The organism is Streptosporangium sp. NPDC000563 (assembly GCF_040299985.1).
Classification (GTDB): Bacteria; Actinomycetota; Actinomycetes; order Streptosporangiales; family Streptosporangiaceae; genus Streptosporangium.
The window spans coordinates 1-47,269 of sequence record NZ_JBEPDA010000012.1; the positions used below are offsets into that span (position 1 = coordinate 1).

The window sequence follows — 47,269 nt, forward strand, 5'->3', positions numbered from 1 at the left end:
TGCCGGCGTGCCCACTCCGAAAGCTTCACGCGCGCAAGATACATGACTACGTGTGATCATCTTTGCTTATAAAAAATTGAGCAATTGCCAACCCCTCTCCTCCCGTTGCCGCCGGCTTCCGGTGCCCCCGCCGCTCGCGGGGGTGCCGGAAGCCGTTGTCGTCACAGCAGCCTTTCTCAGGGATCGGCTCCGGCTCACGGGGGACATCCGGGCGCTACGGGCGAAGCCGGTGGCCGCCGTCCACCAGGCGGGAGAGCAGGCTGAGGGTGGCCGCGCCCGCCGCGACGCCGCTGAGCACGGAGAGCGGCCAGGCCGACCCGGCCACCAGTGCGAGCGCGCAGGCCAGCACGGCGATCACGACCGCGGTGGTCACGACGAGCAGTACAGGTACGGAGAACATCGACTCACTCCCGCAGGGGGTGTCACCGGGGTTCCGGCGACACGGCGGCCGAGACCCGGATCCGGCCGGATCCGCGCTCGCCCCTACAGGTCCTGCCCGTTCTGAGAGATGTAATCATGTCTGGCGGAGGCATGTGGTCCGCGCTGTGGCCGTCTCGTCGTCCCCGTGCGGGCTCTCCGGGCGGCGCGGCCCTGCCGACAGGGTAGGAAGCGTGGGTCACAGCCGAGCGTCGTTCGTGTGAAATTCAGTGAACACAGCCACTCCTCTCGGTCGCCAGATCTCCCAATTGGCTCTCTGAGCATGGGTTTTATCTGTGAACAAGCCTTACTCCCTTGTTCACGGAACTCAGGTCTGATAGAACAAACGGCACATGTAGGTCGAGTGGGTCGTCACTGGAACGATCCGCTCATCTCGCGGCCTAACCCTCATGGCCCCTGGAGGACTGCGATGCCCGGTTTCTCTCACCCCCACGGTCCGGGATCCCCCGCGCTGTCCCGCCGCTCGATCCTGCAGCTCGGGGGTGGGGTCGCCCTCCTCTTCGCGACCGGGTGCGCCGCGGGCACCAAGGCGGGCGACCCCGCCCCCTCGGCGAGCACCGCTCCCGGCGAGAGCGGCGCCCCCGCCGCCAGGGCGTTGCGGATCGCGGTGGGCAGCTACCTGAGCAGCTGGGACCAGGACTTCGTCGGATTCGACCTGACCGCGCTGATGCTCTACAAGAACGTCTTCCCCTACATGATCGACTACGGGGTCACCTCGGTCGGCGACGGCCAGATCCTCGACACCGAGGCGATCGCCCCGACCTTCGCCGAGTCCTTCGAGCCCGACGCCGACAACAAGGTCTGGACCCTCAAGCTGCGCCAGGGCGTCAAGTTCGCGAGCGGCAACGAGATGACCGCCAAGGACGTCAAGTGGTCCAAGGACCGCGCCTTCGCCGCGAAGGCGAACGTCGCCGGGGTCTACCGGCTGATCGGGCTCACCAAGGCCGACCAGGTCGAGGTGGTCGACGACTACACCGTGACGTTCACCCAGGCGTTCCCCAGCGCCCTCACCCGGCAGATCCAGGCCATCTCGCTGTACGTCTTCGACTCGGAAGAGGCGAAGAAGCACGCCACCGACGACGACCCCTGGGCCAAGGAGTGGTTCGCCAAGAACCCCCCGACCGGCGGCTACTTCAACGTGGAGAAGGCGGTCCAGGGCCAGGAGATCCTGCTCAGCGCCAACACCGGCTACCCCGGCACCGACGGCGCAAAGAGCCCGCAGATCAGGCTCACCGTGGTGCCCGCGGCCTCCAACCAGCGCCTCCAGCTGCAGAACGGCGACATCGACATCGCCTTCGGGATCGGCCAGCGCGACATCAAGGACCTCAAGACCACCGAGGGCATCAAGGTCATCTCCGCGCCGAGCAACAACCAGCTCGCCATCCAGATGTCGGTGACCACCGCCCCCTTCGACGACCCCGCGGTGCGCAAGGCGCTCGCCCAGGCCGTCCCGTACGAGCAGATCATCGCCAACGTCTACGGCGGCGACGCGCGGCCCACCAAGAGCGTCGTCCCGCTGGACATGCCCGGCTACTCCGAGACCGGCTACCCCTACACCCACGACGTCGCCAAGGCCAAGGAGACGCTGACCGCGGCGGGCAAGACCTCGATCACCTCCGAGCTGGTCTTCCAGACCGACAACGAGGAGCAGCAGCAGATCGCCGTCCTCGTGCAGAGCGAGGCGAGGAAGGCGGGCATCGAGCTGAAGCTCACCCCGCTCGACCCCGCGACGCTCGCCGAGCGCAGGGAGAAGAAGAACATCCCCCTGCAGATCACCCTGGGCCAGCTCTGGGTCAACGACGTGGAGTACATGCTCGGGACCAGCTTCACCAAGGGGGCGAACCTCAACTACTCCAACTACGTCAACGACGAGATCGAGAAGATCTTCGAGGAGTCCCACACCGTCGTCGACGAGGCCGAGCGCGCCAAGCTCTGGCTGCGCGTGCAGGAGATCATGGCCGAGGACGTGCCGTGGGTCGTCGTCTGCCAGCCCAACTTCAACCTCCCCGTCAGGGAAGAGGTGCAGGGATGGGTGCAGCCGATGGACGGTCTGGCCCGGCTGCGCTACCTGAACGTCACCGGGTGATTCGTGCGCGTCCTCCGGTTCCTCCTCAGGCGGCTGCTCCAGCTCGTCCCGGTGCTCCTCGGGGTGGTCGTCGTGACCTTCCTCCTCGTCAGGGTCCTGCCGGGCGACCCGATCCGTACCATCCTCGGCCCCAACGCCACGGAGGCCGACGCCGCCGCCGCGCGGGCCAGGTTCGGGCTGGACCAGCCCCTGTGGCGGCAGTTCCTCGACTACGTCGGGGGACTGTTCACCGGTGACTTCGGCACCTCGATCCAGAGCGGCACCTCCGTGGGCGCCGAGATGGCCGTGCGTATCGGTCCCACCATGGAACTCGTCGTGATCGCGCTCACCGTGGCGCTGCTGCTGGCCACGGTGCTCGGCATCTGGTCGGCGCGGAACGTGGGCCGGTTCGGCGACCACACCGTCCGCGTCGCGGCGCTCATCGGCAACTCGGTGCCCGAGTTCTGGCTCGGCCTGGTGCTCGTCCTCGTCGGCTACAGCGTGCTGGGCTGGTTCCCCGCGCCCAGCGGCCGGGTGGACCCCGACACCGATCTCAGCCTGATCACCGGCGCGGACCTGCTCGACGCGGCGCTGACGGCGAACGGTCCCGCGTTCGTCTCCGCGCTGGAGCACCTCGCGCTGCCGGTCGCCACGCTGGTGATCGCCATCGTCGCGCCGCTGCTGCGCAGCGTCCGGGCCTCCGCGCTGGAGGTGCTCGCCTCCGAGGCGTACACGGCCGCCGCCGCGCACGGACTCAAGGACCGGCTGCTGCTCCGCGGCTACCTGGTGCGGGCCGCGCTGGTGCGGCTCCCCGCGCTGGCGGCCCTGGTGTTCGGCTTCTCCATCGGCTCGACCGTCCTCGTGGAGTACGTCTTCTCCTGGCAGGGCTTCGGGCAGTGGGCGCTGCGCGGCCTGCTCTACCGGGACTACCCGGTGGTGCAGGCGTCGGTGCTCGTGATCGCGCTGTTCTACGTGGTGGTGTTCCTCATCGCCGACGTCGTCCACGCGATCCTCGACCCGAGAGTGAGGATCTGATGTCGCAGCGCGTCCGGGAGGTCGGCGGGGACCGCGGTTTCGCGTCGTCCCTGATCATCGCGGGCTCCGCCATCCTGGCGCTGGTCGCCGTGGCGGTCGTGTTCGCGCCGCTGCTCAGCGCGTGGGGCCCCGAGGAGATCGACCCCCTCGCGCCCCTCGCGGCGCCGGGCGGCGCCCACCTGCTGGGCACCGACCTCAACGGCATGGACGTGTGGAGCAGGGTCCTGCACGCCGCCAGGCTCGACGTCGGCATCGCGATCGCCGCGGTCGCCGTCGCCGTGGTCGCGGGCAGCCTCGTCGGCCTCGTCGCCGGATACCGGGGCGGCTGGCCGGACGACGTGCTGATGCGAGTTCTCGACGTCTTCCAGGCGTTCCCCACCTTCATCCTCGCTCTCGCGGTGGCCGCGCTGCTCGGCGGCGGGACCGCGAACCTGATCGCGGTGATCGCGCTGGTGAACGCGCCCGCGTACGCCCGGCTGGTGCGGGCCGAGGTGCGCTCGGTGCGGGAACTGCCGTTCGTGGAGGCGTCCCGCACCTCGGGCGCCTCCTTCTGGGGGGTGCTCTGGCGGCACGTCCTGCCCAACAGCCTCACCCCGGTGCGCGTCATCGCCCCGCTGAACTGCGGCTGGGCGATGCTCACGCTCGCCGGGCTGTCCTTCCTCGGGCTCGGCGTGCCGGTGCCCACCGCCGAGTGGGGCGCCATGATCAGCCTCGGTGCCGGAGACGTCGTCGCCGGCCGGTGGTGGACCTCGGTGCCGCCCGGTCTCTTCCTGCTGATCTGCGTCCTGGGCTTCAGCCTCCTCGGTGAGGGCCTGCAGGAACGCGCCGACTCCACGAGGAGGTGACGGACGATGACACTCCTGTCGATCGAGGACCTCTCCGTCGTGATCCACCGCCCCGGACGCCGGGTCGCCGCGCTGAGCGGGGTGAACCTGACCGTCGAGCCGGGCGAGGTGGTCGGCCTGGTCGGTGAGAGCGGCGGCGGCAAGAGCATGGTGGCCCGCTCGATCGTGGGCCTGCTGCCCGGCGGCTCCCGTACGACCGGGAGGGTCCTGTTCGAGGGCACCGACGTGCTGACGATGGGCGCCGCCGAGTTGGAGTCCTTCCGCGGGCACGGCGCCGCGATCTGCTTCCAGAACCCGCGCGGCGCGCTCAGCCCCACCAGGACCGTCGGCCGCCAGCTCGTCGACAGGCTCGTCACCCACCAGGCGCTCGCCCCCGCCCCCGCGCGGGAGGTCGCCGCCGAGCTGTTCGAGTCGGTCGGCATCCGCAGCCCGAGGCGCCGCCTGGACGCCTACCCGCACGAGCTCTCCGGCGGCATGGCGCAGCGCGTCATGATCTCACTCGCCACCGGCTGCGCCCCCGGCCTGCTCATCGCCGACGAGCCCACCACCGGGCTGGACGTCACCCTCACCAGGGAGATCCTCAACCGCTTCCGGCTCGCCGCGAACGCCGAGCGGCGCGGCGTGCTGCTCATCTCCCACGACCTCGCCTCCATCGCGGAGGTCTGCGACCGCGTCGTGGTGCTGTACGCGGGGACGGTGGTGGAGAGCGGTCCGGGACCGCAGGTGCTCGACGAGCCCGCCCACCCCTACACGCGGGCGCTGCTGCGCTCGGTGCCCGACATCGACGGGCGCGCGGTGATCGCCACCCCCGGTGCGATGCCGTTGCTCTCCGAGGAGCCCTCCTCCTGCCCGTTCGTACCGCGCTGCGCGCACGCGACGGAGCTGTGCGTGGCGGAGCGCCCGTACGCCAGGACCCTCTCCTCCGACTGGAGCGCCGCCTGCTTCCACCCCCGCTCGGGGCCGCTCACCGAGTCGTCCGAGCCGCTCACCGGGCCCCTCACCGAGCCGCGCACCGGGCACCTCGACACCCCTTCCCCGTCGCCCACGGAGCCGCCCGCCCGTACGGCCGCCGTCTCGACGGGGGAGGGGACGCACCCCGCTGAGAAGACACACTCGGGGAAGAGGACGCTTTCCGCTGAGACGACGGGCTCGGGAACGGAGACGCGCCCCGGAGGCGGGACGGGCGGGGAGGTGCTGCGCGTCGAGGACGCGCACGTCGTCTACGGTTCCCGTTTCGGAGGCGGGGGCCACCACGCCCTGCGCGGGGTCAGCCTCAGCGTCGCCGCCGGTGAGACCCTGGGCGTCGTCGGGGAGAGCGGCTGCGGCAAGAGCACCCTGGCCAGGCTGATGCTCGGGCTGGTCGCCCCTTCCACGGGGAGGGTCGAGGTGGCCGGGCGGGTCCTGTCCGAGGTGCGCGGCCGGGAGCTGCGCCGCCTGCGCACCCGGGCACAGTTGGTCTTCCAGGACCCGGTGGGTTCGCTCAGCCCCCGGCGGACCGTGCAGGACGCGATCGGTGAGCCGCTGCGCGCCGCCGGGGTGCCCGCCGCCGAGCGCGTCTCACGCGTCGCCGCGGTCCTGGAACGCATGGAACTGGACCCCTCGATCCTGGGGCGGCGCCCGCACGAGCTGTCCGGCGGGCAGGCGCAGCGCGTCGGCATCGCCCGCGCGCTCGTCGGCGACCCCGACCTGATCGTCTTCGACGAGCCCACCTCGGCGCTCGACGTCACCGTGCAGGCGCAGATCCTGAAGGTGATCGCCGAGGTGAGCGGCGACCGCTCGCGCGGCAGCGTCTTCATCTCCCACGACCTGGCCACCGTTCGGGGATTCTGCGACCGCGTCGTGGTTCTCTACCTGGGGCGGATCGTCGAGGAGGGGCCGGTGGAAGAGGTCTTCGGCAACCCCCTGCACCCCTACACCCGGGCGCTGCTGTCCAGCGCCCCGAGCCTCGGCGCCGGGTACGGCGGACCGCGGGTCGAACTGACCAAGGATCTGGAGGAGGCGGACGCCGCCGCGGGCTGTGCCCTCGCGCCGCGCTGCCCCTTCGCGACCGACGAGTGCCGGCAGCGGGAACAGGAACTCCGCCCGTACGGCGCGAGCCTGGTCGCCTGCCACCGCGCCGCCGAGATCCCCGCGCTGATCGAAAGGTGACACCCGCAATGCCCGACCCCAAGCACATCCGTCTGGCCGTCGACATCGGCGGCACCTTCGTCGACGCGATGGAGCTGGACACGCGCACCCACGAGGTGCGCTTCAGGAAGGCCTCGACGACCCCGGCGCGCCCCTGGGAGGGCGTGCTCGACGCGGTCACCGCGCTCGGCACCGACCTGTCGGAGGTGGAGCTGTTCATCCACGGCACCACCCTCGGGCTCAACGCCGTCCTGGAGCGGCGCGGCGAGCCCACCGGGATCATCACCAACGACGGCTTCCGCGACATCTTCCTCATCGGCCGGGGCAACGTGCCCTCCGACCACATGTACGACTTCCAGTACGAGCGGCCCGACAGCCTCGTGCTGCGACGCCACACCGCCGGGGTGCGGGGGCGGCTCGACCACCGGGGCCGGGTGGTCGAGGAGCTCGACGCCGCCGGGGTGCGGGAGGCCGCCCGCGTCCTGGTCGAGGAGCGGGGAGTGGTGTCGATCGCCGTCTGCTTCCTGCACTCCTTCCTCGACCCCTCCCACGAGCGGGAGGCCGCCCGGATCATCCGCGAGGCGTACCCCCAGGTGACGGTCTCGGTCTCCACCGACATCGTGCGGGAGTACCGCGAGTACGAACGGACCAGCACGACCGTCCTCGACGCCTACATCCGGCCGATCTTCGAGAGGTACGTGGACCGGCTGGAGCGCGGGCTCGCCGAGCGCGGCTTCGACGGGCGATTCCTGATCATGCGCTCCGGCGGCGGTTCCATGACGTCGGCCGTGGCCAAGACCTCCCCGACGCACACCGTGCTGTCGGGCCCGGCGGGCGGCATCGTGGGCGCGGCGCACATCGCCGCCGCCCTCGGTCGCCGGGACCTTCTCACCTTCGACATCGGCGGCACCTCGCTGGACGCGTGCGTGATCGAGCACGGGTCCCCGGTGGCCGCCTACGAGGCGCAGCTGGAGCACTTCCCGCTGCTGATCCCCACCTACGACATCCGCACGATCGGCGCCGGAGGGGGCTCGATCGCGTGGCTGGAGCGGGGATTGCTGAAGGTGGGGCCGCAGAGTGCGGGTGCCGACCCCGGCCCGGTGTGTTACGGCCGGGGCGGCACCCGCCCCACCGTCACGGACGCGGCGGTCGTCCTCGGCTACGTGGACCCGGACCGTTTCCTGGCCGGGACCATGGAGCTGCGGGCCGACGCCGCCCGCGCGGCGCTCGACGAGCAGGTGGCCGGGCCACTCGGGCTCAGCCCCGAGGCGGCGGCGGCGGGCGTCTTCGACGTGCTGCTCGCCAAGACCGTCGGCGCGGTCCGGCAGATCACGGTCGAGCGGGGACACGACCCCCGGGGCTTCTCGCTGCTCGCGTTCGGCGGGGCGGGGCCGCTGCTCGCCCCGCTGCTCGCGGCGGAGATGGGCATCGGCGAGGTCATCGTGCCGTTCGCGCCCTCGGGCTTCTCCGCCTGGGGGATGCTCAGCGCCGACATCGTCGACGACTTCTCCCGCACGGTGATGGCCACCCTGGACGACGCCGACCTCGACGGGCTGGAGACGGTGTTCAAGAGCGTCGAGGCCGAGGCGGTCGCCTCCCTGGAGGCGCAGCGGGTCCCGGCGGACCGCATGGTCCTTGAGCGCCAGTTCGAGCTGCGCTACCTGGGCCAGGAGCACTCGCTCATCGTCACCACGGGCCGCGACCTCGACCGCGACGCGATCAGGCGGGCGTTCGAGGAGACCCACGCGGCGCGGTACGGGCACGCGATGGACAACCGGGTGCAGATCCTCAACCTGCGGGTGCGCGGCATCGGCCGTACCGACCGGCCAGAACTGGTGACGCGCCCGCCGGGTGACGGCGACGCGAGCCGGGCGCTGCTCGCCCACAGGGACGCCTACGACTTCGGCACCCGCGCCACGGCGTCGTTCGCCGTCTACGACCGCGCGCTGCTTGAGCCGGGCGACGCGTTCGAAGGCCCTGCCCTGGTCGACGAGGGCACCTCGACCACCGTGGTCCCCTCGGGGCAGCGGGTCGAGGTCGAGGAACACGGCTACCTGCTGGTACGGCTTGTGGAGGCGACGTCATGACGGAGCGGCTGGACGGTGCTCGATCGGACGGCGCCGGAGTGGACGGCGCCGGGGCGGACGGCGCTCGATTGGACGGCGCGACCGCCGAGGTGGTGCGCAGTTACCTGCTCGCGGCGGCGGAGGAGATGCGGGCCACGCTGATCCGCACCTCCTTCAACCCGGTGATCTACGAGGTCCACGACTTCGGTATGTCGATGTACGACGCGGACCTGCGGCTGATCGCCGAGGCCACCGGACTCACCTTCTTCCTCGGCGCCAACGACTTCTCACTCCGTAAGGGGGTGGAGTATGTCGGGCGGGAGAATCTGCGTCCCGGTGACGTGGTGTTGTTGAACTATCCGTACTGGAACGCGGCACACGCGTATGACGCGACGTTGTTCTGCCCGGTTTTCATGGGCGAGGACCTGGTGGGTTTTTTGTGTGTGCGGGCTCACTGGATGGATCTGGGGGCGAAGGATCCGGGGTATGTGCTGGATTCCACGGATATGCATCAGGAGGGGATTATCTTTCCGGGGACGAAGGTGTTCTCGGAGGGGGTGGCGAATCGGGAGATCATTGAGTTGATCCGGTTCAATTCGCGGATGCCGGATCTGGTGATCGGTGATCTGAACGCGCAGGTCGCCGCGCTGCGCACCGGCGAGCGCCGTTTCCAGGAGATCCTGGAGAAGTTCGGCCGCCCCACCGTGGAGGCGGCGGTCCAGCGGATGGTCGAGGACGGGGAGGCGCGCACCCGCGCCGCCCTCGCCGAGCTGCCGCAGGGCTCGTGGACGGCGGTCGACTGGCTGGACGACGACGGGATCACCGAGGATCCGGTCCGTATGCAGGTCACCGTCACCGTCGCCGACGGCACCTTCACCGTCGACTTCGCCGGTTCCTCGCCCGCCACCGCAGGGCCCATCAACATGCCGTTCGGCGCGACCATCGCGATCTGCAAGGTCGTCCTGAAGGCGCTCACCTCGCCCGACGAGCCGTCCAACTTCGGTACGACCGTTCCTCTTGAGGTGCGGGCCGAACCGGGCACGCTCTTCCATGCCGTCTACCCGCAGCCGACGTTCACCCTGTGGACCGGCATCGTCGCGGTCGAACTCATCCTGAAGGCGCTGGCACAGGGCATGCCCGACCGGCTTCCCGCCTCTTCGGGGGGTGACGTGCCGGGGTTCATGATGGTCGGGATCCATCCGGAGACCGGGCAGATGTTCGCGGTCAGCAACAACGACCCGGTCGGCTGGGGCGCGACCCCGTCCCACGACGGCATGAACGCCGCCACCCACGTCTCAGGGAGCACGGGACGCATCACCCCGATCGAGGTTCTGGAGGCCAGGACCGGGATGTTCTTCGAGCGGGTGGAGATGCGTGAGGACTCCGGCGGCGCGGGACGGTTCCGGGGTGGGGTGGGTTTGCGGCGTGACATTCGTTTCGTGGTGCCGGGGGAGTTCCTGTCGGTGATCAAGAAGACGCGGTCGCGGCCGTGGGCGCTGGAGGGCGGGCTGGAGCCGGAGCCCAACCAGGTGGTGGTCTTTCCCGGCACCGAGCGTGAGCATCGGGTGAGCACGAAGCGGACCAGGGTGGAGGTCGGCGACCGGATCACGTTGCTCACGGCCGGTGGCGGTGGGCACGGGGATCCGCGCGACCGCGATCCCGACCTGGTGCGCCGCGACGTCGCCGAGGGCTACGTCTCCCCCGAAGCCGCCCGCGAGACCTACGGGATCGACGATGTCTGAGCCCGCCGCCTCCACGCCGTCCGGCCCCGCCGACCAGGGGGCCGCGGTCTCCGACCCGTCCGGCTCCGCCGTCCCAGGGACCGCGGTCTCCGACCCGTCCAGTCCCGCGGCCCCGGAGTCCACCGGGCCCGACGCCTCAGGAGGGCGAAGGGCCGGCCGCGCGGGCGGCGGCCTCGGCCCGGTGGACGGCGCGACGGTCGAGGTGGTGCGCAGCCACCTCTCCTCGGTCGCCGAGGAGATGCGGGCCACGCTCGTCCGTACCGCCTTCAACCCGGTGATCTACGAGGTGTTCGACTTCGGCATCTCCGTCTACGACGCGGATCTTCGTCTCGTTGCCGAGTCGACGGGGCTGAGCCGCTTTCTCGGCGCCAACGACTATTCCATCCGTAAGGGGGTGGAGTATGTCGGGCGGGAGAATCTGCGCCCCGGTGACGTGGTGTTGTTGAACTATCCGTACTGGAACGCGGCGCATTCTTACGACGCGACGTTGTTCTCTCCGGTGTTCGTGGATGCCGATCTGGTGGGTTTCCTGTGTGTGCGGGCTCACTGGATGGATCTGGGGGCGAAGGATCCGGGGTATGTGCTGGATTCCACGGATATGCATCAGGAGGGGATTATCTTTCCGGGGACGAAGGTGTTCTCGGAGGGGGTGGCGAATCGGGAGATCATTGAGTTGATCCGGTTCAATTCGCGGATGCCGGATCTGGTGATCGGTGATCTGAACGCGCAGGTCGCCGCGCTGCGCACCGGCGAGCGCCGCCTCCGCGAGCTGTACACCCGCTACGGCGGGGACGTCGTCGCCTCCGTCGTCGAGACCGTGATCGCCGCCGCCGCCGAGTCCGCCGCCGAGGCCGTCGCCGGCCTGCCGCAGGGCTCGTGGACGGCGGTCGACTGGCTGGACGACGACGGGATCACCGAGGATCCGGTCCGTATGCAGGTCACCGTCACCGTCGCCGACGGCACCTTCACCGTCGACTTCGCCGGATCGTCCGGCGCGACCGCGGGACCGGTCAACCTCCCGTTCGGCGCGACCATCGCGACCTGCCGGGTCGCGTTCAAGGCGATCACCACGCCGACAGAGCAGACCAACGCCGGGCACTTCGCCCCGCTGGAGGTGCGGGCCGAACCCGGCACCCTCTTCCACGCCGCCTACCCGGCGGCGACCTTCACCCAGTGGACGGGGACGGTCGCCCTGGAGCTGATCTACAAGGCGTTGGCGCAGGGCATGCCGGAGCGGCTTCCCGCCTCCTCGGGGGGTGACGTGCCGGGGTTCATGATGGTCGGGATCCATCCGGAGACCGGGCAGATGTTCGCGGTCAGCAACAACGACCCGGTCGGCTGGGGCGCGACCCCGTCCCACGACGGTATGAACGCCGCCAACCACCTGTGCCAGACCCAGGCCCGCAACACCCCCGTCGAGGTTCTGGAGGCCAGGACCGGGATGTTCTTCGAGCGGGTGGAGATGCGTGAGGACTCCGGCGGCGCGGGACGGCTGCGGGGTGGGGTGGGTTTGCGGCGTGACATTCGTTTCGTGGTGCCGGGGGAGTTCCTGTCGGTGATCAAAAAGACGCGGTCGCGGCCGTGGGCGCTGGAGGGCGGGCTGGAGCCGGAGCCCAACCAGGTGGTGGTCTTTCCCGGCACCGAGCGTGAGCATCGGGTGAGCACGAAGCGGACCAGGGTGGAGGTCGGCGACCGGATCACGTTGCTCACGGCCGGTGGCGGTGGGCACGGGGATCCGCGCGACCGCGATCCCGACCTGGTGCGCCGCGACGTCGCCGAGGGCTACGTCTCCCCCGAAGCCGCCCGCGAGATCTATGGAGCCGAGGTCGTCCGATGAACGACATGGTCAACGATGTGGTCCTGGTCAACTGCACCGTCACCGACGCCCGCGCCGCCGGTTCGGGAGGTCGTACGGCGGGCGTCCCGTTCTCGGGGGACGCTGCCATCCGGCCGGCCCGGACGACGGACGGGCGGATCGCCGACGCCGCGGTCCGGACGGCGGAGGGGGAGGGGCGGATCGCCGACGCCGCGGTGTGGATCCGGGGTGACAGGATCGCGGCCGTGGGTCCTCGCGAGCGGATCCTGGAGCGGACGGGCGACGCCCAACTGCTCGACCTGGACGGCGCGTACGTCACCCCCGGCCTGGTCAACATGCACACCCACCTGTCCCTGTCGCTCCCCGGCCAGGGAGGCGACAGCGTCAAGAACATGACGGCGCACGAGCTCGCCCTCTACATGGCCGACGGCGCCCGGCGCACCCTGCACTGCGGGGTGACCACGGTGAGGTGCGTGGCCGAGAAGGACCACGCCGACTTCGCACTGCGCCGGGCGATCGAGTCGGGCCGGGCGGCCGGCCCGCGCATCTTCACCGCCGGTCGCGCGCTGGTCTGCACCGGCGGCCACGGGCACGAGGGGAGCGACACCCTGGAGTGCGACGGCGCCGACGGGTTCCGGCGCGGGGTGCGCAGCCAGATCAAGGCGGGCGCCGACCTCATCAAGATCATGATCTCGGGCGGGATCGCCGGGGAACACGAGCAGATGGACACCCCGCAGCTGTTCTCCGACGAGCTGGCGGCGGCGCTGCAGACCGCGCACGCCTGGGGCCGCAAGGTCACCGCGCACGCGGGTCCGGCGGCGGTGATCGCCGAGGCCGTCGAGATGGGCCTCGACTGCGTCGAGCACGGCTATCAGCTCACCCCCGAGGTCGCGAAGAGGATGGCCGAACGCGGCACGTCCCTGGTGCCGACGCTGCTCGTCACCCGCTGCAAGGAGTTCTTCGACGAGCTCGGGGTGCCGGAGTGGATGCAGTGCCGCTCGCTCGGAGCCGGCCCCCGCCACCTGGAGAGCTACGCCATCGCCCTCGACGCGGGGGTGGACGTCCTGCTGGGCAGCGACATGCCGCCGTTCTGGGACTTCGAGGGGACGAACGCCTCGGTACGCGAGCTGGAGTGCATGTCCGAAGGCGGTCTCGGCCCGGCCGGAGCACTGTACGCGGGCACGCTCGGCCCGATCCGCTGGCTCGGCGCCGAGGCCGACCTCGGCACCGTCGAGGTCGGCAAGTACGCGGACCTCATCGCGATGGACGCCGACCCGCTCGCGGGCACCTCGGCCTTCCGCGGGGTCCGCTGGGTGATGAAGGGCGGCCGGGTCGTCCGCGACGACCGGTCGGGATGGGAGAAGCCGTGAACACCGGCTCCGAGGTGGGCACCGACCTGATGGGAGAAGTCGTGAACCCCGACTCCGAGGTGGACGCCGACCCGATGGGAGAAGTCGTGAACACCGGGTCCGGTGCGGACGCCGACCTGATCGCGGCCGGCATCGACGACATGTACGACGCGTTCCTCGCGGCCGACCGCCACCGCTTCGACGGGCACCTGCACGACGCGGTGACCACCTGGGAGACGCACCTTCCGGGACCGCTGAGGACCCGGCGGGAACTCGACGCCTACCGCGACGAGAGGGACGGCTCGGGTGCGCGTCCCCGCCTCGCCAGGCTGGAGGCCGAGGACAAGTGGATCGACGTGTGGGACGACACCGGCGTCGCCCGCTACGTGCTGGTCGCCCAGCCGCCGGACGGACCCGTCCAGCGCAGCCGGGTGACCGACGTGCTGCGCCGCGTCGGCGGGGACTGGCTCATCGTGCACCACCACTCAGAACTGCTCACGTCGTGAACCGGCGGCTGGTCGCCTACGAGCACGGCGAGCCCGAGGAGGTCCTCTCCCTGGCGGAGGTGCCCGAGGAGCGCGCCCCCGGCGACGGCGAGGTGCGGATCGCGGTGCGGGCCGTCGGGCTGAACTACCTCGACGTCATGCTGTGCAGGGGCACCTACCCGGTACGCCCGGATCCGCCGATGACGCCCGGCGTCGAGGCCGCGGGAACGGTGGTCGCCGCCGGGGCGGGTGCCGAGCACCTGGAGGGCAGGGCGGTCCTCGCCTGCCCCACCCTGCCGCACGGGGCCCTCGGCGACGTCGTCACCGTCGACGCCGCCCTCGTCGTGCCCTACCCGGACGGGCTCGACCCCGTCACGGTCGCGGCCCTGCCCGTCACGTACCAGACCGCGTGGTTCGCGCTGCGCAGGGCCGGGCTCGCGGCGGGGGAGACGGTGCTCGTGCACGCGGGTGCGGGAGGTGTCGGCATCGCCGCCACCCAGCTCGCGCTCGCCTTCGGGGCGCGGGTGATCTGCACGGCGGGTGGCCCTGCCAAGACCGCGCTGTGCCGGGAGAACGGTGCGGCCGAGGCGATCGACTACCTGGAGGTCGACTTCGCCGCCTCGGTGATGGACCTGACGGACGGCAACGGCGCCGACGTCGTCGTCGACCCCGTCGGCGGCGACGTCCTCGCGCGCTCGCTGGACTGCCTCGCCTTCGAGGGGCGCCTGGTGGCCGTCGGTGCGGCCGGAGGATTTCCGCCGCCGGTCGACCCGATGGCGTTCGTCGCCGCCAACGCCTCCCTGGTCGGGGTGTCGTGGGGGTCGGCGTACCCGTGGCGGAGACCCGACGCGGTGCGGGACGCCTACGAGGAGCTGTTCGCCCTGCTCGACTCGGGCGCCGTACGGCCGCTCGTGTCGCGCGTGGTGAGCCTGGCGGAGACCCCCGCGGCCCTGGCCGACCTGGCCGAACGCCGTACGACAGGAAAGATCATGGTCCGGACGGGCTGAGGGAGGAAGCGGCGTGAACGACATCAGTGGGAACGGCGGGGACGAGCAGGGCGACATGGAGCTGTACGACCTGCGGGTGGTGGTCGACCGCATCGAGGGCAGGTCCGTCTGCGGGATGGAGGTGGGCGACTGCTTCACCCTGGAGAACAGCGCCCACCTGCGGCTCCCCGACGGCGAGCACTTCTGCGTCTACGCGCTCGCCTCGGTGCTGCCGTTCCTCGCCGCCAAGCAGCGCGACCTCGCCGAGGGCGACTGGCTGGAGCGAGACACCCTGTTCACCTGCCCCGACCCGGAGGAGCGGCTGGTGATGCGGGTCGAGCGGACCGGGCGCCGCCGGATGAACTCCGCCGACCTGACCTGAGCCGACCTGACCTGAGAAGGACCCGCGATGACCGGCGTGCCGGAGGGATCCCCGAGGACCGCCGTGATCACGCGGCGATCCGCGACGACCGCAGACTGTGAGGAATCCGTGACGAACGCCACCGGGCAGGAGAGCCCCCGATGACCGCCGAGATCGGCCTCGGCCTGCAGAGCGACAAGCGGGCCGGTGACTACGCGCGGCTCGCGCGCCGCGCCGAGGAGCACGGCTTCGACGTGCTGAGCGTGTTCGGCGACCTGATGTACCAGCCGCCGATCTTCCCCCTGCTGGAGATGGCCGCCGCCACCGGCCGGGTGCGGCTCGGCGCGGCCTGTCTCAACCCCTACTCCACGGCACCGTACGAGATCGCCGGGCAGCTCGCCGCCCTCGACCTCGCCTCGCACGGCCGCGCCTACCTCGGGCTGGCACGCGGCACCTGGCTCGGCGCGGTGGGCATCGCCCAGCCCAGGCCGCTCACCGCGCTGGCGGAGGCGGCGGAGGTGGTCTACCGGCTGCTCGCCGGTGACACCGGAGGGTACGAGGGGGAGATGTTCCGCCTCGCGCCGGGCACCGGGCTGCGCTACCCCGTACACCGGCCCCGGCCGCCGCTGCTGCTCGGCACGTGGGGGCCGAGGGGGGCGGCGCTGGCCGGACGGATCGCCGACGAGATCAAGGTGGGCGGCAGCGCGAACCCGGCGATGGTCGGGGTGATCCGCGAGCGGGTCGCGGCCGGGGCGGTGGCGGCCGGGCGCGATCCCGGCGCGATCGGGGTCGTCCTGGGCGCGGTGACCGTGGTGGACACCGACGGCGTCGCGGCCCGCGCCAAGGCGCGCGGCGAGGTCGCGATGTACCTCGCGGTGGTCGCCGACCTCGATCCGACCGTGGAGATCCCCGCCGACCTGCTCGACAGGGTGAAGACGTTGGTCGGGGAGGGCAGGGACACCGAGGCGGGGCGCCTCGTCCCCGACGACCTGCTCGACCTGTTCGCCTTCTCCGGCACCCCCGAGCAGGTCGCCGCGCAGGCCCAGGCCCTCATCGACGCGGGCGCGCACCGGGTGGAGTTCGGCACCCCGCACGGTCTCAGCGACGACCGGGGCGTGGAACTGCTCGGAGCCGAGGTGCTGCCGCTGCTGGACCGATCCCCCGCGGCGCGGGGCGGTGGCCTGGTGTGAGGCGCGACACCCTCCGGTGACGCTCCGTCATCTTGAAACCGGATGCCCCGAGAACCTTCCGTCCGGAAAGCGCACGGCCTGAATCGTCTCACTCTCCTGATTTTCACCTCAGTTCGGTATGGGTGAACATAAGAGAGGAGAAGGAGATGATGTGACGAGTGAACGCGCCGGGGGTCCGGCAACGGAGATGTCGGGCGTGACGGTCGAGGAGACCGGGGGCCTTGGCGATCCGCATGACACCGGCGGTGACGTGGACCGCACCTCGCGCCGTGACCTGGGCGGACACGAAGGATCCGGTGGTCGTGGCGGCCTCGGGCAGGGCGGTCTGCCCGGTGAGCGGGAGGCGCTCGCCGCCGACGCCGAGGCCGCGCGACAGGCCGAGGCCGCCGGAAGGCCGGTGTGCCGCCGCGCGGAGTTCCTCGTCCCGCCCGCCCCCGCGACCTCCCGGCACCCCGAGCTCGCCTACTTCGCCGGCAACTCGCTCGGCCTGCAGCCCCGCGCCGCCCGCGCCGCGATCTCCGCCGAGCTGGATGACTGGGCCCTGCACGCGGTCGAGGGCCACCACCGCGCGGCGCACCCCTGGCTGCCCTACCACGCGGAACTGCGCGAGGACGCCGCGGCGCTCGTGGGCGCGTTCCCCGACGAGACCGTGGTGATGAACTCCCTCACGGTCAACCTGCACCTGATGATGGCGACCTTCTACCGCCCGGCCGGTGAGCGCACCCGCATCGTGATCGAGGACCACGCCTTCTCCTCCGACAGCTACGCGGTGCGCAGCCAGGCCGTGCACCACGGCCTCGACCCCGACGAGACGGTGGTCCGGCTGCGCCCCCGCGAGGGCGAGGACTGCCTGCGCACCGCCGACATCGTGGACTACCTGGCCCGCGAGGGGCACCGGGTGGCGCTCGTGCTGCTGGGCGGGGTCAACTACCTGACCGGCGAGTTCCTCGACATCCCCGCCGTCACCGCGGCCGGGCACGCGGCCGGGTGCCGCGTCGGCTGGGACCTCGCGCACGCCGCGGGGAACGTGCCGCTCGCGCTGCACGACTGGGACGTGGACTTCGCGGCCTGGTGCTCGTACAAATACCTCAACTCGGGGCCCGGCGCCGTCGCCGGATGCTTCGTGCACCGGCGCCACGTGACCGATCCCACGCTGCCCCGGCTCGCCGGATGGTGGAGCACCGAGGAGGCGACCCGCTTCGAGATGCGACCCGAGCTCGTCCCGGTACCCACCGCCGACGCCTGGCAGATCTCCAACCCGCCGATCCTCGCGATGGCCCCGGTGCGGGTCTCGCTGCGGATGTTCGCCGAGACGGGGATGGCGGCGCTGAGGGAGCGGAGCCTGGCGCTCACCGGCTACCTGGAACGGCTGCTCACCGAGGTGGTCCGCGACCGCCCGCTGGAGATCGTCACGCCCGCCGACCCGGCCAGGCGCGGAGCCCAGCTCTCCCTGCGGGTGACCGGCGGCGTCCCCGGCGCCGGCGGCGCTCTCGATGCCGCGGCTCTCGCCGACCGGCTGCACGAGGTCCACGGCGTCCTCGCCGACGTGCGGCGCCCGGACGTCATCCGGCTCGCCCCCGTGCCCCTGTACTCCACGTTCCACGACTGCTGGCGGGCCGCCGACGCGCTCGCCAGGGAGGTGAGCCCGAGATGAGGTCCCCCGGCGAGGTCGCCGTGGTCGGCGCGGGGCTGGTCGGCTGCCTGACGGCCTGTTACCTGGCCCGCCGAGGCTACGAGGTCACCCTGTACGAGCGCAGGCCCGACCCGCGCGAGGCCACGCCTGAGCGCGGGCGCTCGATCAACCTGGCGATCTCCGAACGGGGGATCGACGCGCTGCGCCGGATCGGGCTGGACGAGGCCGTGCTGAAGGCCGCGCTGCCGATGCCCGGCCGGATGATGCACGCCCCCGACGGCACGCTCAGCTTCCAGCCCTACAGCGCGGGAGGGCAGCGGGCGATCAACTCCATCAGCCGCTCCGAGCTCAACCGCACCCTGCTGGACGCCGCCCTCGGCATGCCGGGGGTCCGCGCGCTCTTCGAGCACCGGCTGACCGGACTCGACGTCGACTCGGGCCGGATGGACTTCGACACGCCCGGCGGTCCCGTCACCCGCACCGCCCAGGTCGTGCTCGCCGCCGACGGCGCCTACAGCGCGGTACGGGGACGGCTGCAGTTCCTGCCCGGCTTCGACTTCAGCCAGGAGTATCTCGACTACGGCTACAAGGAGCTGACGATCCCGGCGCGCGACGGCGGGTTCGCCCTCGACCCGGGCGCGCTGCACATCTGGCCGCGCGGCAAGGCGATGATGATCGCCCTGCCCAACCCGGACAGGTCCTTCACGTGCACGCTGTTCTGGCCCAAGTCGGGGCCGGGCAGCTTCGCCGAACTGGACACCGCGGAGCGCTTCGAGGAGTTCTTCGCCGCGAACTACGCCGACGCCCACGCCCTCATGCCCGACCTCGCCGACGACTACGCCCACAACCCGATCGGGCACCTGGTCACCATGCGGGCCCGCCCCTGGCACGTACGCGGCACAGGGGGAGCGGTGGTCGGCCTGCTCGGAGACGCGGCCCACGCGATCGTCCCCTTCTACGGCCAGGGCGCGAACTGCGGCTTCGAGGACTGCGTGGAGCTCGACCGCTGCCTGGAGGAGGCCGGCGACGACTTCCCCAGGGCCCTCGCCATGTACGGGGCCCGGCGCAAGGAGCACGCCGACACCATCGCCGAGCTCGCGCTGGAGAACTTCGTCGAGATGCGCGACAAGGTCGCCTCCCGGTCGTTCCTGCTGCGCAAACGCGTCGAGCACGGCCTGGAACGGCTGCTGCCCGGCGTCTACGTCTCCCGCTACGAGCTCGTCTCGTTCAGCACGGTGCCCTACGCCGAGATCCAGCGGCGCATCTCCCGCCAGCGCGGGGCGGTCGCCGCCGGGGCGCTCGGCGCGCTGGCCGCGGTCGCACTGGCCACCCGCGCCCTGCGCCGCCGCTGACCGTCTTCGCGCCCGGGGGAGGGGTCAGAACAGCCGGGGGGTCACCACGGACACGACCGTGGTGACCCGGTCGGTGTCGTTGAACATGCTGTGCGGGACGGTCGACCTCAGGTGGACGCTGTCGCCCGGGTACAGCCGGTGCTCGACGCCGTCGACCTCGTACAGCAGCTCGCCCTCCAGCACGAAGGCGAACTCCTCCCCGGCGTGACCGTAGGAGTTCTCGCGTTTGCCGCCGGGCGCGATGTGCACCAGCAGCGGTTCGAGCACCAGGTTCGGGCCCCTCGCCGAGAGCATGCGGTAGGTCTGCTGGCCCGAGATGTATTCGGTGGCGGCCGTCGCCGAGCGGGTGAGCGTGAAGTGGCTCGGCAGATGGGAGACCGGGGCGCGCGTCTCCTGTGTCTCCTCCTCGGGCGGCACGTCGTTGAAGAACTCCGCCACGCTGCGGTCGAGTGCGGTGGCCACGCTGTTGAGCGCGGTCAGGCCGATGGAGGAGATCCCCCTCTCGACCTGCGAGAGGAACCCGATCGAGAGCCCGGAGTGGGTGGCGAGACCGCGTAGGGTCAGACCGCGCTCCTTACGGAACTGCCGCATCCGGGCTCCGACGGCGTCGTGGCGGTCCAGCTCCTCACCGCTGTGACGCTCCGATGTGCCCACCCGCGGCTCCCTCCGTCAAGCGGCGTGGCCGCCTGTTCGCTCTAGCTAAACATATTTCATAACAAGAGTCGTCGCGCGTCAAAAAGGAGTCGGAAATGGCAGACGGTGATGCTCGGCAGCGGGCCGCAGGGCCCTGGGCGCCGCAGGATCCGCAGGTGTTCCTGAGCGACGTCCCCGGTTCCTATCCGTGGCGCGTTCTTCATGAACGGCACCCCGCCCTGATCGAGAAGGTCCGCACCGCCACGCCGTACGACCTCGGGGTGAACCGGGCACTCGACCTGCTGCTTGAGGAGATCGAGGGGGTGATCGAGCCGCTTGAGGAGTCCGCGCACGACCGTGACCTGTGGGAGAGCTGGGACCGGGGCCATGTCGGGCGGCGGTGGGACGACGCGCCGTTCCTGTGGGCGGAGAGTTACTTCTACCGCAGGCTGCTGTCCGCGGTCGGCTACTTCGGGCCGGGCCCGTGGCGAGGCGTCGACCCGTTCGAGCCCTTCAAGCAGGCCGAGCTGCTCGGCGAGGCCGTCGACGAGGAGCTCGGCGAGCTCGACGCCCTGGCCGAACTGCCCTCCGCCGAGCGGGCCCAGGCGCTCGTTCTGCGGGCGCTGTGGGGGAACCGGGCCGACCTGGTGTTCCGGGTCGCGGCCGGCCCCGAGCTCGCCGGGCGGGAGTCCGGGCTCCTCGCCGACGACAGCGCGCTCCTGTGGTCACTCGTCGACGGCGGGGAGGCCGGTCGCGGAGGGCTCACGAGGATCTGCCTCGTCGCGGACAACGCCGGGAGCGAGCTGCTGCCCGACCTCGTCCTCATCGACCACCTGCTGCACGCCAGGGGAGCGGAGGAGGTCGTCCTGCACGTCAAGCCCCTGCCGTACTACCTGTCCGACGCCACCCCCGCCGACGTCCTGGCCTGCCTGCGCCGGATGGCCGCCGCCGGCGGCGAGGCGGGAGAGGTGGCGGGGCGGCTGCGGGCGGCGCTCGGGTCGGGGAGGCTGCTCCTGCGGGCGTACGCCTTCTCCTGCGCGCCCCTGCCCTACCACGAGATGCCTTTCGGCATGCGGGAGGACTTCGCGTCCGCGTCACTAACGATCATGAAGGGTGACCTGAACTACCGCCGCCTCGTCGGAGACAGGGCCTGGCCGCACACCACCCCGTTCGCCGAGGCCACCGCGTACTTCCCAGGCCCGGTCGTGGCGCTGCGCACCCTGAAGTCCGAGGTCGCCGTCGGCCTGGACGGTGACGTGGTCACGTCGCTGGAGGCCACGGGCGGTCCCTGGCTGACCACCGGTGCCCACGGCCTCATCCAGGCCAGGGCGTGAGCGGCCGGGTCAGCCGGAGCTGGAGATGATCGGGCCCTCGCTCGCCTGGACGAGGACGAAGCCCTCACCCCTGAACGCGAGCTGCAGAGCCTCGCCGCTGCCTCGCCCGATCAGGGCCCCCGCCTTCATCGTGCGGTTGACCCCCACGTGCAACCCCGCGCTCCAGCACACCGCGGACTGGCCGTCGGCGAAGGTCGGCGCCTGGGAGGTGTCGAGGAGCACGGGGGCGCCGTGCGCGGTGACCGCCACCCAGCCGGTGCCCTTGAGCGTGGTGTTGAACAGGCCGCCGGTGGCGACGCCCGCGCCCTGGACGCGCTGGATGTCCCAGGTGAGCTGCGGGTCGAAGGCGAGCAGGTTGGTGCCGTTGACGGTGAGCGCCTCGTCCTCCAGGTAGAACAGGTGCACGTCGGTGGCGTTGTCGGCGAAGAAGATCACGCCCTGCCCGCGGACGCGCATCAGCGGCGCGCCCTCCCCGCTCACCATCTTCTTCAGGAAGCGGCCGACGCTCCCCGCGCCCTCGTAGTCGAAGTCCATCTGTCCCTGGAAGGCGACCATCGATCCCTGCCGTGCCAGGACCTCTCCGTTCAGCCGCACCCGCAGCATCTTGGCGTTCTGCAGGGCGAAGTGGCCGGGGAACCGGTCCTGGTCAAGGTTTCCGAAGAACGAACTGCGCACGGGAGATGCCTCTCAGCGTCGGGGACGTCGCACGGTGAACGGTCGCATGAGATTGACGAATCCGGCCGCGCGGGAGTTCCCTTCGGCGATTCCTCGGCGGCTCCTCAGTGGCTTCGTTTGAGCATCGCGTCCGCGAGCGCGTCGGCGGCCTCGCCGAGCCGGCGGCCCACCGCGTCGAGCCGCGACAGCAGCTCGCGCCTGCGCAGGGTGTCCATGGTCAGCCGCTCGGCGAACAACTCGGCGAGCCGGGCCTGGTAGAGCTGGCGGACGCGACTGCACGCCTTGCGGGTGGCGAGCACGGCCCCGGTGACCGAGGCCGGGTCGTCGATCATCTTCAGTACGGCGCCCTCCAGCTCGTCGAGACCGTCGATCACCGCCCGCAGCGGCTCGACCGCGAACCGCACGTCCTGCGGCCCGAACAGGTCGATCTCGCGCACACAGTCGCGTAGCTGGTCCAGCACGTCGTCGATCGAACGGGAGAGCCTGAACAGGTCCTCCCTGTCGAGAGGGGTCGCCAGCACCCGCCGCAGGATCCGTACCAGCCGGGCTCTGGCCTCGTCCCCCTCGTGCTCCACGTCGGCCATCCGGGCCCGCGCCTTCGACCGTTCGATCTCGCCGTCCGCGACCGAGAGGGCGAGCACGGCTCCCGCCCGCGCGATGGCGACCTGCTCCCGCACCAGAGAGACGATCCGCCGCCCCGACCGGCCGCGCAGGTCGTCCCAGGCACGCGCGAACCTCCGGGTGCGGCCCTCGGTGCCGCTCACATCAGCCTCAGCGCGAGACCGCCGAGACAGCCCAGCGCCATCGACGACGGCAGCGTGACCAGCCATGCCGTACCCACGTTCACGACGCCCTGCCATCGCACTCTCCTCGTTCCCTCGCTCGTCGCCGCGCCGACCACCCCCGCGGTGATCGACTGGGTCATGCTCACCGGGCTTCCCAGGGCCGAACTGCCGAGGACGGCGCCGGTGGCCGCCGTCTCGGCGGAGACGATGTGCAGCGGGCGGGTGATGACCACCCCGCGGCCCAACCGGCCTCCGACGCGGATCAGGCTCGTCAGGGCACCGGCGAGGAAGAGCGCCACGAGGGCGGCCATCCACACCGGCGGGACCTCGACGGGCCCCACCCCGCCGAGCCCGTGACGGCTCACGCCGATCGCCACGCTCACCACCGCGATCATCTTCTGGCCGTCGTTCACCGCGTACGCCACGCACTGGGCCGAGTAGGCGAGCAGGTGGGTGGTGAACACCAGTCGCGGCATGCGGCGGTAGGAGGGCACGTGGTGCGACAGGGCCCCCAGCAGATAGCCGAGGGCCAGCCCGGCGAGGGGCGCGCAGGCCCCGATCGCCAGGACGGTGCCCAGCTCCCTCCACGACACGGAGAGCCCGGCGCCGAGTCCCGCGCCGCTGATGCCGCCGATCACCGCGAGGGTGAGGCTGGTCGGCAGGCCCCTGCCGGTCAGCACCGCGACCACCGCCACCGCGATCACCACTCCCACCAGGAACGCCGCCGCGCCGCCGCTCGTCCCGAGCCCGGCCAGCCGCTCGGTGAACGTGCGCGCGACCGCGACCCCCAGGAGGTACGGGACGGCGAAGAGCACGGCCACGAGGAGTACGGTGACCGCCCATCCGGGGGAGCGGGGGAACCTGAGCCCGAGACCGATGATGGTGGCCCCGTCGTTGGCCCCGCTGGCCAGCACGAAGAGGATCGCCACGACGGCGAACGCGAGGGTCCATCCCATCAGCGGTGATACCGCCGTTCGTGCCTCGCGCCCGCGCCGCACCGGTCTCCCGGATGCCTCGCCGTCACGCCTCCCCCTCGCCCCCGGGAGCGCGGAGGGCACGGGCGGTGCGGAGGGCGGGGACGGCGAGGGCGGCGAGGGGGTGCGCGCGGCCGGTGCCGCGGAGACGGTGGCGGGTCGGCCTTCCGAGAGGACGGAGGAGACCTGGGGATGGTCCGTGGCCACATCTCGGCGGACTCGCGCGCATTTATGCCCCTTCAATGAGAAAGCTTTAGTTTTAGGTTAACAGAGGGTAAACGAAGGGGGAATTGCCGCTGACGTACAGATGACATCCTGTCTTCGCCGGTACGCGACCGGCGGGAAGTGGCCGGGCAGGACGCGCGGAGGCGGACGTCGCCGCGAGCGGGTACGGCGAGGTTGTTACGATCGGCCGGTGCCGAGGCGGGGAGGTGGAGGGTGGGCGAGCGCCCCTACGTGCTGCTGAGCTGCGCGATGTCCGTCGACGGATACATCGACGACGAGACGCCGCGGCGGCTCCTGCTCTCCAACGACGAGGACTTCGACCGGGTCGACGCGGTCCGCGCCACCTGCGACGCGATCCTGGTCGGAGCCGGCACCGTCCGCCGCGACGATCCGCGACTCCTCGTCAGATCGCGGGAGCGCGCGCTGGAGCGGGTCGCGCGCGGCCTGCCGCCGTCTCCCGCGAAGGTGACGCTCACCGCCACCGGGGACCTCGACCCGGGCGCCGCCTTCTTCACGGCCGGTGACGCGGAGAAGATCGTGTACGCCGCGCCAGCGGCGGTGGCGAAGCTCGACGGGCGTCTCGGCGGGGCCGCCGAGGTGGTCGACGCCGGTGCCCCGGGTGCCGACGGCGGCACGGACGGCACAGTCGGCGCGATCGGCACGGGCGGCACGGGCGGCACGGTCGACCTGGGCCGTGTCCTGGGTGACCTGTACGGGCGGGGGGTGCGCCGCCTGATGGTCGAGGGCGGTACCTCCGTGCACACCCGCTTCCTGCGGGAGGATCTCGTGGACGAACTCCACCTCGTCGTCGCCCCGTTCTTCGTCGGCGATCCGGCGGCCCCGCGTTTCGTCGGGGTCGGGGAGTTCCCCCGTGACCGCGATCGCAGAATGGACCTGGCGGAGGTCCGCAAGATGGGCGACGTCACCCTCCTGCGCTACCTGCTGACCTGAGACGCCGTCCACGGGGGAGGCCGAGATGAGCGACCGCGAATGGCTGGAGCTGGCGTGCGACCTGGCGCGGTCGTGCCCGCCCTCGGAGACGGCCTTCTCGGTCGGCGCCGTGGTCGTCTCCGCCGACGGTGAGGAGATCTCCCGGGGCTACTCGCGGGAGAACGATCCGCACGTCCACGCGGAGGAGTCGGCGCTGGCCAAGATCTCCCCGGACGATCCCCGGCTGGCCGGCGCCACGGTCTACAGCAGTCTGGAGCCGTGCAGCGCGCGAGCCTCGCGTCCCAGGACCTGCACCCGGCTCATCCTGGACAGTGGCGTGCGGCGCGTGGTGATGGCGTGGCGCGAGCCGCTGGTCTTCGTCGACTGCCACGGGGCCGAGGAACTCGCGGCGGCCGGGGTGACCGTGCTGGAGATTCCCGAGCTGGCGGACCGGGCCCGCGAGCCCAACGCCCACCTCGTTCCCGGCTGAGGGGCTCTTCGCCCGGCTCTCCGGCCGATCGGCTCCTCGCCCGCCGCCTCCCGTGCCTGCCCCCGGGTCGTCCGGGTCGTTCGGGTCGTCCGGGTCGTCCGGGTCGTCCGGGTCGTCCGGGTCGTCCGGGTCGTCCGGGCTCGCGGTGCTTCGTTACCCGGCCGATGGGCCGGGTAATCGCGGCAGTGATTACTTATAGTGATAAAAGTAATTGCATAATCCTCTTAACTGCGCTTATGTACGATTTTTCGGTTTGTGTAGTCGCTCCTCTCGGTAGTCAGTAGATATCGAACGAGAGGCCGAGCGCCATGGGATTTCTCGGTAAAAATGCGACATTTCGTGACTCATTGGCTGTTTTGTTGGTCAATGGGGAGATCACCCACGTCGTGACGCGACCGGGGGAGCGACGGTGACCGGCACCGTTCTCGTCGCCCGCCTGGACAAGGCGGGCGATGTCCTGCTGGCGGGACCCGCGATCCGCGCGGTGGCCGCGAGCGCGCGGGAGGTCGTGCTGCTGACCGGGCCGTACGGCCGGGCCGCCGCCGAACTGCTGCCCGGGGTGTCGAGAGTGGTGGAGTGGCGTACGCCGTGGATCGATCCCGCCGCGCCGCCCGTGACCGGCACGCACGTCCTGAGGTTGCTGCGCGTCGTCCGTGACGTGGCCCCCGACCAGGCGCTCATCCTCACCTCGCACCACCGGTCTCCGCTGCCGCTGGCCCTGCTGCTCAGGCTGGCGGACACGCCGAGGATCGCCGCGATCTCCACCGACCATCCGGGCTCGCTGCTCGACGTGTGGCACGTCGTCGACGAGGAGGCGGACACGCCGGAGCCCGAGCGAATGCTCGGGCTGGCCGCGGCGACGGGATTCGAGCTCCCGGCGGGAGACGCGGGCGGTCTCGCCGTACGGCACCCGCTGCCCGATGTCGGCCACCTCACCGGGGCGCCGGGCTACGTGGTCCTGCACCCCGGCGTCTCGGCACCCGCCAGGGCGTGGCCGGAGGAGAACTGGGCGCGCGTGGTCCACGACCTGGTCCGCTCGGGTCGCAGGGTCGTCGTGACCGGCGACCGGGACGAGCGGGGACTCACCGCGCGGATCGCCTCCGGCGCCGGGCAGCACGGCCTGTCGCCGGGGCCCCTCTTCGCGGGCGACTGGATGAGCGAAGGCCCCACCCGCCTGCGCGGCTGGGAGGTGGACGAGCCCGCCTTCACGGCGGGCTGGGTCGACGGTGGGTCGGCCGCGACGGGTGGCCGGGGTCCGAACGGACACCCGGGTCCGCGTGACGGGCGGCCCGGCGGCCACCCGGGCAGGTCCGTCGTCGACCTGGGCGGCAGGACGACCTACCCCGAGTTCGCCGCGGTGCTCGAAGGAGCGTGCGCGGTGGTCGTCGCCGACGAGGGACCCGCCCACCTCGCGGCGGCGGTCGGCACACCGGTCGTCGGCCTGTTCGCCTCCGCCGGGCGCCGGGCGCCGTACGGGGTGCCGGCCGTGCTCCTCGGAGACCGGTGGACGCCCCGCGAGACGACGTGGGCCGCAGCCCGTCCGGTCGCCGGTCACCCGTGTCCGGCGTCGGTGCCGAGCGCGCGGGTCGTCGAGGCGGTCGAACACCTGACGTTTGTGAAAGAGGTCGTCACATGAGGATCGCCCCGACGTTCGCGAAAGAGGTCGTCATATGAGATTCCCCCCGGTACCGGACCATGCGCGTCCCTCTGATGCCGGCAGCGAGACCGACAGGGAGCCCGGCAGCGAGACCGGCAGCGAGACCGGCGGTGACACCGCGAGGCGGAACGTCGCCCCGGAGGACGACCGGCCGGTCATGATCGTGCTGCGCGGGCTGGGACTGGGTGACCTGCTCACCGTCGTCCCCGCCCTGCGGGCTCTGCGGCGATCCCACCCCGGCCACCGGATCGTGCTGGCCGCGCCCGCCGCGCTGGCGCCCCTGGTGCCGTTGATCGGCGGGGTGGACGAGGTGTGCGACGTGTCGGGCCCCGGTCACGTGCCGCGCCTCGGGCGGCGCGTCGACGTCGCCGTCAACCTGTACGGCGGTGGCCGGCGAGGCATCGCCGCGCTGCACCGCACCGGCCCGGCGCGACTGCTGACCTACCGGCATCCCGCCTTCCCCGACGCGTACGGACCGGACTGGCCCGACGGCGTGCACGAGGTGCGGCGCTGGTGCGACCTGCTCGGCTGGTACGGCATCGAGGCCGATCCCGCCGATCTGGAGCTGGAGCGCCCTCTCCTCGCCGACGAGGGCTCGCGGCCGGTCGTCATCCACCCGGGAGCCGCGTACCCGGCCAGGCGCTGGCCGCCGGAGCGGTTCGCGCTCGTGGCCGCGGAACTGCGGGACAACGGGCACCAGGTCGTGGTCACGGGGAGCGAACGGGAAAGGGACCTCGCCGAACGGGTGGCCCTGCTCGCGGGGCTGCCGTCCACGTCCGTGCTCGCCGGGCGCACCGGGTTGCTCGAACTGGCCGGGCTGGTGGCGAGGGCGCGGCTGGTGATCTGCGGCGACACCGGCGTGGCTCACCTGGCGGCCGCCTTCCTCACCCCCTCCGTGACGCTGTTCGGCCCCGTCTCGCCCGCGCTGTGGGGACCGCCGCCGGCGGGACCGCACACCGTCCTGTGGGCGGGAGGTCTCGGCGATCCCTACGGGTACCGGCCCGATCCGGGACTGCTGGAGATCGGGGTCTGGGACGTCCTCGACGCCGCCGCGCGCCTGATGGAGGTGGGGGTGCGGTGAACGGGCGGCGGGTGGTGGTGACCGGTGGCGCGGGATTCGTCGGGTCACACCTGTGTGAGCGGCTGCTGGGCGAGGGGGCGGAGGTGGTCTGCCTGGACAACTTCCTCACCGGTTCGCCGGCCAACGTCGGGCACCTGGTCGGGTTGCCCGCCTTCCGGCTGGTGGAGTGCGACGTCACGGGTTTCCTGCGGGTGCCCGGGGAGGTGGACCTGGTGTTGCACCTCGCCTCGGCGGCCTCGCCGGTGGACTATCTGCGCCATCCGATCGAGACGTTGAAGGCGGGCAGCCTGGGCACGCTGCACGCGCTGGGACTGGCCAGGAACAAGGGCGCCCGGCTCGTGCTCGCCTCCACCAGCGAGGTCTACGGAGATCCGCTGGAGCATCCGCAGCGCGAGACCTACTGGGGCAACGTCAACCCGGTGGGACCGCGCAGCGTCTACGACGAGGCCAAGCGGTTCGCCGAGGCGCTGACCACCGCGTACCGGACCTGTCACGGCACCGACACCGCGATCGTACGGATCTTCAACACCTACGGGCCGAGGATGCGCCCCTATGACGGCCGGGCCATTCCCACCTTCGTGCGCCAGGCGTTGCGCGGTGAGCCGATCACGGTGGCCGGCGACGGGGGGCAGACCCGGTCGGTGTGCTACGTCGACGACACCGTGGAGGGGATCCTGGCTCTGGCCCGCGGCGAGATGACCGGGCCGGTCAACATCGGCAATCCCACCGAGCTGAGCGTGCTGGCCCTCGCCGAGACGGTCCGTCACCTGACCGGCTCGGAGTCACCGATCCGCTTCGTCGGCCGCCCCGACGACGATCCGCAGATCCGCCGTCCCGACATCTCCCTCGCCGTCTCCGCGCTGGGGTGGCGGCCGAAAATCGACGTCATCGAGGGACTGCGCCGTACCATCGCCTGGTTCGCGCGGGAACTCAGCGCGTCGCAGGAGCTGATCCCCCGCTGAGAGCCCGCCTTTCCGCCGGAGCCGGGGCGGATCGGGAAAGCCCCCTACCCGCCGGGAAGCGGGGCAGGCGGGGTGGATCGCGACCCTCTGCCCGCCGGGGAATCGCGGCCCTCTACCCGCCGGGAAGCGGGATGGGCGGGGTGGATCGCGAAGGCCGCACCGAGGATCGGTCAGACGGCGGGGAGGGCGACGGAGCGGTCGACGCTGCCGGGGGCGAGCACGTGCTCGATGACCATGACGGCGGCGCCGATCACCCCCGCGCGGTCGCCCAGCTCGCTGGCGGTGATCGTCAGGTGCTGGGTGGCGAGGGGCAGCGACCGGCTGTAGATGACCTCGCGGAGCCCGGCGAGCACCTGCTCACCGGCCTCGGAGATGTCGCCGCCGACCACGATCACCGAGGGGTTGAAGAAGTTGACGATCGAGGCGAGCACGTCGCCGACCTCGCGGCCCGCCTGCCGGATGAGCTGCACGGCGTCGGTGTTGCCCGCGCGTACGAGGCGGACCACGTCGCGGCTGTCGTCGGCCTCCACCCCGTCCGCGGACAGCTTGGCGGCCATGGCGGCGCCGCTGGCGACGGCTTCCAGGCAGCCGATGTTGCCGCAGCGGCAGACGGTGTCCAGGGCCGAGGCCACCCGGATGTGACCGATGTCGCCGGCCGCGCCCTGGGCGCCCCGGTGCAGGCGGCGGTCGCTGATGATGCCGCAGCCGATGCCGGTGCCGATCTTGACGAAGATGAGGTGGTCGGCGCTGGGGCGGGCGGCCCAGTGCTCGCCCAGCGCCATGATGTTCACGTCGTTGTCGACGAGGACGGGGGCGCCGAGGCGCGAGCCGAGCCACTCGGGAACGGGGAAACCATCCCATCCGGGCATTATCGGCGGATTGACCGGGCGTCCCGAGCTGTGCTCGACCGGGCCGGGGAGGCCGACGCCGATGCCGCAGATCTCCTCCGGGCGGTGGCCGATCTCGGCGAGCATCTCCTCGAAGGTGCGCTGGAGCCAGCCGAGTGTCTCCTCGGGGCCGCGGTCTATCGGCACCTCGGCCGCGCGCTCGGCGAGGACCGTGGTGCCGAGGTCGGTGACCGCCACCCGGGCGTGGGTGGCGCCGAGGTCGGCGGAGAGGACGACGCGGGCGGTGCGGTTGAACGTGAAGGCGATGGCGGGGCGGCCCCCCGAGGAGATGGCCTCCTCGGTCGGGATGATCCACTGCTGGCTCAGCAACGCGTCGAGACGCTGGGCCAGGGTGGACCTGGCCAGCCCGGTGAGCTGGACCAGTTCGGCCCTCGTTCTGGCCTGACCGTCGCGCAGGATGTTGAGAAGCGCCCCCGCACCGGCGATCGAACCGTTCGCTTCGCTGAACATGCACACAGTCAACACCCCTTGTTTCCGCTGCGTCAAAGCGACTTAGGCGCTCGGCCTGCCTCATTATGCCAAATGGTGACATCCTTTTGCTTGACCATCGCCATAAGAGCGCTTTAGCATCCGGACACATGAAGGAAATCGGCCGGTTACCGACGAATCGATTACCATCCGGTGACGTCGGGACCGGATTTTCGGATGTGTTAGCCCTATCCCTGATATCCCAGGTGTCCCTGGCACCTAAGACGCGTTTTCCCGCCGCCGTATCTCGCGCGGGGACGGTAGCCTCATGATCCTGAGAATGCGTGGCATCGCCAAGAGTTTTCTCGGAGTCCGCGTACTGAGCGGGGTCGATCTGGAGGTCGCCGCCGGAGAGGTGCACGCGGTCGTCGGAGAGAACGGCGCGGGAAAGTCCACGCTGATGAAGGTTCTCGCCGGGGTGCACGCCCCTGACGAGGGCAGCGTCGAGATCGACGGCACCGAGGTCTCCTTCGCCCACCCGGTCGAGGCACAGCGCGCCGGGGTGGCGATCATCTACCAGGAGTTCAACCTGCTGCCCGAGCGCAGCGTCGCCGAGAACGTCTTCCTGGGCCGCGAGCCCGTCCGGCGGGGGCTGGTCGACAGGGAGGCGATGGAGACAGCCACCGCCCGGCTGCTCCAGGAACTCGGTGAGACCTCCTTCACCCCCCGTGACCTGGTCCGTCACCTCTCCATCGCCCAGCAGCAGGTCGTGGAGATCGTCAAGGCGCTCTCCCAGGACGCCCGGATCATCGTGATGGACGAGCCCACGGCGGCACTCGCGGATCACGAGGTGGAGCTGCTCTACCGGCTGGTGGCTCGCCTGCGGGAGCGGAAGATCGCCGTCCTCTACATCTCCCACCGGCTGCGAGAGGTCTTCGACCTGGCCGACCGGGTGACGGTGCTGAAGGACGGCACGCTGGTCAGGACCGCGGACACCGCCGAGATCACCTCCGACGAGCTGGTCCGGCTGATGGTCGGCCGCGACCTCGGCACCTACTTCCCCGACCGGGGCACGGATCCGGGAGAGGTGCGGCTCAGCGTGCGCGGCGGAGGCAACGCCGTGCTCGACGGAATCGACCTCGAACTGCGCGAACGCGAGATCCTCGGCGTGGCCGGCCTGCAGGGGTCGGGCCGCACCGAGCTGGCCAAGGCCCTGTTCGGCGCCGAGCCGTTCACGCGCGGCACGATGAGCCCGCTGCGGCCGGCGTCGGTGCGGCAGGCCGTGGCCGCCGGGATCGGCCTGGTGAACGAGGACCGCAAGGCCGAAGGGCTCGCGCTGCGCCAGTCCGTACGGGACAACGCCCTGCTGGTCTCCCGCTCGGTGCGCAGGATCGGCAACGGCGGCAGGATCGGCGGGACCGGCGGGACCGGTGTCCTCGAACTCCTGGAGGCGGTACGGCTCCACCCGCCCCGCCCCGAGCAGGAGGTCCGCTACCTGTCCGGCGGCAACCAGCAGAAGGTCGTGCTGGCCAAGTGGATGACCGTGGCGCCGAAGGTCCTGATCTTCGACGAGCCCACGCGCGGGGTCGACGTGGGTGCCAAGGCCGCCATCCACGACCTGATGCGCGGCCTGGCCGAGGACGGAATGGCGATCATGATGATCTCGTCCGAGCTTCCCGAGCTGATCGGCATGAGCGACCGCGTCGTCGTGATGCGCGACGGCCGCATCGCCGGTGCGCTGCCCGCCGGATCCTCGGAGGAGGCCGTGATGCGCCTGGCCGCCGGTGAGGTGACGTCGTGACCGGCCAGGGCAGGCCCGCGGCGGCCACCGGCACCGCCGCGCCCGCCGCCCCCGTCCCGCCGGAAGGGGAGAGAAGGCGCGCCCTGGCGGGCCGCATCGGCTCGACCCAGGTCATCTACCTCGCCCTGGCCGGGGTCATGCTCGTCGGATGGGTGCTGGTCGCCCTCGACGGGGGCGACTTCCTCACGCTGGAGACCATCGTCGGCATCCAGCAGCGCTCGGCCGCGCTGGGCATCGTCGCCGTCGGTCAGACGCTGGCGATCCTGGTCGGGTCGCTGGACCTGTCGGTGGCGTACCTGATCAGCCTCACCTCCCTCGTCGCGGCCGAGATCATGGCCGGGCAGGACGGCGGGATCGTCCCCGGCGTCGCGGCGGTGCTCGCGGTGAGCGCGCTGATCGGGCTGGTCAACGGCCTGGTCATCACCCGGCTGCACGTCCACGCCTTCATCGCGACCCTCGGCACGGCCCTCATCGTCAAGGGGATCGTGGACCACCTCTACGACGGTCCCGCGGGCAGCGTGCCCGAATCCTTCCAGCGGCTCGGCTACGACAGGATCGGACCGGTCCCCGTCTCCGCGCTGCTGTGGGCCGCCGTCGCGCTCGCCGCCTGGTTCCTGCTGCGCCGCACCAGGCTCGGGTACCGGATCTACGCGGTCGGCGGTGACGAGGAGGTGGCCAGGCTGTCCGGCGTACGGACCGGCAGGATCGTCGTCGCCGCGCACATCCTGTGCTCGGTCTGCGCGGGCGTCGCCGGGCTGCTGCTGGCGAGCAGGCTCGGCGCGGGCGCGCCCACGGTCGGCACCGACGGCGGCTACGACCTGGAGTCGATCGCCGCGGTGGTCCTCGGCGGTACGGCCCTGGCCGGAGGCAGGGGCGGGGTCGCCGGGACGGTCGGCGGGGTGTTGCTGCTCGCCGTGCTCGACAGCGTCTTCAACCAGCTGGAGGTCAACGCGTTCTTCAAGGACGTGGTCCGCGGCCTGGTGATCGTCATCGCCGTGGCCGTCTACGCCCGCCGCGGCGCGAGGAGGCGATCCCGATGAGAGCCCTCAGGTCCATGGGGCCGATCCTCGCCGTGCTGGCGGTGCTGCTGGTGCTGATCGCGCTGGTGAACCCGTTCTTCCTGGAATCCGCCGGGTTCCTCGCCTTTCTCAAGAGAGCCGCACCGCTGGTCATCCTGGCCGCCGGGCAGTACTTCGTGATCGTCTCGGGGGAGTTCGACCTGTCGGTGGGGTCGCTCGTCACCGTGCAGGTCGTGGTGGCCGCCCGGCTGATCGACGGGCAGGAGCAGGCGACCTGGCCGGTGCTGGCCCTGCTGATCGTGATCGGGCTGCTGGTCGGGCTCGCCAACGGGGCCATCACCACCAAGCTGAGGGTGCCGTCGTTCATCACCACGCTCGGCATGATGCTCGTGCTGTCCGGCGCGGTGTTCCTGTGGACCGGTGGCGCCCCGCGCGGCGCGCTGTCGGAGACGTTCCGGATGTTCGGTCGCAGGGACCTCGGCCCGGTGCCCTGGTCGGTGCTCATTCTTCTCGTCGCGGGCGCCGCGGCGATCCTCCTCATGCGCTCCGACTTCGGCAAGCGGCTCATCGCCACCGGCGACAACGAACGCGCGGCGGGACTGTCCGGGGTGAGGGTCGACCGGACCAGGATCGCCGCCTTCGTCATCTCCGGCCTGGCCGCGGCCGTCGCGGGCATCCTGCTCGGCGGCTTCGCGGGCGTCTCGGCCCAGGTCGGGCAGGGCCTGGAGTTCCAGGCCATCACGGCCGTCGTCCTCGGTGGCGTCGCGCTCGGTGGCGGGCGCGGCTCCGTGGTCGCCGCGATGGCCGGGGCCTTCACCCTCGAAGCGCTGTTCACCCTGCTCAACCTGTACGGGATCTCGGGGGCCCTGGAGTTCGCGGTCCAGGGCGTGATCATCATCGCCGCCGTCGCGGCGAGTTCCGTACGGCTTCCGTTCAGGCGCGCCCTACGCGTCTGAACGCCCCCCAGAGAAACAAGGAGAGCCTTCTTTGAACAGATCGATCACGGTGCTCGTCGCGGGTGTCTCCGCGATGTTGCTCGCCGCGGGATGCGCCAGTGACAAGCCGGTGACCTCAAGCGCGGCGCCGGAGAGCTCGGCGGCCGCCCCTTCCACCGCCGCGTCCTCCAACACCGGAGAGCAGTCGAAGTTCTTCGTCCAGGCCGACTACGACGCCCAGCTCGCCATGCGGGCCCAGAGCGCGGAGGGGCCCGCGGACAAGCCGTGGGAGCAGGCCATCGCCCCGGAGATGGTGGACACGGCCAAGTACAAGAAGGACGGTCCCTACAACCTGTGCTTCTCCAACGCGGCGGTGAACAACCCGTGGCGGCAGGTGGGCTGGAAGACCATGCAGGCCGAGGTGGCGCTGCACAAGGAGATCAAGAAGTTCACCGCCCTCGACGCGGAGGGCAAGGACGACAAGCAGATCTCCGACATCGCCGAGCTGGTCGGCAAGGGCTGTGACGCTCTGATCGTCTCGCCCAACACCACCGCGACGCTCACCCCCGCGGTGACGGGCGCCTGCCCCAAGGTCCCGGTGATCGTCTTCGACCGAGGCGTGGAGACCGACTGCCCGGTGACGTTCATCAACCCCATCGGCGGTTACGCCTTCGGCGCCGACGGCGCCGAGTTCCTGGTGGAGAAGGTGCCGGCCGGGGGCAAGGTCCTCGCGCTGCGGATCCTGCCGGGCGTCGACGTGCTGGAGACCCGCTGGTCGGCGGCGAAGGTCACCTTCGACCAGAGCCGGCTCGACGTGGTCGGGGTGGAGTTCACCGACGGCGACGCGGCCAAGACCAAGAGCATCGTGAGCGACTACATCCAGCGGCACGGCAAGATCGACGGGGTGTGGATGGACGCGGGCGCGACCGCCGTGGCGGCCGTCGAGGCGTTCGAGGACGCCGGGGTCCCGGTGCCGGCGATCGTCGGCGAGGACCAGCAGGACTTCCTGCAGAAGTGGAAGAGCGGTGGCCTCACGGCCGTCGCACCGACCTACCCCACCTACCAGTGGCGCACCCCGATCATCGCCGCCCTGAAGATCCTCAAGGGTGAGGAGGTGCCCAAGACCTGGAAGCTGCCCCAGCCCAAGATCACTTCCGAGAACCTGGACACCTACCTGCAGCCCAACATGCCGCCGCTGCACTACGCGCTCTGCGGTTGCGAGAAGCTGCCGGACTTCCCCGCCGCCTGGGGCGGTAAGTAAGGCCGATCTCCCCGCGGGCCGGGGCGATCCCCCCGGCCAGGGCGGTGAGCAAGGCGGATCCACCGGGCTCCGGGCACCGCGAGACGGTGCCCGGAGCCCGGTGCCACGAGGCTCACGAAGGGCCCGCCAGACGAGTCCGCCGACGGGCTCGGAGACATCGAGTACGCGTTCAGCACGAAAAGGGGTTGCCGATGTTCCCCATCGGGGTCAACACGTGGGTATGGGTCTCGCCGCTGACGGACGAGGATCTCGCCCGGCTGGCGCCGAAGGTGGCCGACTGGGGGTTCGACGTGATCGAGCTACCGGTGGAGCAGGCCGGAGACTGGGATCCCGCGCGGGCGGCCGAACTGCTGGGGAGCCTCGGGCTGAAGGCCTCGGTGGTCCTCGTCATGCCACCGGGCAGGGAACTGGTCGGCGCCGACGCGGCGACGGTCGCCGACACCCAGGACTACCTGCGGCGATGCGTGGACGCCGCCGTGACGGTGGGCAGCCCGGTGATCGGCGGACCCGCCTACGCCTCGGTGGGGCGGACCTGGCGGATGTCGGAGGAGGAGCGCAAGAGCTGCTACGCCGAGCTGCGGGAGAACCTGACCCCGGTCGGCGCGTACGCGGCGGAACGCGGGGTGACGGTCGCCGTCGAACCGCTCAACCGCTACGAGACCAGCCTGGTCAACACCGTCGAGCAGGCCGTCGAGGCGGTCGGCGGGATCCCGGGAGTCGGCCTCGCGCTGGACGTCTATCACATGAACATCGAGGAGCGGGACCCGGCGGCGGCCGTACGGCTGGCCGGGGATCTCGTCGCGCACGTGCAGGTGTGCGCGAACGACCGCGGTGCGCCGGGGGCCGACCACATGGACTGGCCCGCCCTCGCCGACGCGCTGCGCGCCGTGGACTACCGGGGACCGCTCTGCATCGAGTCGTTCACCGCGCACAACCGGACGATCGCCACGGCCGCCTCGATCTGGCGCCCCCTCGCCGACACGCAGGACGACCTCGCGACCACGGGCCTGGCCTTCCTGCGCACCCTCTGACGGGCTTTCGCCCCCCTTTGTCCGTTCAGCGGCTGGTGTCGTCGTCCGTCACCGTGGAGTCCGCCGCCTCGGCCGCGTCCGTGCCGGGGGCGGCGGCGGGTGCCCGCCTGGGGCGCCTGAAGAAGGCGGCCACCGCGTAGGGGTCGACGGGGTCGGAGAGCAGGGCGAGCATCTCCTCCCCGCGTTCGGGATCGACCTTGAACGGGTGACCGAACACGTGCGGCCCCGTCCCGTCGTCCAGCAGCCTGGTCAGCATCAGGTCGCCCGGTATCGCCTGCCCGGAGAGCAACTCGTCGACCAGCCTCACCCGCTCTCCGGTCCCGTCCCCGAGGGCGGCCACGGTGATCTCGTCCCCGGACACGTCGAGGACCTCCCACAGCCGCAGCGGCGTCCGCCGCCAGGACTCCAGCAGCTCCACCTCGTCGTCGCGCAGCCACTCGGCCCGCGCGTCCAGGAACTCGCCGACGACGTCGTTCTCGAACAGCGCCAGGTCCGCGAGGGCGGGCTCCGCCACCCGGACACTCAGCGCGATCAGATCCTCGATCAGCCGCCTGCGGGCCGGGCGGTAGGCGTACGTGAGCAGCTGCCGGAACAGGTGCGCGGCCCGCTCGGGCAGCGGAGCCCCGGGGGTGGTGCGGCACGCGGCGTACTCGGCCGCGTCGCGAACGGCCGGTGCCAGATCGGGGGAGAGGGAGAGCACCTCGGAGATCAGCCCTGCAGCCTCGAACGAACGGCCCTCGCCCTCGGCGGACCTCGCGATCAGCAGCAGAGCGGCCGGCTCGGTGCGGGGCAGTGCCTCGACCAGTGCCGGGCCGAGCGGCTCGCGCTCCACCTCGTCGGCGACCCTCGCGAGCACCGCGTCCGACCGCGACAGGTAGGTGACGGCTTTGGAGAGGTCGGCGCCCTCCCCGTACGTGCGCAGCGCGCTGCGCACCAGGGCGAGCCTGATGATGTCCAGCGGGGCCAGGTCGGCGACCGACGCCGTGTCCCACGGGGCGCCCACGATGCCCACCCGGCCCTCGCGCAGCTCCAGCGAGGCGTTGAGCAGCAGCGGGGACAGCGGCGGCAGCGGGTCGGCGAAGGTCTCGGGGGCCTTCATCAGCAGCTCCAGGACCACGACGTCGACCGGCACGCCGGGACTGGGCTCCAGCCCTTCCGCGAAGGCGCGCAGCGCGTCGAGCGCCTGCTCGCCGAACTCCTGGACGACCCGCATCACCCGTTCGGCGGGGACGTCGTCCAACTCGGTGACCGACAGTTCCAGGGTGCCGCCGCGCAACCGCAGCGCGATCACCTGCTCCGGCTCCACCCCGGCGAGCCAGCCGTCGGGTCCGGTCAGGACGGGCTCGCCGGTGTCGAGCGAGGTCCGCACCCGGCCGCCGCCCGCCAGGGGAACTCCCGCACCGTCGGCCAGCCGTGCCCACAGCCGCAGGTCGTCGGAGGCGGGCAGCACCCCGCTCGCCAGCTCGGCCCGGGTGGCGAGGTGCGTCAGCACCGCGCCCTCGCTCAGCGTCAGAAGGTCGCTCATCCCCCCATTGTTCTCGACGCCCGGACGTGGAGAGGCCGCCCTCCCCGCCAGGAGCTCGCACAAGCTCGTGGCGGGGAAGGGCGGCGGGGACGGCCGGGCCGCGGGGGCGGCGGACCGGCCTGGTCTCTGGAACCCTTCGGGGGGTGCCGTCAACGTAACGGGGTGCACCTGAGGCGCGCCTCTATCAGATGCCCCCTACCGTCACGTTATGGCGAGGTGCCCAGCCGGGGGTTCTCGGTCAGCCACGCCGCGTATCGTCTGCTCCGTCCGATCGCGTCGGAATGCGCGGCCTTCGCGTGTTCGAGGATCGACGCCGCGACCGTGGCGCTCGCGGCCTCCGGGTGCCAGCCGAGCAGCTGCCGCCAGCGCAGCGGGGCCCCGGCGAGCGGTACCAGCTTCAGCCCTTCGGCGGGCTGGAAGGTCGCCTGACACAGCGCGGCGGCGCGTCCGACCTTGGCCAGGTGCATGCAGGTGGCCACGTCGGTCTCGTAGATGGTCTTGGGGGTGAAGCCGGCGCGGGCGCAGGCCGTGGCGAAGCAGTCGCCGAAGCAGCTGTCGCCCGGGGTCACCGTCCACTGTTCGTCGGCCAGCTCCGCGAGCTCCACCTCCTTCCTGTCCACCAGCGGATGGTCCTCGTTGAGCAGCACGAAGACCGGGTCGGTCCCCACGGTCGACCACACCACCGGCCCCTCCACCGGCGGAGGGCTCTCTCCGCAGGCGCCGATGAACGCGAAGTCGATCCGGCCCAGCATCACCATGGCGGTGAGCTCTCTCGCGGACCAGGAGGTGTGGGTGCTCACCGGGGTGGACGGCCAGGCGGTGGCGAGGCGGTCCACCAGGCCGCCGAGTATCGGGCCGTGGGTTGCGCCCAGCCGGTAGCTGGGAAGGTCGGCGTTCGCGTTGGCGAATCGAAGTGCCTCCTCCTGGAGCTCGCGGGCCGCGGGCAGCAGCACCAGCGCACGTGACAGGACCAGCTGCCCCAGGGGCGTGGGCCTGGCGCCGTTGTGGTCGCGTTCGAAAAGAGCTCCCCCGAGAACCCGCTCTATCCGTTTGAGCTGCGCCGTCAGCGCGGGTTGGGCCAATCCGAGGTGGGTGGCGGCCTTGGTGACGCTGCCGGCCTGTGCCACCGCGCGCACGATCTTGAGGTGTCGGAGCTCGAGATCCATACCGGGAACGTAAGGCCGGGGCGTTATACCTGCAATGCAAACTTGTCATGAAATATGACTCAATTTTGTCGAATCGTTCCAAAAACGTTTTAGGCGCCTTAATTTGGGTATTTATGGATGGCCGTTAGCCTCTTTCCGGCCGTCTCGCTTTGAGGACAGCCGCCCCCGCCGGCCGGAGTCTGACAGCGGTGTCCGACATCCGAGATTCCAGGGACCGGAGTTGCGCCGAAGTTTCGGCTGTCGCAGACACCGATATCCAGCATCCGTATCCCCGCCCGCGGCCGGGGAACGCTGGGCGGCGGACGGCGCCGAGGTTATGATCCGCCGATGGACGTAGCGGCGCTCACCCCGGCGCGGGCCCGGAGTCACTTCAGGGAGGGGCTGCGAGTGCCCACCGCGGGGTGGTGCCGGGGCTGGACCCAGGCCAACCTGCTCGCCGTGCCCCGCGAACTCGCCTACGACCTGCTCCTGTTCGCCCAGCGCAACCCCGTCGCCTGCCCGGTCCTGGACGTCGGCGATCCCGGTGCGGTGAGCACCGTCCTGTTCGGCGGCGACCTTCGCACCGACCTGCCCGCCTACCGCGTCTACCAGGACGGCAGGGCCGTGGCCGACGTCGGCGACGTGCGCGACCTCTGGCGGAACGACCTGGTCGCCTTCCTGCTCGGCTGCAGCTTCACCTTCGAGGACGCGCTGCTCAGGGCCGGGGTTCCGGTGCGGCACATCGAGACGGGGACGAACGTGCCCATGTATCTCACCTCGATCGCCTGCCGTCCCGCGGGATCGCTGGGCGGCCCGCTGGTCGTCTCGATGCGCCCCGTCCCGGCCTCCCTGGTTCCGGCCGCCGTACGGGTGACCGCGAGATATCCGGCCGTGCACGGAGCACCGATCCACGTCGGCGCCCCCGAGGAGATCGGGATCGCCGACCTCGGCGTCCCCGACTTCGGCGATCCCGTCGAGGTGCGGGCGGGGGAGACCCCGGTCTTCTGGGCCTGCGGGGTTACGCCGCAGGCGGCCGTCATGGCGAGCGGGGTGTCCTTCGCCATCGGCCATCTCCCGGGCCACATGGCGATCACCGACGCCAGGGACGACCGCTTCCAGGTCCCCTGAACGCCGCGCCCCGCGCCGCCGGGCGTTCAGGCGCGGGCAGTGTCCTCGGTGTCCTCGGTGTCCTCGGTGTCCTCGGTGTCCTCGGTGTCCTCGGTGTCCTCAGCGCCCCGGGAGGTGACGAGTCTTTCCAGCTGCGACGTGAGCGAGGGCGCGCCGGGACGGTTGTCGATCTCGTCGTAGGGCACGACGGGCGGCTCGTCCACCCTGATCGCCCGCAGGTAGTCCTCGAAGCGGTCGAGCTTGCCCGCGTCCCTCGCGAGCCCTCTCGCCTCCAGCCGGGCCCGCAGCGCGGGGCCGTCCGAACGGATCCAGAGGAGACGCACGGGCGGGCCGCCCAGCCGCTCGACCCAGCGTCCCCACACCGTCGCGTCGTGCACCTGGGTGGTGAAGGGGCCCTCCAGCATCACCGGACAGCCGTGGGAGCGGATCTGGCGGGCGACCTCGGTCAACCCCTCGTATTCATAACGCTTGATGTTCTGGTCGTACCAGCGACCTTCGCGCTCCCCGTCGTCACGTCCGTGGGCGCGGAGGGTGGCCGCGACGAAACCGCCGTAGACGGTGTCCTTGTCGAGCAGCGCGGGAACCGGGTCGAGCAGCGCGAGCAGCGCCGCCGCCACGGTGGACTTCCCCGCCCCCGGTGGCCCGCTCACCACCCACAGCGGAGCCACCCCGCTCACCCTCTCTCCGCGGTGAATCCCGCCGGGGGCACCGAGGGGGTCGCCGCGCGTTCCGTCGCAGCCCTCGGTGTACCCCCGTGCACCCCGCGAGAGAACCTGTCGTAGGTCCGCCTCCGGCCGGTCACGATCTCAGTCCTTCCAGGCCCTGGCCACGCTCTCCTGGGCGGCGGGCGCCTGGGCGAGGCCGGCCTGGAAGGCGGGGCGCCACAGGGCCGGGTCGAGGACGTTGGCGCCGAACACGGCGACCGACGCCTCGTCGGGGACGACGTGGGCGACGGTGGCCTCACCCAGTTCGGCGAGTTCGGCTTCGAGGCGGGACCTCGGTGAGACGTGCGCCAGCGGTTCCAGGAGGACCACGGCGGAGCTGCCCGCCGCCAGGTCGGCGTTCGTCGCCGAGCGGACCCCGCCGTCCATGTAGCGGCGCCCCCCGATCTCCACCGGAGGGAACACGCACGGGACCGCGCAGCTGGAGGCGACCGCCGCCACCAGTGGAGCCCCCGATTCGCGCTCCCAGACCACGAACTCGCCGGTCCCCGTGTCGACGGCGGTGATCAGCAGGCGGCGCTCCGGCCACTCCTTGACGGGCAGCCGGTCGCCGATCGTCTCGATCCTGGCGCCGGTGTCCTGCATCGCGAGGGCCATCTCGCCGACCCGGCGCCGGGCCTCCAGGGGTTCCAGGGACGGGTCGTAGAGCACGCCGAAGGCGGCCATCACCGCCTCCATGTCGACGGCGGAGGCGTTCGAGGCAGTCGAGACGTTCGAGACCCCCGTTTCCGCCTGGACGCCGACCGCGCTCTCCAGGTCGGCCTCGGTGGCGACGAGCGTCCCGACCACCGATCCGGCGGAGGTGCCGATGATCAGGTCCGCCTCTCCCAGCTCGATGCCGGCCCGGCGCAGACCGGTGACGATCCCCGCCTCCCAGGCGATGCCCGCCACGCCCCCGCCACCCAGCACCAGTGTTCTCGTCATGCGCCATTCATATACCTCCAGCGTGGATACTCCGGCCTTCAGGCCGGAGAGTAAACGCGGCACAGCACGGCACGGATCTGAAATCGAACACACGTCCATTGTTAGCTGATCTTGCGTTAGAATGTGAGGTATGGCGCAGACCGTGAAGCGGGCGTTCAAGTTCCGCTTCTACCCGACCCCCGAGCAGGCCGAAGAGCTTGCCCGGACGTTCGGCTGCGTGCGCCTGGTCTACAACAAAGCCCTCGAAGAACGCACCCGCGCCTACACGCTGCAAGGCCACAAGACCTCCTACGTGCAGTCGTCGGCCGCGCTCACGCAGTGGAAGAAAACCGACGACCTCGCGTTCTTGAACGAGGTCTCCTCGGTGCCGCTTCAGCAGGCACTGCGCCACCTTCAGGCGGCGTTCACGAACTTCTTCGCCAAACGGGCGAAGTACCCGGCCTTCAAGTCCCGCAAGAAGTCCCGGCTGTCGGCCGAGTACACCCGCTCCGCGTTCAAATACCGGAACGGTCAGCTCACCCTGGCGAAGTTGGACGGCCCGCTGAACGTCGTGTGGTCGCGCCCACTGCCCGAAGGAGCAGAGCCGTCCACGGTGACGGTATCGAAGGACGCGGCGGGCCGCTGGTTCGTCTCCATCCTGTGCGAAGACACCATCCGGCCGCTTGACCCGACGACCAACTCGGTCGGGATGGACGCGGGCATCACGGCTTTGGCGACGCTGTCGACCGGAGAGAAGATCGTCAACCCCCAGCATGAGCGGGCCGACCGCAAGAAGCTCGCCAAGGCTCAGCGCAACCTCTCCCGCAAAGAGAAGGGGTCGGCGAACCGGGCCAGGGCGAAACTCGCCCTCGCCCGCGTGTACGCCCGCATCGCCGACCGTCGCCGCGACCATCTGCACAAGGTCACCACTCGTCTCGTCCGTGAGAACCAAACGGTCGTGATCGAAGACCTCACCGTGCGCAACATGGTCAAGAACCACAGCCTGGCCCGCGCCGTCTGCGACGCCTCCTGGCGCCAGATGCGGTCCATGCTGGAGTACAAAGCGGCCTGGTATGGGCGGGAGTTGCTGGTCGTGGACCGGTTCTTCCCCTCGTCCAAGCTGTGTTCGGCGTGCGGCGCCCTCCAGCGGTCCATGCCGCTGGGTGTCCGCGATTGGGTGTGCGCCTGCGGCGCGGCCCATGACCGGGACGTGAACGCCGCCAAGAACATCCTCGCCGCCGGGCTGGCGGAGAGGTAAAACGCCTGTGGAGCCGGTGTAAGACCTCAAAGGGGAATCCTCCTGGCGGGCGACTGGCGGTGAAGCAGGAACCCTCACGGGCGACCGTGGGGAATCCCCTCCCTTCAGGGAGGAGAGGAGGTCAAACCTGATGGCTCTTCCCCGCAGAAGAAGCGCCCGAGGACGCGGAGTCAGACGTCACGGCCCCTCATGCCCTCCTGGGTGGGGTCGACGCCCCAGGAGATGATCCGCCGGGGATGGATGCGGATGATCTCCCGGCTCAGGTACGGGGAGGGCGGTTCGTGGTCCTCGACGGCCTCGGCCTCACCCCGGATCTCCACGCCCCGCACCCGCCAGGGGTCGGTGGAGGCGACGTCGTCGACCACGAAGGCCACCCGCGGATTCGTCCGGACGTTGTGGAACTTCCTGGTGGTGCCCATCGCGCGGCCGTAGATGTCGACGACGCCGGTCTCGGTGTCGACGCGGAAACCGGTCGGGCTGTTCTGCAGGGAACCGTCGGGGCCCGTGGTGGCCAGTCGGCCCAGGCGCTGCCCTTCGAGATAGGCGAGCTCTGCCTCCGTGAATGTCATGTACTCACTCTGTAACCTCAATGTTGATTGAGGTCAAGTTAGACTGGCGCATGCCCAACAATCCGGAGATGAGTGTCGGCCAGCTCTCCGCGCGCAGCGGGGTCGCGGTCTCCGCCCTGCACTTCTACGAGGCCAAGGGGCTGATCCGCAGCCGTCGCACCGCGGGTAACCAGCGCCGTTTCCCCCGTGACACGCTCCGCAGGATCGCCTTCATCAGGGTCTCCCAGCGCGTCGGGATCCCGCTCAGGACGATCCAGGAGGCGCTGTCGGCGCTTCCCGACGAGCGCACCCCCACCAGGGAGGACTGGGCGAGGCTCTCGACGGTGTGGCAGGACGAGCTCGACGACCGCATCAGGCAGCTCGAACGGCTCCGCCACGGCCTGACCGACTGCATCGCCTGCGGGTGCCTCTCCCTGGACCGCTGCGCGCTCGCCAACCCCGACGACGTGGCCGCCGCGAGAGGACCGGGCTCGCGCCTGATGCTCCCGCCCCGCCAGAGCTGCGCTCCCTGCGAGGTGTGAGGAGGTCCGTCCCGCGGGCCGGGGCCGATGCCCCGTGTCGCTCCCGCGCGCGGCTCCGGTGTGGCGTTCTCGCACCGATCCCGCACCTAGGGCAATGGGCGGCGGCGACGGGCGACAGGGCGCGCCCCTGCGGGAGCGCCGATGCCCCCCCGGGGGATTCACCGTAGGTTTGTTAGTTGTCTAGTCAAACTATTGACGATCCGGGGTCCGGCATGTGAACCTCTGGGCGTTCATGCACGCGCATCATGGCGGTCGAAGGTCAGGGTCCCGTCACCTGATCGTGCATGGCGGTTTGTCCGTTGCATTGCGAAGGGAAGCCGTACATGCGAAGAAGGCTGTTCAGCATGCTCGCCGCCGTGGCGGTGGCGTGCGCGTCGGTCGGCGCGGCCGTCGGGGGCGCCCAGGCGTCCGCGTCGGGGACCGCGGCGAAGACCGCGGTGAAGGCCGCGACAAAGACGGTGGCGACCGGGACCGGTTCCGCGGCCGCCGCGGAGACGTACCAGTGGAAGAACGTGAGGATCGACGGCGGCGGGTTCGTGCCGGGGATCATCTTCAACCAGACCGAGAAAAATCTGATCTACGCCCGCACCGACATCGGCGGCGCGTACCGCTGGGAACAGGCGAGCAAGAGCTGGGCCCCGCTGCTCGACTGGGTGGGCTGGGACAAGTGGGGCTACAACGGTGTGGTCAGCCTCGCCACCGACCCGGTGGAGACCAATCGTGTCTACGTCGCCGCCGGGATGTACACCAACAGCTGGGACCCCAACAACGGGGCCATCCTGCGCTCCGCGGACAAGGGCGAGACCTGGCAGGCCACACCGCTGCCCTTCAAACTCGGCGGCAACATGCCGGGCCGGGGGATGGGGGAGCGGCTCGCCGTCGACCCCAACAGGAACAGCGTCGTCTACCTCGGCGCGCCCGACGGCAACGGCCTGTGGCGCAGCACCGACAAGGGGGTGACCTGGGCCAAGGTCGCGAGCTTCCCCAACGCGGGGAACTACGCCCAGGACCCCTCCGATCCCAACGGCTACCTCAGCCACCGTCCCGGCGTGGTCTGGGTGACCTTCGACCCGACCTCGGGAACCGCGGGGAACACGACACAGAAGATCTACGTGGGCGTCGCGGACAAGGCGAACACCGTCTACAGCTCCTCGGACGGCGGGACCACCTGGAGCAGGGTCGCCGGACAGCCCACCGGCTACATGGCGCACAAGGGCGTGTTCGACCGCGTCAGCCGCACGCTCTACATCGCCACCAGTGACACCGGCGGCCCGTACGACGGCTCCAAGGGCGACGTGTGGAAGCTCAACACCACCACCGGGGCCTGGACCCAGATCAGCCCGATCCCCTCCAGTTCGTCCGACAACTACTTCGGCTACAGCGGCCTCACGATCGACCGGCAGAACCCCGGCACGATCATGGTCGCGACCCAGATCTCCTGGTGGCCGGACGTGATCTTCTTCAGGTCCACCGACTCCGGCGCGACCTGGACCCGCGTCTGGGACTTCACCTCCTACCCGGACCGCAGCCTCCGCTACACGATGGACATCTCCTCCTCGCCGTGGCTGACCTTCGGGACCAACCCGCAGCCGCCGGAGACGACACCCAAGCTCGGCTGGATGACGGAGTCACTGGAGATCGACCCGTTCGACGGCAACCGGATGATGTACGGCACCGGTGCCACGATCTACGGCACCGAGGACCTCAAGAAGTGGGACACCGGCGGCAAGTTCACCATCAAGCCCATGGTCAAGGGGCTTGAGGAGACCGCAGTCCTCGACCTGATCAGCCCGCCGACCGGCGCCCCGCTGGTCAGTGCCCTGGGTGACCTGGGCGGCTTCCGGCACACCAACCTCGACGCCGTACCGCCCATGCTGTTCACCTCGCCGGTCTTCACCTCGACGACCAGCCTCGACTACGCCGAGACCAACCCGTCGGTCATGGTCCGCGCGGGCAACTTCACCGACGCCGACCGGCCGAACGACAGTCACGCCGCGTTCTCCACCGACGGCGGCGCCAACTGGTTCCAGGGCACCGAACCCGGTGGCGTCAACGAGGGCGGCACGATCGCCGCCGCGGCGAACGGCTCCCGGTTCGTCTGGGCGCCCAAGGGCGTGGGCGTGCACTACTCGGTCGGCTACGGCAACACCTGGACCCCCTCCACCGGACTCCCGACGGGAGCCGTCGTCGAGTCCGACCGGGTGAACTCCAACAGGTTCTACGGCTTCAGCGGCGGAAAGTTCTACGCCAGCACCAACGGCGGCGTCTCCTTCACGGCCACCGCCGCGACCGGACTGCCCGCCGAGGGCAACGTCAAGTTCAAGGCCGTACCCGGCCGCGAGGGCGACATCTGGCTGACCGGACCCGCGAACAGCGCGGGCGCCGCCTCGGGCATCTGGCGCTCCACCAACGGCGGCGCGTCGTTCACCAAGTTGTCCGGCGTCACCGACGCCGTCAACATCGGCTTCGGCAAATCCGCCACCGCCGGTGGCTACCAGGCGCTGTACACCCTCGCCACGATCGGCGGCGTGACCGGCGTCTTCCGCTCCGACGACACCGGCGCGAGCTGGGTGCGGATCAACGACGACAAGCACCAGTACGGCAACGCGGGCGAGGCGATCACCGGCGACCCGCGCGTCTACGGCCGCGTCTACCTGGGCACCAACGGCCGGGGCATCCTGTACGCCGACAACGACGGGACCGTCCCGCCCCCCGACACCGTCCCGCCGACCAGGCCGGGTACTCCGGTGGCTTCGGCGATCACGTCGTCGGGTGCGACGTTGACCTGGGCGGCTTCGACGGATGCCGTCGGGGTGAGTGGTTACGACGTCTACCGTGAGGCGGGGGCGACGGACGTGAAGGTGGGGTCGCCGACCTCGCCGTCGTTCGCGCTCACCGG

General features: G+C 71.1%; 39 protein-coding genes and 1 pseudogene. 29 read left to right on the plus strand and 11 right to left on the minus strand.

What is annotated here, in order from left to right:
- Positions 1–214: 214 nt before the first annotated feature.
- On the minus strand, positions 215–400 hold the full coding sequence (locus ABT352_RS24885) for a hypothetical protein (protein WP_350947319.1): 186 nt from the start codon (positions 398–400) through the stop codon (positions 215–217).
- Between the two features lie 447 nt (positions 401–847).
- Here ABT352_RS24885 and ABT352_RS24890 point away from each other — a divergent pair, with 447 nt between their 5' ends.
- The 14 genes from ABT352_RS24890 (at position 848) to ABT352_RS24955 (ending at position 19,490) form a co-directional block, all read left to right on the plus strand.
- Positions 848–2,524: an ABC transporter substrate-binding protein gene (locus ABT352_RS24890; protein WP_350947320.1), complete on the plus strand. Its 1,677-nt coding sequence runs from the start codon at positions 848–850 to the stop codon at positions 2,522–2,524.
- 3 nt (positions 2,525–2,527) lie between these two features.
- Positions 2,528–3,538: an ABC transporter permease gene (locus tag ABT352_RS24895; RefSeq protein ID WP_350947321.1), complete on the plus strand. Its 1,011-nt coding sequence runs from the start codon at positions 2,528–2,530 to the stop codon at positions 3,536–3,538.
- Positions 3,538–4,383 (plus strand): ABC transporter permease, encoded by an 846-nt coding sequence (locus ABT352_RS24900; RefSeq protein ID WP_350947322.1) that lies wholly within the window; start codon positions 3,538–3,540, stop codon positions 4,381–4,383. The genes ABT352_RS24895 and ABT352_RS24900 overlap by 1 nt, the downstream gene beginning before the upstream one ends.
- 6 nt (positions 4,384–4,389) lie before the next feature.
- Positions 4,390–6,531: a dipeptide ABC transporter ATP-binding protein gene (locus ABT352_RS24905; RefSeq protein WP_350947323.1), complete on the plus strand. Its 2,142-nt coding sequence runs from the start codon at positions 4,390–4,392 to the stop codon at positions 6,529–6,531.
- A gap of 8 nt (positions 6,532–6,539) precedes the next feature.
- On the plus strand, positions 6,540–8,597 hold the full coding sequence (locus tag ABT352_RS24910) for a hydantoinase/oxoprolinase family protein (RefSeq protein WP_350947324.1): 2,058 nt from the start codon (positions 6,540–6,542) through the stop codon (positions 8,595–8,597).
- A complete protein-coding gene (locus ABT352_RS24915) occupies positions 8,594–10,318 on the plus strand; it encodes a hydantoinase B/oxoprolinase family protein (protein ID WP_350947325.1) in 1,725 nt (574 codons plus the stop codon). Before ABT352_RS24910 ends, ABT352_RS24915 begins: the two co-directional genes overlap by 4 nt.
- Positions 10,311–12,155, plus strand: coding sequence for a hydantoinase B/oxoprolinase family protein (locus ABT352_RS24920; protein ID WP_350947326.1), 1,845 nt, complete (start codon positions 10,311–10,313; stop codon positions 12,153–12,155). The genes ABT352_RS24915 and ABT352_RS24920 overlap by 8 nt, the downstream gene beginning before the upstream one ends.
- Positions 12,152–13,504 carry an amidohydrolase family protein gene (locus ABT352_RS24925; protein ID WP_350947327.1) on the plus strand — a complete coding sequence of 451 codons (1,353 nt, stop codon included), beginning with the start codon at positions 12,152–12,154 and terminating at the stop codon, positions 13,502–13,504. Before ABT352_RS24920 ends, ABT352_RS24925 begins: the two co-directional genes overlap by 4 nt.
- Positions 13,501–13,989: a DUF4440 domain-containing protein gene (locus tag ABT352_RS24930; protein WP_350947328.1), complete on the plus strand. Its 489-nt coding sequence runs from the start codon at positions 13,501–13,503 to the stop codon at positions 13,987–13,989. Before ABT352_RS24925 ends, ABT352_RS24930 begins: the two co-directional genes overlap by 4 nt.
- Positions 13,986–14,975, plus strand: a complete 990-nt coding sequence (locus ABT352_RS24935; protein ID WP_350947329.1) for a zinc-binding dehydrogenase — start codon at positions 13,986–13,988, stop codon at positions 14,973–14,975. The genes ABT352_RS24930 and ABT352_RS24935 overlap by 4 nt, the downstream gene beginning before the upstream one ends.
- A 13-nt stretch (positions 14,976–14,988) precedes the next feature.
- On the plus strand, positions 14,989–15,336 hold the full coding sequence (locus tag ABT352_RS24940; protein ID WP_350947330.1) for a TIGR04076 family protein: 348 nt from the start codon (positions 14,989–14,991) through the stop codon (positions 15,334–15,336).
- Positions 15,337–15,476: 140 nt separating this feature from the next.
- Positions 15,477–16,505: an LLM class flavin-dependent oxidoreductase gene (locus ABT352_RS24945; RefSeq protein ID WP_350947331.1), complete on the plus strand. Its 1,029-nt coding sequence runs from the start codon at positions 15,477–15,479 to the stop codon at positions 16,503–16,505.
- A 151-nt stretch (positions 16,506–16,656) separates the two neighbouring features.
- Positions 16,657–18,159: a kynureninase gene (kynU, locus tag ABT352_RS24950; protein ID WP_350947332.1), complete on the plus strand. Its 1,503-nt coding sequence runs from the start codon at positions 16,657–16,659 to the stop codon at positions 18,157–18,159.
- The gene (locus ABT352_RS24955; RefSeq protein ID WP_350947501.1) at positions 18,114–19,490 is read left to right on the plus strand and encodes an FAD-dependent oxidoreductase; all 1,377 of its coding nucleotides are present in this window, start codon (positions 18,114–18,116) and stop codon (positions 19,488–19,490) included. The genes kynU and ABT352_RS24955 overlap by 46 nt, the downstream gene beginning before the upstream one ends.
- A 24-nt stretch (positions 19,491–19,514) precedes the next feature.
- Here ABT352_RS24955 and ABT352_RS24960 read toward each other — a convergent pair whose 3' ends face one another.
- Entirely contained in the window at positions 19,515–20,144 is a 630-nt protein-coding gene (locus tag ABT352_RS24960; protein ID WP_350947333.1) for a helix-turn-helix domain-containing protein, read from the minus strand.
- A gap of 95 nt (positions 20,145–20,239) precedes the next feature.
- On the opposite strand from ABT352_RS24960, the gene ABT352_RS24965 reads away from it, so the two are divergent.
- A complete protein-coding gene (locus ABT352_RS24965) occupies positions 20,240–21,457 on the plus strand; it encodes a damage-control phosphatase ARMT1 family protein (protein WP_350947334.1) in 1,218 nt (405 codons plus the stop codon).
- Between the two features lie 9 nt (positions 21,458–21,466).
- Here the strand turns inward: ABT352_RS24965 and ABT352_RS24970 are convergent, their stop codons facing one another.
- The 3 genes from ABT352_RS24970 to ABT352_RS24980 form a co-directional block, all read right to left on the minus strand.
- Complete coding sequence (locus ABT352_RS24970) at positions 21,467–22,132, minus strand: AIM24 family protein (protein WP_350947335.1); 666 nt, start codon at positions 22,130–22,132, stop codon at positions 21,467–21,469.
- A 104-nt stretch (positions 22,133–22,236) separates the two neighbouring features.
- The gene (locus ABT352_RS24975) at positions 22,237–22,896 is read right to left on the minus strand and encodes a DUF47 domain-containing protein (RefSeq protein WP_350947336.1); all 660 of its coding nucleotides are present in this window, start codon (positions 22,894–22,896) and stop codon (positions 22,237–22,239) included.
- A complete protein-coding gene (locus ABT352_RS24980) occupies positions 22,893–23,873 on the minus strand; it encodes an inorganic phosphate transporter (RefSeq protein ID WP_350947337.1) in 981 nt (326 codons plus the stop codon). Before ABT352_RS24980 ends, ABT352_RS24975 begins: the two co-directional genes overlap by 4 nt.
- Positions 23,874–24,329: 456 nt before the next feature.
- Between ABT352_RS24980 and ABT352_RS24985 the strand changes: the two genes are divergently transcribed.
- From ABT352_RS24985 to ABT352_RS25005, 5 genes are all read left to right on the plus strand, one after another.
- Positions 24,330–25,067 carry a RibD family protein gene (locus tag ABT352_RS24985; protein WP_350947338.1) on the plus strand — a complete coding sequence of 246 codons (738 nt, stop codon included), beginning with the start codon at positions 24,330–24,332 and terminating at the stop codon, positions 25,065–25,067.
- A gap of 25 nt (positions 25,068–25,092) precedes the next feature.
- Positions 25,093–25,536 (plus strand): cytidine/deoxycytidylate deaminase family protein, encoded by a 444-nt coding sequence (locus ABT352_RS24990; RefSeq protein WP_350947339.1) that lies wholly within the window; start codon positions 25,093–25,095, stop codon positions 25,534–25,536.
- Positions 25,537–25,945: 409 nt separating this feature from the next.
- The gene (locus tag ABT352_RS24995) at positions 25,946–27,172 is read left to right on the plus strand and encodes a glycosyltransferase family 9 protein (protein WP_350947340.1); all 1,227 of its coding nucleotides are present in this window, start codon (positions 25,946–25,948) and stop codon (positions 27,170–27,172) included.
- 34 nt (positions 27,173–27,206) lie between these two features.
- Positions 27,207–28,274, plus strand: a complete 1,068-nt coding sequence (locus ABT352_RS25000; RefSeq protein WP_350947341.1) for a glycosyltransferase family 9 protein — start codon at positions 27,207–27,209, stop codon at positions 28,272–28,274.
- Positions 28,271–29,236 (plus strand): UDP-glucuronic acid decarboxylase family protein, encoded by a 966-nt coding sequence (locus tag ABT352_RS25005; RefSeq protein WP_350947342.1) that lies wholly within the window; start codon positions 28,271–28,273, stop codon positions 29,234–29,236. Before ABT352_RS25000 ends, ABT352_RS25005 begins: the two co-directional genes overlap by 4 nt.
- 170 nt (positions 29,237–29,406) lie before the next feature.
- Here ABT352_RS25005 and ABT352_RS25010 read toward each other — a convergent pair whose 3' ends face one another.
- Positions 29,407–30,594 (minus strand): ROK family protein, encoded by a 1,188-nt coding sequence (locus ABT352_RS25010; protein ID WP_350947343.1) that lies wholly within the window; start codon positions 30,592–30,594, stop codon positions 29,407–29,409.
- 286 nt (positions 30,595–30,880) lie between these two features.
- Here ABT352_RS25010 and ABT352_RS25015 point away from each other — a divergent pair, with 286 nt between their 5' ends.
- The 5 genes from ABT352_RS25015 to ABT352_RS25035 all read left to right on the plus strand — a co-directional run bounded on the left by ABT352_RS25015 (position 30,881) and on the right by ABT352_RS25035 (position 36,599).
- Positions 30,881–32,353, plus strand: coding sequence for a sugar ABC transporter ATP-binding protein (locus ABT352_RS25015; RefSeq protein WP_350947344.1), 1,473 nt, complete (start codon positions 30,881–30,883; stop codon positions 32,351–32,353).
- Positions 32,350–33,393 carry an ABC transporter permease gene (locus ABT352_RS25020; RefSeq protein WP_350947345.1) on the plus strand — a complete coding sequence of 348 codons (1,044 nt, stop codon included), beginning with the start codon at positions 32,350–32,352 and terminating at the stop codon, positions 33,391–33,393. Before ABT352_RS25015 ends, ABT352_RS25020 begins: the two co-directional genes overlap by 4 nt.
- Positions 33,390–34,328, plus strand: a complete 939-nt coding sequence (locus ABT352_RS25025; protein WP_350947346.1) for an ABC transporter permease — start codon at positions 33,390–33,392, stop codon at positions 34,326–34,328. Before ABT352_RS25020 ends, ABT352_RS25025 begins: the two co-directional genes overlap by 4 nt.
- 31 nt (positions 34,329–34,359) lie before the next feature.
- Positions 34,360–35,568: a substrate-binding domain-containing protein gene (locus ABT352_RS25030; RefSeq protein ID WP_350947347.1), complete on the plus strand. Its 1,209-nt coding sequence runs from the start codon at positions 34,360–34,362 to the stop codon at positions 35,566–35,568.
- Positions 35,569–35,759: 191 nt separating this feature from the next.
- On the plus strand, positions 35,760–36,599 hold the full coding sequence (locus tag ABT352_RS25035; protein ID WP_350947348.1) for a sugar phosphate isomerase/epimerase family protein: 840 nt from the start codon (positions 35,760–35,762) through the stop codon (positions 36,597–36,599).
- Positions 36,600–36,624: 25 nt separating this feature from the next.
- On the opposite strand, the gene ABT352_RS25040 is transcribed toward ABT352_RS25035, so the two are convergent.
- Both ABT352_RS25040 and ABT352_RS25045 read right to left on the minus strand, forming a co-directional pair.
- Positions 36,625–38,124 (minus strand): hypothetical protein, encoded by a 1,500-nt coding sequence (locus ABT352_RS25040; RefSeq protein ID WP_350947349.1) that lies wholly within the window; start codon positions 38,122–38,124, stop codon positions 36,625–36,627.
- A 206-nt stretch (positions 38,125–38,330) separates the two neighbouring features.
- Positions 38,331–39,290, minus strand: a complete 960-nt coding sequence (locus ABT352_RS25045) for a LysR family transcriptional regulator (protein ID WP_350947350.1) — start codon at positions 39,288–39,290, stop codon at positions 38,331–38,333.
- Positions 39,291–39,617: 327 nt separating this feature from the next.
- Here ABT352_RS25045 and ABT352_RS25050 point away from each other — a divergent pair, with 327 nt between their 5' ends.
- On the plus strand, positions 39,618–40,397 hold the full coding sequence (locus ABT352_RS25050; protein WP_350947351.1) for a putative hydro-lyase: 780 nt from the start codon (positions 39,618–39,620) through the stop codon (positions 40,395–40,397).
- A 26-nt stretch (positions 40,398–40,423) separates the two neighbouring features.
- Here ABT352_RS25050 and ABT352_RS25055 read toward each other — a convergent pair whose 3' ends face one another.
- Positions 40,424–41,074: a P-loop nucleotide/nucleoside kinase family protein gene (locus ABT352_RS25055; protein WP_350947352.1), complete on the minus strand. Its 651-nt coding sequence runs from the start codon at positions 41,072–41,074 to the stop codon at positions 40,424–40,426.
- 129 nt (positions 41,075–41,203) lie between these two features.
- Complete coding sequence (locus ABT352_RS25060; RefSeq protein WP_350947353.1) at positions 41,204–42,043, minus strand: patatin-like phospholipase family protein; 840 nt, start codon at positions 42,041–42,043, stop codon at positions 41,204–41,206.
- A 130-nt stretch (positions 42,044–42,173) separates the two neighbouring features.
- Here ABT352_RS25060 and ABT352_RS25065 point away from each other — a divergent pair.
- Positions 42,174–43,411: pseudogene (locus ABT352_RS25065) on the plus strand (RNA-guided endonuclease InsQ/TnpB family protein).
- 39 nt (positions 43,412–43,450) lie between these two features.
- Here ABT352_RS25065 and ABT352_RS25070 read toward each other — a convergent pair.
- On the minus strand, positions 43,451–43,849 hold the full coding sequence (locus ABT352_RS25070) for a PPOX class F420-dependent oxidoreductase (protein ID WP_350947355.1): 399 nt from the start codon (positions 43,847–43,849) through the stop codon (positions 43,451–43,453).
- Between the two features lie 50 nt (positions 43,850–43,899).
- Here ABT352_RS25070 and soxR point away from each other — a divergent pair, with 50 nt between their 5' ends.
- Together soxR and ABT352_RS25080 are read left to right on the plus strand one after the other, a co-directional pair.
- Positions 43,900–44,370 carry a redox-sensitive transcriptional activator SoxR gene (gene soxR / locus ABT352_RS25075; protein WP_350947356.1) on the plus strand — a complete coding sequence of 157 codons (471 nt, stop codon included), beginning with the start codon at positions 43,900–43,902 and terminating at the stop codon, positions 44,368–44,370.
- A 323-nt stretch (positions 44,371–44,693) separates the two neighbouring features.
- Positions 44,694–47,269, plus strand: a 2,576-nt coding sequence (locus ABT352_RS25080; RefSeq protein ID WP_350947357.1) for a WD40/YVTN/BNR-like repeat-containing protein, incomplete at its 3' end; no start/stop codon positions are given.

Excerpts from the sequence above, each read along its gene's own strand:
- ABT352_RS24885 (WP_350947319.1), bottom strand. The coding sequence starts at position 400 with ATGTTCTCCGTACCTGTACTGCTCGTCGTGACCACCGCGGTCGTGATC.
- ABT352_RS24890 (WP_350947320.1), top strand. The coding sequence starts at position 848 with ATGCCCGGTTTCTCTCACCCCCACGGTCCGGGATCCCCCGCGCTGTCC.
- ABT352_RS24900 (WP_350947322.1), top strand. The coding sequence starts at position 3,538 with ATGTCGCAGCGCGTCCGGGAGGTCGGCGGGGACCGCGGTTTCGCGTCG.
- ABT352_RS24905 (WP_350947323.1), top strand. The coding sequence starts at position 4,390 with ATGACACTCCTGTCGATCGAGGACCTCTCCGTCGTGATCCACCGCCCC.
- ABT352_RS24910 (WP_350947324.1), top strand. The coding sequence starts at position 6,540 with ATGCCCGACCCCAAGCACATCCGTCTGGCCGTCGACATCGGCGGCACC.
- ABT352_RS24915 (WP_350947325.1), top strand. The coding sequence starts at position 8,594 with ATGACGGAGCGGCTGGACGGTGCTCGATCGGACGGCGCCGGAGTGGAC.
- ABT352_RS24920 (WP_350947326.1), top strand. The coding sequence starts at position 10,311 with ATGTCTGAGCCCGCCGCCTCCACGCCGTCCGGCCCCGCCGACCAGGGG.
- ABT352_RS24925 (WP_350947327.1), top strand. The coding sequence starts at position 12,152 with ATGAACGACATGGTCAACGATGTGGTCCTGGTCAACTGCACCGTCACC.
- ABT352_RS24945 (WP_350947331.1), top strand. The coding sequence starts at position 15,477 with ATGACCGCCGAGATCGGCCTCGGCCTGCAGAGCGACAAGCGGGCCGGT.
- ABT352_RS24965 (WP_350947334.1), top strand. The coding sequence starts at position 20,240 with ATGGCAGACGGTGATGCTCGGCAGCGGGCCGCAGGGCCCTGGGCGCCG.
- ABT352_RS24980 (WP_350947337.1), bottom strand. The coding sequence starts at position 23,873 with ATGGGATGGACCCTCGCGTTCGCCGTCGTGGCGATCCTCTTCGTGCTG.
- ABT352_RS24990 (WP_350947339.1), top strand. The coding sequence starts at position 25,093 with ATGAGCGACCGCGAATGGCTGGAGCTGGCGTGCGACCTGGCGCGGTCG.
- ABT352_RS25000 (WP_350947341.1), top strand. The coding sequence starts at position 27,207 with ATGAGATTCCCCCCGGTACCGGACCATGCGCGTCCCTCTGATGCCGGC.
- ABT352_RS25010 (WP_350947343.1), bottom strand. The coding sequence starts at position 30,594 with ATGTTCAGCGAAGCGAACGGTTCGATCGCCGGTGCGGGGGCGCTTCTC.
- ABT352_RS25015 (WP_350947344.1), top strand. The coding sequence starts at position 30,881 with ATGATCCTGAGAATGCGTGGCATCGCCAAGAGTTTTCTCGGAGTCCGC.
- ABT352_RS25025 (WP_350947346.1), top strand. The coding sequence starts at position 33,390 with ATGAGAGCCCTCAGGTCCATGGGGCCGATCCTCGCCGTGCTGGCGGTG.
- ABT352_RS25035 (WP_350947348.1), top strand. The coding sequence starts at position 35,760 with ATGTTCCCCATCGGGGTCAACACGTGGGTATGGGTCTCGCCGCTGACG.
- ABT352_RS25040 (WP_350947349.1), bottom strand. The coding sequence starts at position 38,124 with ATGAGCGACCTTCTGACGCTGAGCGAGGGCGCGGTGCTGACGCACCTC.
- ABT352_RS25045 (WP_350947350.1), bottom strand. The coding sequence starts at position 39,290 with ATGGATCTCGAGCTCCGACACCTCAAGATCGTGCGCGCGGTGGCACAG.
- ABT352_RS25050 (WP_350947351.1), top strand. The coding sequence starts at position 39,618 with ATGGACGTAGCGGCGCTCACCCCGGCGCGGGCCCGGAGTCACTTCAGG.
- ABT352_RS25060 (WP_350947353.1), bottom strand. The coding sequence starts at position 42,043 with ATGACGAGAACACTGGTGCTGGGTGGCGGGGGCGTGGCGGGCATCGCC.
- ABT352_RS25070 (WP_350947355.1), bottom strand. The coding sequence starts at position 43,849 with ATGACATTCACGGAGGCAGAGCTCGCCTATCTCGAAGGGCAGCGCCTG.
- soxR (WP_350947356.1), top strand. The coding sequence starts at position 43,900 with ATGCCCAACAATCCGGAGATGAGTGTCGGCCAGCTCTCCGCGCGCAGC.